A 55,356-nucleotide genomic window follows, 5' to 3' on the forward strand; every position below is an offset into this window, starting at 1 on the left:
TGTTCAGTTCGTTGAGCTTTCCGCCGATCTCCTGGACCGACCTGGGCGTGGCTCCCTCCGGCATGCCGGGGGCCGCCTGCGGCAGGTCCGGGAGGGTGATCGGGGCCATGGGGGCGGCGGAGGCGGCGGGTGCGGCGAGGCCCGCGGCGGCCCCCGCGAGGGCGAAGGCGGCGAGCATGCGCTGGGTCTTGGTCATGCCGTGACAACGGCCGAGCGGGCGGGCGGTCACGCGCAGCCGCGTGCGGGCTCACCGGTGCGGAGTACGCGGTGGCGGCCCGCACCCTGCTCGCACCTGCCGTTACCTGCCCGAACGGCTGTCCCCTGCCAGGAAACGACGAGAGCCCCGACCCTTGCGGGGCGGGGCTCTCGTTCAGAGCGGTAGCGGTGGGATTTGAACCCACGGATAGCTTGCACCATCACACGCTTTCGAGGCGTGCTCCTTCGGCCGCTCGGACACGCTACCGAGAGAGAGCTTAGCCCAAGGTGCCCCGTGCTCTGAAATCCGTATCCCCGGTGCCCGTCACAGCGCGCGGAAGAAGTCCATGAGCTGCTCGGCGCACTCCTCGGCGAGCACCCCGCGGATCACCTCCGGCCGGTGGTTGAGCCTGCGGTCCCGTACGAGGTCCCAGAGCGACCCCGCAGCACCCGCCTTCTCGTCGTCGGCGCCGTAGACGACCCGGGCCACCCGCGACTGCACGAGCGCGCCCGCGCACATCACGCACGGCTCCAGGGTCACCACGAGGGTGCACCCCGTAAGCCGCCATTCCCCGAGCCGGGTGGCCGCCCGGCGCAGCGCCAGCACCTCGGCGTGCGCCGTGGGGTCGCCGGTGGCCTCGCGCTCGTTGTGCCCGGTGGCGAGGAGCTCCCCGTCCGGACCCAGCACGACGGCGCCGACCGGCACGTCGCCGGCCGGCACCGCCCGGGCGGCCTCCTGGAGCGCAAGGCGCATGGAGTCCCGCCACGGGTCCCGTACGGGATCGGGGCCGTGCGTGGGGTGGTGCGTGGTGATCACTAGCGGACGGCCTCCAGCACCTCGGTCGCGCCGAGGGAATCGGCGATCTCCGAGAGGGCGTCCCCGTCGAGGGTCATCAGTTGTTTGTGGCTGACTCCGAGGTCGTCCAGCAGTCGGGGGTCGCCGAGCGGACCGGTGGGTACCGGTTCCACACCGGGCGGGTCCTCCTCGTCCTCGTCCTCGGCGCTGGTGAATGCGGCGATCGTGTCCTCCTCGCCGTCCTCGGTGCCGTCCAGGTCCAGTTCGTCGAGTTCGTCGTCCTCCTCGTCGCTGCCCAGCAGCTCGTCGGTCAGCATCGAGCCGTAGGAGCTGCGGGAGGCCGCGGAGGCGTTGGATACGAAGTACCGCGGGTCCTCCTCGCCGTCCACGCGGACGACGCCGAACCAGGCGTCCTCCTGCTCGATGAGGGCGACCACCGTGTCGTCGTCGACAGCGGCGGCACGGGCGAGATCGATCAGATCACTGAGGGACTCGACGTCGTCGAGTTCCATGTCGCTCGCTTCCCACCCGTCTTCGGTGCGCGCGAGCAGTGCGGCGAAATACACCGTGACTCTCCCACTGGTCATAGGCGTGCCGGTTGGAGGTCCCCCCGGCCGGAGGTGGGAAGGGTTGGAACGGCCGTACTGCTCGCCGTTTCGTGCCCCGCCCAATCGGCATCGTGGCAGAAACGGCGGCTTTGCGAGAGGTCTTCCGCGCTTGCGTCGTGCCGTGCCGCTCGCCGCAGGGGCTGTCGGGCAGCGGATGAGCGGCCCCGCGACCCGCCTGGGATCGCCCGAGCCCGCTCGGCGCGGCGTCCCTGCGCGGCCCCGGCGCGCCGGCTTTCTGCGGCGTCCGACCTCTCGCCGGACGCCGCACGGGGGGTGGTGCTGCGGCCGGGCCGCGGGGCCGCGGGGGCGGTGCGCTGCGGGGTACGGGGCCACGCGCCCGCCCGGCGTTCGCCCGGCGCCGGGCGCGGGCTGGCAGCGTACGGCTACGGCGTACGGCTACCGCGTACGGCGAGGTGGGTTTCCGGTTTCCGGTTTCCGGGAGGGGCGGGCGGGCCGGCGGGGTCACCAGCGGAAGGTGCGCATGCGCATCTGCTGGCGCATGCGGGCCGCACGGGCGCGGCGGGGTTGGACGCGGTCGCGCAAGGCCCGCGCCTCTACGAGGTCGCGCAGGAACTGCGCGCGCCGTGCTCTGCGCTGCGCCGCCGTCTCGGGCGGTTCCGGTGCGTCGCCCTCTCGGCTCGGCTGTGTGTCGGCCATCGGCCACCACCCCAGGCTGGTCCGGTCGTCCTCCTCCGCCGGCGCGAAGCAGACCCCCCGTATCCCACCTTCCCCCGGGCGGGCCGATTGAAGCTACCCCTTCGCAGCTCAGGGCCGTCGAGCGCCGCTCAGGAGGCGTCCGGCAGGGTCGGGACCACCGCCACCGGGCCGTGGGCGTGGTGGAGGACCGCGTGGGCCACCGAGCCGATCGTCAGGGACCCGACCTTGCGCCGCGGGTGGTGGCGGCCCACCACCACGAGTGCCGCCGAGCGGGAGGCCGTGACCAGGCGCTCCGCCGGGTCGCCGGGGACCGCCGCCTGTTCCACGGACACGTCCGGCCACCGGGCGCGGAACGGGCCCAGCCGCTCCGTCTGGGAGCGCAGCATCTCCCGCTCCGCCGGCACCGCGTCCCCCTCGTCCGCCAGCCCCTCCGGCGGGATCACCTGGAAGGGGCTGTCCATGATCGTCGTCGGCGCCGGCGGGATCGCGTACGCGGAGACCACCTGGACGGTGGTCCCCCAGGCGGCGGCCTCCGCGAAGGCGAAGTCCAGTACGTCGTCCGGCGTCTCCGCGGCGTGCAGACCGAGCACCACCCGCCCGGCGGGCGGCTCCGACGCCGCCCCGGCGGTGCGCGCCGCATGCGGGACCACGACCACCGGGCACGCCGCCGTTGCGGCCACGGCGTGGCTGTTCGAGCCGAGCAGCAGGGTCGCGAAGCCGCTGTGGCCCCGGGAACCCATCACCAGCATCCGGGCGCCCTCGCCGACCATGCGCAGGGCATCGGGCACGGAACCCTCCAGGGACTCGTAGCGCACCTCGTCCGGCAGCGCGGGGGCCTGGGCGAGGAGGGCCCTGATCCGGTCGCCGACCGGGTCGGCGTACGCGTCCGGCTGGGAGGCGTCGGCCAGGGACGAGCGGCGCGCCGCGTACAACTGGACGCTGTCGGGCAGCACGTGGGCGACCACGAGGCCGGTGCCGTGGCGGAGCGCCGCGGTCCGGGCCCATTCCAACGACTGGAGGCTGTGCTCGGATCCGTCGACGGCCGCGACCACCGGTGCGTTGCTCATCAGTCCAGCGTGCTGGGCGTCCGGGCGGGGCGCATCCGCAGGCAGGTGCGGGCCCCCGCTGCCGGCTCGGACGCACAGGGGTGCGCACACCGCGTAGCCTTTTGATCGTGGGTCGCGAAAGAGTGCGGCCGTTTTTGCAGGTCGCAGGTCGAAACCCGGCAGCTGAACCTTGGAGGATGTTGTGCGTTTGCAGGTCGTCGATCACCCCTTGGTGGCGCACAAACTGACCACCCTGCGCGACAAGCGCACCGACTCCCCCACCTTCCGTCGGCTCGCCGACGAGCTGGTGACCCTCCTCGCGTACGAGGCCACCCGGGACGTGCGCACCGAGCAGGCCGACATCCTCACGCCGGTCGGTCCGACCACCGGTGTGAAGCTCTCGCACCCGCGCCCGCTGGTCGTGCCGATCCTGCGCGCCGGCCTCGGCATGTTGGACGGCATGATGCGGTTGCTGCCGACCGCCGAGGTGGGCTTCATGGGCATGGTTCGCAACGAGGAGACCCTGGAGGCCTCCACGTACGCGACGCGCATGCCGGAGGACCTCTCGGGGCGGCAGGTCTACGTCGTCGACCCGATGCTCGCCACCGGCGGCACGCTCGTCGCGGCGATCCAGGAGCTGATCAAGCGCGGCGCCGACGACGTCACCGCCGTGGTGCTGCTGGCCGCGCCCGAGGGCGTCGAGGTCATGGAACGCGACCTCGCGGGTACACCGGTGACGGTCGTGACGGCCGCGGTGGACGAGCGGCTCAACGAGCACGGCTACATCGTGCCGGGCCTGGGCGACGCGGGTGACCGCATGTACGGCTCGGCCGAGTAGGACGCCTTCGAGCCGACCGCTGATCCGTGGTCGGCTCCGATTTCGGCGGCCCGAACACCCGATTTGGCGGCCCGAGCACGCACCGCGGTCCACGGATCGCCGTGCTCGGGCCGCCGTCGGCTTTCCGGGGTCAGCAGGACTTGGCGGGCGCGGGCTGGGGGTGGGCCAGCAGGGCCAGCTCCTTGTCCGCGGTCTCCTTCGGGCTGAGCTCCTTGAACGCGTCGCCGAGGATCAGGTCGACGTCCGCGCCCTCGCGGGCATCGGTCTGCTGCGTGTCGCCGTCGAGCTGGGTTCCCAGGACGGAGAAGACCGCCTTGTCGGTCTTGGGTGAGCCGAGCAGTATCCCCGTGCCGGGGACTTTCTTGTCGAAGTCGGCGGGGGCGTTGCCGACCGTGCCGACGGTGAACCCGCGCTTCTTGAGCTCGTCGCCGACCGCCTTGGCGAGGCCGGCGCGCGGGGTCGCGTTGTAGACGTTGACCGTGATCTCGCCGGGCTGGGGCAGTACGACCGCAGGCACAGCAGCCGCGGCGCTGGCGGCCGCTGCGCCGCCCGCCTTGGGCTTCGGTGTCGCACAGTCCTTGGCGGCCGCCTTGTGGTGCTTGTCGCTGCCGCTCTCGCCGCGGAACACGTTCATGAGCTGCAGGGATCCGTAACCGAGCAGGGCAAGACCGAGGACTGCTCCGAGCGCGGTGAAGACGATCCGCCGGCGTCGCCGGGGTCGGCTCATGCGGGGGTAGGCCGCTCCCGTGACGCGGTACTTTCCGCCCATGCCGGGGGGAGTGAGCATGCTCATGGGCGCAGCGTAGTACCGCCCGCTGTCGATGCCCACCGGATGATCTGTTGATAGGGCAAGACCAACCCGAAAGGTGCAATCCGCGCGAAGCGGAAGCCGTGCGGAAGCCGTGCCGGGGTGCCCTCCCGGGGCGCGCCCGGCGTGTCCCCGGGAGCCCCGAGCGGTCCGGGTGTCCCGGGTGTCCCGGGTGTCCGGGGTGTCCGGGGGTCAGTCCATTTCGAGGACGCGCGCGTGCAACACCTGACGCTGCTGCAGGGCTGCGCGCACGGCGCGGTGCAGACCGTCCTCCAGGTACAGGTCGCCCCGCCACTTCACGACGTGGGCGAAGAGGTCGCCGTAGAAGGTCGAGTCCTCGGCGAGCAGCGTTTCGAGGTCCAGCTGCCCCTTGGTCGTCACCAACTGGTCGAGCCGGACCGGGCGCGGGGCGACATCCGCCCACTGCCGGGTGGTTTCCCTGCCGTGGTCGGGGTACGGCCGCCCGTTTCCGATGCGCTTGAAGATCACACGGAAAGCCTACCGGGCCGGCGCCTGCAGGCGCAGCCTCGCGATGGCGGTGCAAAAGTGATGTACCAGGCGAATTCTGGAGTTATTCATGAGCGAGAGCACCGACCCGCGTCTCCGGCCGACCAGATCGCCGCGGGGGTACGCCTTCACCGGGCCCGCCCTCGACCTGGGTGCTCTGCTCTGGGACGGCAGCTGCTTGCCGGACGGGGTACGACCTGGAGGGGCTCCGCACCCAGCTCGGCGGGTGAGGCCCAGGTGACGGATTCGGCGGGGGGTTCGACGGCCGGGTGCGCCGTGCGGGCTGTCGCTGACAGACTTCGGTCCATGCGGACCGAACTCATCGACACCACGTCCAGCAAGGTCGACCGGGCCCTGCTCGAAGCCCGCCGGGCCATAGGCAGCTCCACGATGGGCCTGGTGCTGACGCTCGTCGTCGCCACCGACGAGGAGAACGCCTACGACGCCGTCCGCGCGGCCTCCGAGGCCTCGCACGAGCACCCGTGCCGCATCATCGTGGTGATCAAGCGCACCTCGCGCGGCCCGCACAAGCTCCGGCAGACCCGGCTGGACGCCGAGCTGCGGGTGGGCACGGACGCCGGGACCGGGGAGATCGTGCTGCTCCGCCTGCACGGGGCGCTCACCGAACAGGCGGGCTCGGTGGTCCTCCCGCTGCTGGTGCCGGACGCGCCCGTGGTGGTGTGGTGGCCGGCCGATGCCCCCGCCGATCCGGCCGGGGACCCGCTGGGCGCGCTGGCGCAGCGCCGGATCACGGATGCGGAGGCCGCCGCCGACCCGGTCGCGGTCCTGGACGAGCGGGACGCCTCGTACGCCCCCGGCGACACCGACCTCGCCTGGACCCGGCTGACGCCGTGGCGGGCGCTGCTGGCCGCCGCGATGGATCAGAAGCCGCTGCCGGTGACTGGCGGGGCGGTGGAGTGCGAGGCGGACAACCCGAGTGCCGAACTGCTGGCCCGCTGGCTGGAAGGTCGGCTCGGGGTCCCGCTGGAGCGGGTCACGACGGACGGGCCGGTGATCACGCGGGTCCGGCTGGACACCGCGGAGGGTGAGATCAGGGTGGACCGCCCCGACGGGGCGCTGGCCGCGCTGATCCTGCCGGGCAGCCCCGACCGTACGGTGGCCCTGAAGATCCGCAGCACGGCCGAGCTGATCTCGGAGGAGCTGCGGCGCCTCGACGCGGACGAGGTCTACGCCTCGGCGCTGCGCAGGCGGCCGGCCCAGGCGTCGCTCTCCGCGTAGTGGTTGTCGTACGTGGGCTGGCTGTCGATGATGTCCTGGACGGTGGCCTCGCCCGCGCGGACCCGGCCGAGGAGCCGGTAGTAGTCGAAGCGTCCCATGCCGGGCGTGAAGCCCACGAAGACGCTCGCGCCGTGCCCCGGGGAGGGTGCGAAGGCGTGCTTCACGCCTGCCGGGATCGAGAGGAAGTCCCCGGCGGTGAGGGTCCTGACCTCGTCGTCCACGAGGACGTCGAGCCGTCCGGCGGTGACGTGGAAGAACTCGGTCGCCTTGGTGTGGAAGTGGACGGGTGCGCCGGCGGCGCCCTCGTCGAAGGTGGCGGTGTTGCAGGTGAGTTCGGCGGTGTCGGTCAGCAGGGTGATGACGCTGCCGGGGCCGTCTGTGATGGTTTCGGCGGTGGCGGCGCGGGTCAGGATCTCGTTCGTCATGATCATGAATCTAGTCGGCTGTTTGACCGGCGGCACGGGTCAATCGGTGAGTGAAATGACCGGTCAATTTTCGTGTCGCACCCGGTCCGGCGCCGGCTCACTTCCCTCCGGCCGCCTTGGCGGCTTTGGCGGTCCTGGCCCCTTTGGCAGCCTTGGCGGCGGCCTTCAACTCCTGCTTGTGCGCCCGCACCTTCGCCAGGGACTCCGGCCCGGTGATGTCGGCCGCCGAGCGGTAGACGTTCGCCCGGCCGTATCCGCCGGCCGCTTCGCGCCACCCCTCGGGGCGCACGCCCAACTGCTTGCCCAGCAGCGCCAGGAAGATCTGGGCCTTCTGCTCGCCGAACCCGGGCAGCGCCTTGAGCCGCTCCAGTAGCTCCTCTCCGCTCTGCACGTCGCGCCAGATGGCCTCCGCGTCCCCGTCGTAGTGCTCCACCAGGTACGCGCACAGCTGCTGGACCCGCTTCGCCATCGACCCGGGGTAGCGGTGCACGGCCGGCTTCTCGGAGAGCAGCGCGGCGAAGGCCTCGGGGTCGTGGGCGGCGATGGCGTGAGCGTCGAGATCGTCCGCCCCCATCCGACGGGCGATCGTGTAGGGCCCCGAGAACGCCCACTCCATCGGCACCTGCTGGTCCAACAGCATGCCGACGAGCGCGGCGAGCGGGCTGCGGCCGAGGAGCTCGTCGGCCTCCGGCTGCTGGGCCAGCCGCATCGTGATGTCCATGGCTCCAGCGTCTCGCCTGGCCGCGCTCCCCGCGCGGTCGGCGCACCGCGCGCCTAGCGTGTGAAGCGCGCGCGCGACCCACGACACACGACACACACGAGGACACAGGAGTCGATCGATCATGGCTGAGTTCCCGGAAGGCGCTCCGTGCTGGGTGGACGCGATGTTCAAGGACGTGGAGGGCGCCAAGACCTTCTACTCCGACGTATTGGGTTGGACCTTCGGCGACGCCCAGAGCGATTACGGCAACTACACGCAGGCCTACTCCGAGGGCAAGGCGGTCGCGGCCGTCGTTCCGCCGATGCCGGGCGCCGACGCCCCGTCGCAGTGGTGCCTGTACTTCGCCTCGCCCGACGCGGCGGCCACGGCGGAGAAGATCAAGTCGGCTGGCGGCGACCTGATGATGGAGCCGATGCAGGTCGGCAGCTTGGGCACGATGCTCCTCGCGAAGGAGCCGAGCGGGGCGGTCTTCGGCGTCTGGCAGTCGGGCGAGCACAAGGGCTTCGAGAAGGTCGGGGAGTCGGGCGCGTACGCGTGGGCGGAGGTCTACACGCGTGATCCGGACAAGGCGGACTCGTTCTTCCGGAAGGTCTTCCCGTACGGCGCCCAGCGGGTGGAACCCGGTGACGACCCGGAGATGGCCGGGATGGACTTCGTGATCTTCAGCGTCGGCGGCAAGGAGAACCCGGTCCTCGGCCGGATGAAGATGGGCGACGAGTTCCCGCCCGGGATCCCCCCGTACGTCCAGGTCTACTTCTCGGTCCCCGACTGCGACGAGGCGGTGGCCAAGGCGAAGAAGCACGGCGGCGCCCTGCACTTCGGTCCGATGGACAGCCCCTACGGTCGGTTCGCCGCGCTGACGGACCAGCAGGGGGCGGCGTTCGCGGTCATCGACATGTCGAAGGCGACGGGTGACATGCCGAAGATGTCGGACGTGTAGCCGGTTTCCTCGGGCGCAGGACGGGCCACCCGCCGGGGTGGCCCGCCGACCTGGGGGCCGTAGCTCCGGCGGAGTGCACTCCGCCGGAGCGGGCGGTTCCCGGCTCACGGCTTATGGCGTGCTGCGTGCTGCGTGCGGCTTACGGGCGGCGGTCAGGCGGCGGTGGCTGGGCGCGGGGTGCCGTGGAAGACCTGGCTGGTGTGCCAGGAGCGGTGGGCCGCCGCGACGGGGCGAACACCCGCTTGCGGGCCTATGAGCGGGCGGCCGGCGAGCGCTATGACGTGCTCGCGGGCGGCGGGGCTGTGGCCGACGAAGCGCTGCGACACCAGGATGCGGTGGCCATCACCGATGCCGAGTACGCCCTTGTCGAAGAGCCGGTGGTGCAGCGAGCACAGACACAGCCCGTTGTCGACGTCGTCGGGGCCCCCGAATGCCCACCAGCGCACGTGCGCGGCCTCCAGTCCGACCGGCACCGCGCCGATCCTCCCGTCGTAGCCGCAGAACGCGCACCGGTACTCGTACGCCGTCAACACCAGCTCCCGCATGCGCCGGTCACGCTGCCTCTGCACCGTCGAGAGCCGCTCGGTCGCGGATGGCTCCAGTTCCAGGCCGACGGCTTCGCACAGTTCCCCGTGGAGCGAGGGCGGGAAGTTCAGATCGAGCAGGACGCGCGCCATCCGGCCGAGCAGCGACGGCTCTCTGCGCAGTGCTGCCCGCAATTCCGGCGCCAGCCGACCCGCGGCTCCCGAGGCCCGCAGTTCCCGCACTCCGCTGCCCGGGCTGCCGAGCCCGTGATCGGTGCGGACTTCCCACACCGCGTCGCTCACCAGGTGGTGGAACGGGTAGGCCGGGGTGGTCTTGTTGGCCGGTCCGTACTCGGCCAGCAGCCGCTTCAGGTCTTCCTCCACCACGCTGTACCGCAGCTCGCCCTGGGCATCCTGCTGGAACCGGCCGAGGGCGTAGAGGAACAACAGTGGCTTGTGCGGAGCGCGCGTCCCGCTCCTCGTCCACTGCCTCAGCTTCGCGGTGCGCTCCAGCCAGTCCATGACCGGCGATCGTAGTGGCCCCGCCGAACGCCGGACCGGTCCCGTCGGTCCCCGGTGCCCATGGGCCGCCGCCCGGGGCTGCGCGACGCGAACGGGTTGACAGTCAAAAGTGTGAGTGGTTGAGTACTCACATGAAGACGGAACGACCCCGCCAACTGTCTACCGCCGAGGAGCGCCGCGAGACGGTGCTGCGCACCGCGATCGGTGCGTTCGCCGCCCGCGGTTACTGGGGCACCACCACGACCGAGGTGGCCAAGGCGGCCGGCATCTCGCAGGCCTACGTCTACCGCCTGTTCCCCAGTAAGGAGCAGTTGTTCACGGCGGTGGTCGAGTACTGCTTCGTGCAGGTACGGGCCAGCCTCGAACAGGGTGCCGCGGAGGCGAAGGGTAGCTCCGCGGAGGTGGTGCTGGACGCGATGGGCGACGCCTACGCCCGGCTGATCAGCGACAACGACCTGATGCTGATCCAGCTGCACGCCCAGGCGGCGGCGGTGTCCGAGCCGCCGGTCCGTGAGGCGGTTCGGCAGGGCTACGCCCGGCTGGTGGAGTACGTGCGCGGCGCCTCGGGCGGCAGCGAGCAGCAGGTCCAGCAGTTCTTCGCCCTCGGGATGCTGTGCCACCTCATCGTCTCCCTGGGGGTGGAAGAGGTGGATGCGCCCTGGACCCGGACGCTGTCCGCGGGCATCACGCACTACTGACGTCCGGCCCGGTTGCTCGACCGGGCCGGTTTGGCGGGGCACGGTAGTCGGCCCCGCCTTTCTTAGGCCTTATTTGTGAGTGGTTAACCACACAGGGAGCCTGCCTTGAGCGCCGCCGACACCACCGATACGACCGACACCACCGATACGACCGCCACTGCCAGCCGCCCCGGGGTCGCACTCGCAGCCCTGGCCGGGGCCCAGTTCACCGTCATGCTGGCCACCTCGATCGTGAACGTGGCCCTGCCACAGATCCGCGCCGGAGTGGGGCTGTCGGAGAGCGGCACCACCTGGACGGTCAACGCGTACGGCCTGGCCTTCGGTGCGTTGCTGCTGGCCGGCGGTCGGGCGGCGGACCTACTCGGACGACGCCGGGTGTTGCTGGCGGGGTTGATGGTGTTCGGTGCCTCCTCGCTGGTGGCGGGCCTGGCCGGTTCGTCCCTCGTGTTGATCGCGGCCCGTGCGGTCCAGGGCCTGGGCGCTGCGGCGATCGCCCCGGCGGCGCTGGCCCTCATGATGGGGCTGTTCCCACCCGGCCCCGGACGAGGGCGGGCGCTCGGAGTCTGGGGCGCGGTCTCCGGGGCGGGAGGCGCAGCCGGGGTCCTGCTCGGTGGTGTGCTGACGCAGGCGTGGGGCTGGCCGTGGATCTTCCACGTGGTCGCGGTCGGCGCGTTCCTGGTACTGGCCGCCGCTGCCGCCTTCGTACCCAGGGCGCCCGGCGCGGGCGGCGGACACTTCGACCTGCTCGGCACCCTTACGGTCACCGCCGCGCTCACCGCCCTGGTGTGGGGCCTGACCACCGCCCGCCGCACCGGCTGGACGGACACCGCCGTCCTGGCCTCCTTCGCCCTGGCCGCCGGGCTGCTGGCCACCTTCGTCCTGGTCGAGCGCCGCCACCCGAACCCGCTGCTGCCGCCCCGGCTCCTGCGCACCGGCCGGCTGGCTGCCGGGAACCTGCTGATGGCTCTGCTCGGCTCGGTGTGGATCGCGCTGTTCTTCTTCCTTCCCCTGTACCAGCAGCAGGTGCTCGGCTCCAGCCCGCTGATCACCGGAGTCGGCCAACTCCCGCTCGCCGCGGCCAACATGCTCGGTTCGGCGTTCGCCCCCCGGATCTCCCGCCGGCTCGGTACGACCGTGACCGTCACCGGGGCGCTGCTCACCGAGGCTGCCGGACTGTGGTGGCTGTCCCGCATCAGCGCCGACGGCAGCTACCTCGTCGATGTCCTGAGCCCGAGTCTGCTGATCGGCCTCGGACTGAGTACCGCGTTCGTCCAGCTGACAGCCCTGTCCGTGGAGGGCGTTGCGCCGCGGGACGCCGGCCTGGCCGGCGGACTGGTCAACACCACCCGACAGGTCGGGGGCGCGATCGGCCTGGCCGTCCTGGCGACCCTGGCCGGCGCCGCCACCGCCCGGGCATCCGTCCAGCAGCCGCACCTGGAGGCGCTGACCGCCGGGTACCGCACGGCCTTCGCCGTCTCGGCCGTCGTCCTCGCGGTCACCGCCGCTCTCGCACCGCTCCTCACCCGCTGCACCACGGCTCGCCCGACCCGCCCGACCCGCCCGACCGGCGCGGGCTCGTGGCCGGCACTCCGCGACACGACCCGCGAACACCACTGACCAACACCCCACCGACTCCCCGCCCGACCCCGACTCCCCGACTTCCCCTGCCTCCCCTGCCTCAACCGAGAGGAACTCCCGCCGTGATCACCATCGACGAGACCGCCCCCGTGATCGTCCGCCTGTCCACCGAGATCGCCGCCCCGCTGGAGCGGGTGTGGGCCCTGCACACCGACATCGACGGCTGGCCCGACTGGAACACCCACGTCGACCGGGCCGAGCTCGACGGGCCGCTGCTGCCCGGCACCTCCTTCCACTGGGAGACCCACGGCCTGGAGATCACCTCCACCATCCGCGAGTTCGTCCCCGGCGAGCGGCTGGTCTGGGGTGGCCCGGCCAACGGCATCGAGGGCGTCCACGTGTGGACCTTCGAGCAGCGCGAGGACCGGACCGTCGTGCGTACCGAGGAGTCCTGGAGCGGCGCCCCGGTCGATGCCGCCGCCGACGAGCTCGGCCGGGCCCTCCGGGACTCCCTGGAGAGCTGGCTCGCCGCGCTCAAGTCCCACGCCGAGCGGTCCGCCTGACCCCCGCCCCTCCGTCCGAGACGGCCCCAGCCCCACAGACCGACACCGACACCGACACCGAATCGAGGTTCCCGCCATGACCGCCAAGCCCTACCTGATCGGCCACTACGAGCCCGTCACCGACGAGATCACCGCCACCGAGCTGACCGTCGAGGGCACCCTGCCGCCCGAGTTGACCGGCCGCCTGATCCGCAACAGCCACAACCCGAAGGCCGGCGTCACGCCCACCCACTGGTTCAAGGGCAGCGGCATGGTCCACGGCATCCGGCTGCGCGAGGGCCGTGCCGAGTGGTACCGCAACCGCTGGGTGCACACCCCCGCCCTGAACGGTGCGCCCTACATGACCGAGCACGGCCCGGACCTGACCGCCTCCACCGCCGGGACCCACGTCATCGAGCACGCCGGCCGGTTGCTCGCCCTGTGCGAGGCCAACTTCCCCTTCGAGCTCACCAAGGCCCTCGACACCGTCGGCCCCTTCGACTTCGACGGCAAGCTGCGCAGCGCGATGACTGCCCACCCCAAGAGCGACCCGATCACCGGCGAACTGCACTTCTTCGGTTCCTCGCCGTTCCCGCCGTTCCTGACGTACTACGTCGCGGACGCCCACGGGCACATCACGCACAGTTCCGAGGTGCCGGGAGCCACCGCCTCCCTCAAGCACGACTTCGCGATCACCCGCAACCACGTGGTCTTCGTCGAGGGCGCGGTCACCTTCGATCCCACCGAGCACTCCGGCATCCCGTACTCCTGGCAGGACGCGCAGCCCGCCCGGATCGGCGTCATGCCGCGCGGACCGCAGGGTGCCGGGAAGATCCGCTGGTTCCCGATCGAACCGGGCAACATGCTGCACGCCGCCAACGCGTACGAGGACGCCCAGGGCCGCATCGTCCTGGAAGGCCCGACCGTCGACCGCGAGGGATTCCAGCTCTCCTGGAACTGGTGGGTCGGCGCACCCGGCCGCGGCACCGAGCCCAACACCCGCTCCTACACCCGCCGCTGGGTCGTCGACCTGGCCGCCGGCCGCGTCGATGAGCGCGTCATCGACGACCTCGCCGTCGAGTTCCCCACCCTGAACGAGGACTTCCTCGGCTCCGAGAACCGGTACCAGTACGCGGTCTCCTTCCCCGACCAGGAGGGCTTCGGCGGCTACGGCGTCGTCAAGTACGACCGCAGCACCGGCGAGCGCCGCATCCACGAGGTCGGCGACGCCCGGCTGCCCAGCGAGGCGGTGTTCGTCCCCGCGGCCGGCGCCACCCGCGAGGACGACGGCTACCTGCTCACCGTGATCTCCGACCTCAAGCAGGACGCCTCCCAACTGCTCGTCCTGGACGCCTCCGGCCTCGGCCGGGTCGCCACCGTCCACCTCCCCCGCCGGGTCACCGCCGGCATCCACGGCTCCTGGATCCCCGACAGCGACCTGGAGCGCTGACCGGTCGCCGCGCTCCCCGTCCGCCGCCACCCCACGAGCACCCACGAGCACCCACGAGCACCCACGAGAGGCCAACCCCGTGCGTACCGCCCCTGCCCCCGCTGCTGCGACCGCGTTCAAGGCCGCTGCCCTCGCCACCGTCCTCGTCCTCGCTGCCACCGGCAGCGCCTACGCGGTCACCGACGACCGGCCCGCCACCCACAGCCCCGTGGACGACGTACGGATCGACCGGAACGCGCCGGTCATCACCCGCACCGAGATCCTCATCCATGCCCCGCTGGCCACCGTCTGGAAGATCCAGACCGACGTCGAGAAGTGGCCGACCTGGCAGCCCAGCGTCGAGGCCGTCACCAAGGACACCCCGGGACGCCTGCGGCCCGGGTCCGTGTTCCGCTGGAGCACCGAGGGGCTCGACATCGTTTCGACCGTCAGGCAGGCCGACCACGGCCGGCGGCTGGCCTGGGGCGGCCCCGCCCAGGGCATCACCGCCATTCACGTGTGGACCTTCACCCCGACCCGGGACGGCGTCCTCGTCCGCACCGAGGAGTCCTGGACCGGAGCCCCCGTCCTCGCCCACCAGGCCGCCCTTCAGGCCGCGCTCGACCAATCCCTCCACCACTGGGTCACCAACCTCAAGCACCGGGCCGAGACCGGGCCGGCCGAGTAACCGACGGGCCCCCCGGCCCGCAGATCGCCGTGGGAGATGCTGACAGCGCACGCCGAAGGGCCGAGCCGCCATCGCGGCCCGGCCCTTCGTCTCGCGTCTTCGCGTGCGTTCATGGACGGGTAGCCGAAGATGCGGGCAGGGATCGGCGTCCCGTCTGGGCGGATGCGCTCAGCCAACGCTGCGCCGCCGGCCGCCGGCTCCCTCGTGCGGGGCAGCCATCGCCTGCTGGTAGAGGTGATGGGCCCACACCTCCAGCCCCAGTGTGGCCTCCACATACTCGCGGGCGGCGCTCACCCCGTCAGCGGCATGTTCCTTGCACGCCATGGCCCGGCTATGGCGAGCTTCCACCTGCCTCCGGACGATGTCGCAGAGCAGTCGAGCCAGCTCATCCGCAGAGCCCGTCTCGACGGCACGTTCGGCCACCGGAATCACCGGCCCGATGTCGAGCCCGGCTGGTTTCAACCCCGTGAAGGGGGCGCCCTCTCCGGCACGATGCACACGGACGACCGTCTCGAAGAACCAGCGGTCGGCCACTTCCCGTCCCGTAGAGCCGAGCGTTCGCGCGGTGGTGGCGAGGCGGAAGGCCTCACGCACTTCCGCCTCCCCCTCCTCATGCACATAAGGGAGGACGAGATCGACGTCCTGCTTTTCCAGCGCTTCGCGCGCGGCCGTGACGACCGGACCGTCGAGGGAGTCGCAGTGCGGCGGCATCGTGCATCACCTCCTCTCCCCAGGATGTGGACAGCGAAGTGCTCCCTGCAATGCGAGATGCCGCCGGGTCGTCTTCCTGGGGCATCTCGTCGCGCCCCGTCCTCGGCCGGTCGATCACGGGGGCTCTGAGCCCTCACTCAAGGCGCTCCGGCGCTCCGCGCCCCGCCCGGCGTCCTCGCGCATCTTCCGCGGAACGACGAAGGACCGCCCCTGGCTACGAGCTGTGGGTGGGATCGATGGCAGCAGCTGAGATGGTCTGGATGCCGATGGTCTTCAGGAGGGCGAACTGCTCCGCGGTTGCGGTACCCGGCGCGGAGCAGACGGCGATGCGCAGGTCGCTGCCGGGGACGGTGAGGGTGTCACAGTCCACGGTGACCGGCCCGAGGGCGGGGTGGTGGATGGTCTTGCTGTCGGTTGTGTGGAAGCCCACGGTGTGGGAGCGCCAGAGTTCGTCGAAGCGAGCGTCCTCGCGTCGCAGGTCGGCGATCAGTGATCGCAGTGGCCTGTCCCGTGGGTAGCGGGCGGTGGAGGTGCGTAGGTCGGAGACGAGCGCGGTTTCGAAGCTGGCCTGCTGCTCGGGGGTGTGGGTGACGCGGCTGGCCAGGTGTGTGAAGTGCCTCCACGCGATGTTGCGTTCTCTTCCGCGCCAGGAGGACGGGTCGCCGACCAGCGCGGCCCAGAGGGGGTTCCAGGAGATGAGGTTCCAGGCCGCGTCGTGGACGCTGAGCGGGGTGTCCTGCAGTTGGTCGAGCAGCCGTTGGACGCTCGGCGGCACGTGCTGGGAAACCTGTCCGGCGCTGGGCGGGGCCTGTCCGCCAAGGACGAACAGGTGATCCCGCTCGGCCTCCGACAGCCGCAGGGCGCGGGAAAGCGCGGACAGGACCTGGGGGGAGGGTGAAGTGGCGCGGCCTCGCTCCAGTCGGACGACGTAGTCGACGGAGAGTCCGGCGAGCAGGGCTAGTTCCTCGCGGCGTAGTCCGGGTGCCCGCCTGACACCACCAGCCGGGAGGCCCGCGTCCTGGGGGCTGGTCCGGTCGCGCCATTGGCGCAGAGCTGTGCCGAGTGCTGTGTCGTCCTGAGTCACATCCCCATTGTCGGCTTCGTGGGCTGCCCCGGCCTGGTACTGCCAGGCCCCCCGCTGCCCGGGGCTCTCCCTCGATCCGCGCTGGTCATCGAGGGTGGAGTGCATGACCACCACAGTGATAACCGGAGCGAACAAGGGGCTCGGATTCGAGACGGCCCGCCGTCTCATCGAGCTGGGACACACCGTCTATGCGGGATCCCGCGACGCCCGCCGAGGTGAGGAGGCCGCGAAAGCGCTGGGCGCCCGCCCACTGCTCATCGACGTCACCGACGACCGGTCCGTCGCAGCAGCCGCGGAAGCGGTGCGCAAGGAAGCCGGAGCCGTCGATGTGCTGGTCAACAACGCTGGCGTCGCCGGTCCTGCCCTGCCGACCGAGGAGCTGACCGCCGCCGACCTGCAGCAGGTGTATGACACCAACGTGTTCGGAGCGGTGCGCACCGTGCGCACCTTTCTGCCCCTGCTCCAGGCCGCGAACAGCCCGGCCATTGTCAACGTCAGCAGCGGCCTGGGGTCGCTCGCGGTCAATGCTGATCCTGCCGCGCATGCGTCCATCGTGCCGGCGTGGATCCCGCTCCTCGCCTACAACTCGTCCAAAGCAGCCCTGAACATGCTGACCGTCCTGTATGCGCAGCAGTACCCAGGCATCCGGGTCAACGCCGTCGATCCCGGATTCACTGCCACCGATCTGAACGGGCACCAGGGCACGCAGAGCGCGGAGGAGGGAGCTGCGGTGATCGTCGCCACGGCCACCGCCGGCCCGCACGGCCCCACCGGCACCTTCCTCGGTGCCCACGCCCCGATCCCCTGGTGACAGCGCGCACGTCGCTCGACCACCGCACCCTCGACCGACCGGCCGCTCACGACCAACTACGTCCGTCCGACCGGGCCGCCGAACCCACGGAGAACATCATGACCATCGACCACGAGACCGCTCTGAACACCGCGAAGGGCTTCTTCGCCGCCTTTGAGGGCCGCGACCCGGCGGGCGTGCGAGTCCTGCTCGCGCCCCACGCCAACATCACCATCCCGCTGTCGATCGAGGGCACGCCCGCCCCCTGGTACGTCTTCGACGGCCGGGAGCACGTGATGGGCTACATCGAATCCGTCGCGGCCAAGTTCGACCACATCGCCTTCCTCGACAAGGTCTACACGGTGAGCGAGGACGCCAAATCGGTCTTCCTGCAGGCCAACGGCGACATCCTGTCCACTGCGGAGAAGCTGGTCTACCGCAACGTGTACATCTTCCGGGTCGAGATCGAGGACGCCAAGGTCGTCAAGGTGTGGGAGTACGCCAACCCCGTGGCCTACGCCAACCTCGGCATCCAGAACTCGGAAGCCGAAGCAGCCGCCCAGGCGAGCTGACGACGGTGCTGTGCCCGGAGCCTGGAACTCCGCACACAGCAACCGCAGCTCACCGGCGGTCGTCGGTGTCAGGGTCTCCCCTTCGTCGTTCCGTGGTGGGCGAGTGCGGAGGATACGAGATTCGAACTCGTGAGGGGTTGCCCCCAACACGCTTTCCACATGTTCGTACGGGGGGCCGCCGGGGGCCATACCCGTCCTGACCTGCGGCGAAGCGTTTGGAGTGGCCCCGTCCGGACGGGCCCGGACGGGGGTGAATGCAACCAGAACTGCAACCACAGGAGTCGCCCCCTGATCACGCCCTGCGCCAGGCGCCGAGCAGTTCTTCGGGTCCGTACGCCGCCTGGAGGCCGGAACAAGTGGTCCCGTTGCGCGAGACCGCCACGAGCGGTACGGGCTCGTCGGTGATGGCTGCCCGGTGCTTCTGGAGGGCGGCCAGGTCGTGGCTGTCGAACGCGGAGTTCTCCAGCCACTTGACCGAACCGAGGAAGAGCAGTTCCTTGGCCACCGGCTGCCGGTCGGCGCCGACCACGTCGATTTCGACGTCATTGCTGCGGGTCCAGTAACCGCCGATCGCGGGGGCGGCGGGCAGGAGCCCGTCCGGCAGGAGCCGGGCGAGGGATTCCCGGACGAGGGGTTCGACCGCGCGCCCCCGCCAGCTTGTCCACTGCTCCTTGATCCGGCTCAGCGTGAGATCCCCCCGCATCCGCTCGATTTCCGCCATGTGCGGATCCAGGAACGCGAGCCAGAACCGGAGGTAGGGATCGGCCACGCGGTAGCGGCGTTCCTTCGACGGTCTCAGTGAGAGGGGCAGCTCGGCTGCCACTACCCGCTTCTCGGTCAGGACGTCTGTGGCTCGGGTCAGAGTGGTGTGCGCGATGCCGCCCGCCGCGCGCGCGATGTTGGTGAAGGTCCTCTCCCCGCTTCCGATGGCCCGGAGGACCTCCCTGCTCATGGCCTGCGGCGGAAACTCCGCGGCCAGTGACCGCTCGGCGGAGACCAGCAGCGCCGAGATCGGGTTGTCGAGCGACTCGCGGAGGAACTCCCAGACGTCGGCCCCAGGCCGCCAGTCCGCGCAGATCAGCGGAAGTCCGCCTGTGATCAGGGCGGCGTCGAAGGCGGCGGCCGGCTCGAGGCCGAGCATCTCGCCGATGTCGGCCGGGTTCAGCGGCCCCACGACCATTTCCCGGCCCCGCTGGTGGAAGGGGCGCTCGTAGCTGTTCAGCGCCTCCATCATCGACAGGTCGGAGCCGACCAGGAGGAGAAGTACGGGTTTGCGGCTGAGCAGGCGGTCCCATGCTCGCTGGAGCATGCCTTCGAAGGCGTCGATGCGGTCCATGAGGTACGGGACCTCGTCCATGACGACCACACTCGGGCTGTCGTCGGGAAGCACCTCCGCGAGCAGTCTGAACGCCGAATTCCACTGCTCTGGAGTCTCCTCCGAGAACAGTTCCCGCTCCGGCAGCGTGGATCTGGCGACGGCGTCGAGCAACTCCACCAGCTCGTCCTCTGCCGTGCCGCCCGCCGCGGTGAAGAACAGATATGGCACCTCGGTACGGCGGAGGAATTCTTCGACGAGGCTGGACTTGCCGACTCGCCTCCGTCCGCGCATGAGGATGCACTGTCCAGGCTTCGCCGAGCCGACGGCGTCGTGGACCGACCGGAGGGCGCTGCCGAGCACGTTCAGCTCGCGGTCCCGTCCGATGAAACGCCGCATTCAAGCCTCCCCGAACGATAGTATCGACAGAGATACTATCGCTATCGATACTATTCAGTGGTGGCCGTGGTTCGGCCGCCGATTCTCGCCCTGGAGCCGCGCGGAGCCGGAACGGGAGCGGCGGCTCGCCGGGGCCGGATCTTCTCGATGCGCACCGTGCCTTCGGCGGTCTCGGGGACGGGGGCGTATCCCTCGGCCCGGAGCGCGGCGAGGGTCGTGTCGAGCGAGCTGCGGCTGATCAGCACCGTCGGCGCCAGCTGGCGCAGTCCGAGCTTGGCGAGCCTGCGGTGGGCGGCGAGTTCGGCCAGGAGGGCGGGCTCGTCGCCGTGGAGGACGCAGGCGGCGGGGGCGAGGCGCACGCGCCCGTGCCTTCGTGCGGTATCGGCGATCAGGTACGACAGCGGCTGCGGGAGCGGCCCGGCGGCGATGGCGGCCAGGTCGGCCGTGATGTCCTCGGGGACGCGGCCCGCGTCCAGGGCCCGGCGGATGCTGCCGGGGCTGAACCGCCACACCGATGCCGTGCCGCTGGTCTCCCGTTCGGCGACGGAGTCCAGGAGTGAAGCCAGCCGCGCGGACGGGGTGCCGGTGACGACGGCGGTGAGGTCGGCGCCGATCCGGGCCGTCGCGGTGGCCGAGGGCAGCAGCCGCCGGCACTCGACGTCCAGCCCCTCGGCGTCGCCGGTCCGCAGGTGGATGCCGATGGCGGACAGAGCACCGCGTGCGAGCACGCCCAGGAGTTCGGCCTCCCAGACCACGGTGGCGAAGGGCGTTCCGTGCTGGGGCGACGAGTCGGCGAGGGGGCGGTGCCAGGCGACCAGGGGCCCCAGATCCGACGCGACCCGCACGCCCTGCCCTGCCGGGAGCTGCGCGGCTGAGGCCAGCAGACCGTGGCGGGCCTGCACACAGCCGTTGCAGGGCGGCGCGCCGACGAGAGCGGGGAGAGCCTTGTTGTCCTCGTCGCGGGCCCGGGTGGGTGTGAGCGGCAGGTCCGCCATGCCCGGAGCAGTATGGCGAACTGCTCCGGGGGTTCCTGTTCCGCCCAGGCGTCGTATGCCTCGGTAGGGGACACCTGATCGCCGTCCCGGGCCAGCAGGCCGGCGGCGTACGCGGTCTCCAGGGTGAGGCGTACGACGGTGTCGTCGGCCTGGGAGGCCTTGCCGATCCGTGCCAGTTCACGCGCACCGATCCCGCCGGACTTCAGCCGGGCCGGCGCGGTTGCCGAGCAGGCAGACAGGACCGAGGCGGCACCGGCGGCGAACGCCGAGGCGGCGGCCGACGCCTCGTGGTCGACCTCCCTCGGGGTGACGGGCGCCAATCCCACGGAAGGCGGGATGGGCTGGAACGGGGCCTGCCATTTGGGCCCGCGCAGCGCGAGCGCCACCTCGGCGGGCATACGGGCCGGGCCGTAGCGGTGACGGTCCTGGACCAGGAACCCTCGTTCCAGCGCCCATCGATTGCCCGGTTCGCGATCGGGGCCCGGACTCCCGAACATGATGAACCGCGCGGGCCCCGTCGGCCCGGCCCCCGCTCGGCCTTCGAGCAGCTTCCGAGTCGTCGTGGGTGCCTTGTCGATAACGGAGAGGATCCGCTCCGGGTCGCTGTGGTGTTCCATCAGCACGGCCAGCCGCTGCGCCTTGGTGCCCGGCGGCTTGACGCCCAGTGCCGCCAGCATGCCGCGCAGCTCGTCGGAGGTCGTGCCCGCGAGCAGTTCCTCCAACGGGGCGTCCAGACCCAAGGGTGCGTCCCACGCCTGCTTCAGCGGGCCGGCCGTGCGGAGCTTCCCCGCACCGTCAGGCCAGACCAGAGCGTGATCGGCCAGAGCCTCCAGCACGACGTCCAGTTCGCGGGCGGTGTCGTCGGCCGCTGCCTCCCAGCAGCTGCGCCAAGGCATCGCGCGCCGCGGGCGCACCCAGCGCCGCCAGCGCTTCGGCGACCTGGAGATGCGGCAGCGAGCTGCGGCAGGGCGAGTGCCACCGATCCGGGGCGCTGAAGACGGTCGGCCAGTTCGCCCACTGACCGCGGCTCCGGAGGGGCCGCGGCGTCCCTCCGCATCTCGAGCACGCGTGCCAGACCAGAGCTGTCGAGGCTGTCCAGCCACGTCGCCAGCGTTGATCGGGACTTCATAGGGTGCACCTCGTCAGGCCAGGGAGCGACGCAGAGGCCGGAGCCCCGGCACCGGGTTCAAGGATCGCGGATCTCCGTGATGCGCGGGCGCCGTATGAGGGCAGATTCCCCCTTGGCGAGCAGGGCTGGCCTGCAGGTCGCCTCGTTGTGGCGGGAGAGGGCGTTATCCCCCTTCCTGTAATGCCTGAATTGGGCGCATGTAAACGCAACCAGAAGTGCAACCACGGCACGCCGAAGAGCCGGACCGCGATCAGCGGTCCGGCTCTTCGTTTCGCCTGTTCAGGCGGCTGCGGAGGATACGAGATTCGAACTCGTGAGGGGTTGCCCCCAACACGCTTTCCAAGCGTGCGCCCTAGGCCACTAGGCGAATCCTCCGCGACGAACAATACAAGACGATGAGGGGTGCTAGCGAACTCGATACCGGGGGCCTCTTTCCGCTAGGGTGGGGTTCAGCCCCTCACGTGGCGCTATCTCACCCAACTCCCCCAGGGCCGGAAGGCAGCAAGGGTAAGTGGGCTCTGGCGGGTGCGTGAGGGGCGTTTTGCGTTCCGGGCCGGCGGGACCCGGTTGCGTGCGTCGGGGCGGGTCGGCGGGCCGGGTCGGGTGGGGTCCGTGACGTCGGGGGGCCCTCTTTGTCGGTGGGCCCGGATAACCTCGTAGACGTGTCGTCCCTTGCGCTGTACCGCCGCTACCGCCCCGAGTCGTTCGCCGAGGTCATCGGGCAGGAGCATGTCACTGTCCCCCTGATGCAGGCCCTGCGGAACAACCGGGTCAATCACGCGTACCTGTTCAGTGGGCCCCGAGGCTGTGGCAAGACCACCAGCGCGCGCATCCTCGCCCGGTGCCTGAACTGTGAGCAAGGCCCCACGCCCACCCCCTGCGGGGAGTGCCAGTCCTGCCGGGACCTCGCGCGCAACGGGCCGGGATCGATCGACGTCATCGAGATCGACGCCGCCTCGCACGGTGGTGTGGACGATGCCCGTGATCTGCGGGAGAAGGCCTTCTTCGGGCCCGCCTCCAGCCGCTACAAGATCTACATCATCGACGAGGCCCACATGGTCACCTCGGCGGGCTTCAACGCCCTCCTGAAGGTGGTCGAGGAGCCTCCGGAGCACCTCAAGTTCATCTTCGCGACGACCGAGCCCGAGAAGGTCATCGGGACCATCCGGTCCAGGACGCACCACTACCCCTTCCGGCTCGTACCGCCCGGGACCCTGCGGGATTACCTGGGCGAGGTCTGCGGGCGCGAGGGCGCCAAGGTCGAGGACGGCGTGCTGCCGCTCGTCGTGCGGGCCGGCGCCGGGTCCGTGCGTGACTCGATGTCCGTCATGGACCAGCTCCTCGCCGGTGCCGGCGAGGACGGTGTGACGTACGCCATGGCGACCTCCCTGCTCGGATACACCGACGGGTCACTGCTCGACTCCGTGGTCGATGCCTTCGCCGCCGGGGACGGGGCAGCCGCCTTCGAGGTCGTCGACCGGGTGGTCGAGGGCGGCAACGATCCGCGGCGCTTCGTCGCCGACCTGCTGGAGCGGCTGCGGGACCTCGTGATCCTGGCCGCCGTGCCCGACGCTGGGGAGAAGGGGCTCATCGACGCCCCCGCCGATGTGGTGGAGCGGATGCAGGCCCAGGCGTCGGTCTTCGGTGCCGCCGAGCTGAGCCGCGCCGCCGACCTGGTCAACACCGGGCTCACCGAGATGCGGGGCGCCACCTCGCCGCGGCTCCAGCTGGAGCTGATCTGCGCCCGGGTGCTACTGCCCGCCGCCTTCGACGACGAGCGTTCCTTCCAGGCCCGGCTCGACCGGCTGGAGCGGGGCGGGTTCGCCGCCGGCATGGTGGCCGCCCCCGCCGCTGGGGCCGCCGTGCCCGCCATGGGGTACGTACCCGGCCCCGAGGCGCACGGCATGGCCCCGGCCGGCCCCGCCGGAGGCGCTGTCGCCGCGCGTGCCGCCGTACAGGCTCCCGAGGCGGAGAGCGCCCCCGTGCAGGCTCCCGCCCCCGTGCAGGCTCCGGCGGCGCCCGCACCCGCTGCTGCCGCCGCGCCTGCCGCCGCCCCTGCCGCCGCGCCCGGTGCGTGGCCCGGTGCCGCACAGCCCGGTGGCGGCGCCCCCGGTGCCTGGCCCGGATCCGCAGCATCCGCGGCTGCCGCCGCTCCCGCCGCCGCCCCGGCTCCGGCAGCCGCTCCCGCCGCCGGTGCCTGGCCCAGTGCCGCCGCACCCGGCAGCGGAGCCCCCGCAGCCGCGCCCGCCCCCGCTCCGGCCGCGGCCCCCGCCGCTCCGGCCGCCGCTGCCGCACCCTCACCCGGCATGGCTGCCGGCGCCGGGCAGGTCCAGGCGATGTGGCCCGGCGTCTTGGAGGCCGTCAAGAACCGTCGCCGCTTCACCTGGATCCTGCTCAGCCAGAACGCCCAGGTGACCGGCTTCGACGGGACGACCCTGCAACTCGGTTTCCCCAATGCCGGAGCCCGCGACAACTTCGCGAGCAGCGGCAGTGAGGACGTGCTCAAGGCCGTCCTGGCCGAGCAGTTCCAGGTCAACTGGAAGATCGACGCCGTCGTCGGCGGGGGCGGCGGACAGCCGGCGACGCCGACGACCTCGTACTCCGCCCCGGCCGCGCCCGCCTACAGCCCGCCGCCCGCACCCTCGCACCAGGCCCCCGCCCCGCAGCCACCGCACCAGCAGCACGAGCCGCACCAGAAGCCGCCCGAGCAGGTCGCTTCCGCGCCGCAGCCCCCCGTACGGCAGGCGCCCCCGCCGGTCGCGCCCGAGGACGACGTGCCGGAGGAGGACGATCCCGACCTCGTCGAGAGCGCCCTGACCGGACACGACCTCATCGTGCGCGAGCTCGGAGCCACCGTTGTGGAGGAATACACGAACGAGTAAGGGCCCGTACTTGGGTGGCCGCACGAAGGTCGGACGCGCGGGCGGGCTAGGCTGCAGGGCGTGAAGGTCCTCGTCATCGGCGGCGGCGCCCGCGAACATGCCCTGTGCCGCTCTCTGTCCCTCGACCCCGACGTCAACGCGCTCTACTGCGCTCCCGGCAACGCCGGCATCGCCGAGGTGGCGGAGCTGCGCCCGGTCGACGCCCTCGACGGCGCGGCCGTGGCCGGCCTCGCCACCGAACTCGGCGCCGACCTGGTCGTCGTCGGCCCGGAGGCCCCCCTGGTCGCAGGGGTGTCCGACGCCGTGCGCGCCGCAGGCATTCCCGTCTTCGGTCCGTCCGGTGAGGCGGCCCAGCTGGAGGGCTCCAAGGCGTTCGCCAAGGACGTGATGGCCGCGGCCGGGGTCCCGACCGCACGCAGCTACGTGTGCACCACCCCGGAAGAGGTGGACGCGGCCCTCGACGCCTTCGGCGCCCCGTACGTCGTCAAGGACGACGGCCTCGCGGCCGGCAAGGGCGTCGTGGTGACCGAGGACCTGGCCGCCGCCCGGGCTCACGCGCTCGCCTGCGACCGCGTCGTCATCGAGGAGTACCTCGACGGCCCCGAGGTCTCCCTCTTCGCCATCACCGACGGCGTCACCGTGCTGCCGCTCCAGCCCGCGCAGGACTTCAAGCGCGCGCTGGACGGCGACGAGGGCCCCAACACCGGCGGCATGGGCGCCTACTCGCCGCTGCCCTGGGCGGACCCGAAGCTGGTCGAAGAGGTCATGGAGACCGTCCTCCAGCCGACCGTGGACGAGCTGCGCCACCGCGGAACCCCGTTCTCCGGGCTGCTGTACGCCGGCCTCGCGATCACCTCGCGCGGCGTGCGCGTCATCGAGTTCAACGCCCGCTTCGGCGACCCCGAGACCCAGGTGGTCCTGGCCCGGCTGCGCACCCCGCTCGCGAGCGTCCTGCTGAACGCCGCCAACGGAACCCTGGACGCCGAACCGCCGCTGCGCTGGCGCGATGACGCGGCCGTCACCGTGGTCATCGCCTCGCACAACTACCCGGACACCCCGCGCACCGGCGACCCGATCGAGGGCCTGGCCGAGGTGGCCGCCGAGGACGGTCCCGACACGTACGTCCTGCACGCGGGGACGCGGCGCGAGGGCGACGCGATCGTCAGCGCGGGCGGCCGCGTGCTGTCGGTGACGGCGACCGGTTCCGATCTGGCGCAGGCCCGCGAGAAGGCGTATAAGGCCGTCGCGCGGATCCGGCTGGACGGCTCCCAGCACCGTACGGACATCGCTGCCAAGGCGGCCGAAGGCCGCTGAGCAGCAGGACGGTCGTGACGCGGGCCCGGTGCGCACCCAGTGCGGCCGGGCCCGCGCGCATGTCCGCGTGCGAGTGCATCCGGCCGCGTTCGAACGTTGCCACCTTTACCCAAAGCCATTCCATCGGGTGATGGTCACTCGGTCCGGCTGACTGCCCGCCGCTCCCCAACTAGGGTGCGGCGCAAGCATTCCGGCACTTGGCCCACCGGCATTGCGATGTCAGTGGCGGGTGTCACAGTGGGGGAGTGAGCAAAACCGCCGCAGGGCAGAGGGGGTGAGGTCCGGCCGTGTCCGGAACCGGTTCGATCGTGGAAGTGGGCGCGCCGTCCGCGCGCTCCCGGGCCCTGGCCGTGCTGCGCGTGCGCAGCAGGGCGCTGGCCCTCGGGGTACTGCCCGCTGCCCTCGCGGTGGTGCTGGTGAGCGCCCGGATGACAGGGTGGCTGGCCGGGGACCCCTGGCCCGTGGTGACCGTCGTCGTGTGCGTGCTCGCCGCTCTGGTGCTGCTCGTCGGCGGGATCTTCGCCGCGGTGGTGCTGCGGGCGGGCCCGGCCGTGACGCCGACGGTGCCGCTGGTGGAAGCCGCCGCTCCCGACCTCTACCGGCTGGTGCGGGATCTGGCCGATCGGATGGACGTTCCCGCGCCCTCCGCGATAGCCCTGACTCCGGACTGCGACAGTTGGCTGGAGGACCGGGCGCACGCGGCGCACCGCCGGGCCGGTATATCCGGCGGCCGTGAGTCGGAGCCGGGCGCGGCTCCGGTACTGGTGATCGGCTCGCCGTTCCTGTGGTGGATGCGGGTCGCCGAGCTGCGCGCGGTCCTAGCCCCCGTCATCGCGGGTACGGGCCCCTCCGCGCATCCGGACATAGCCGACGCGCGCGCCTTCGTCCGCGGGCTCGATGCCGCGGTGGACGTGGGCAGCCGGCCGGGTCTCGGCTGGATCGCCAGGCCGGCGCGACTGCTGCTGCGACTGTGCCAGGAGGACGCCGCCGATATGGAGCGCGGCGTGGCCGCAGCTGCCTCGGACCGTGCACAGGGTGTGGACTACGCGCTGCGGATCGCCGCCCAGGAACAGGTCGGCCTCGCCTACGCGGGCTGGGACCGACTGCTGACCCGGGTCGCACTGCCCGCATGGCGCATGGGCCGCTGGCCGGCGCACCTCGACGCCGGAGTCGTCTCCGCGCTGACCGAGCTGTCCCGACGGGACCGGCTCGCCGAGGGCTTCACCTCGCGGCTCGGCGAACGGCCCGCATGCGACCTGCTGGACCAGCCCGGGGCGGTCGACGAGGCGGCTTCGCTGCTGGCCGCGCGGCTGTTCCACGGCGGTCCGGCCGAGGTCGGTCCGGACTGGTCGCCGGTGGACTGGGCCGCGTACCCGGAAGAGGTCGTGGACCGCAAGTGGCGTGCCGAGGCGGCCCGTCTGCACGCGGCGCTGGACGCCCTCGCGGTGGCTACCGGGCGGGGGCGGACGTTGGACCGGGTGCTCTGCTACCTCGCGGGCGGGGCCGGCGAGGGCGCGGCCGGGGAAGCACTGGCCGGCCGGCTCAGCGGTGACCTGGCGCGGGAGGAAAGCCCTGCGGGCACCGGCGGCGCCGCGATGGCGCGCGGGGCGGACGCCGTGCCGCTGTTCCCGCTCCAGCCGCCCCGCAGCGGACGGGACCTGCTCGCCGACCACGTGACGGCGATGGTGTGCGCCGCGGCCGTGGATTCGGCCGATGCCGAGCCCGGGTTGGACTGGCTGGACGGCCCGATCCTCCTGGTCGGCGGCGAGCGGCGCTCGGACCTGGCGCCGACGGTGCTGAGCCTGGTGGAGGACGGGGATCCGGAGCCCCTGCGGGACTGGCTCGCCGAGGTCGGCGTACGTCCGGAGAAGCCGGTCCGCCTGCTGTGACCGCCCGCCCCCACCCCTGACGACCCACCGAACCCCGAACCCGGAGCCGCGGCCCGCCCTTCCGGAACCCACCTTCCGGAACCCACCTTCCGGAACCCACCTTCCGGAACCCCGGGCGAGGCCGGATGTGGCGAACGGTGACGGAATGAGCGCGTTATGTGATGTGCTGGGACCGGTCGCGGTGCGATGTCCTCGAACTGCGCCGCACCGCAGCGATGCAGAGGGCGTTCGGGGGAGCGAGGGAGGGGAGCGGTATGAGTGCGGACCAGATCCGGCGGTGGGAGTCAGGTGCGCTCGCGCACGCGGTGAACGATCCCTTCGGCCAGGGGCCGCTGCCGTGGCTCCGGGGAAGCGAGCTGTACTTCGACGACACCGGGCACGTCGTGCCCTGGTACGTGGCCCCGGCCCTGGCCCCCGGACAGATCCCCCGCGCCCGCAGCAACGGCGGCCCGCGGACCGCCGACGACGTGCACCGGCAGATCAAGGGGTTCGCCTCCACCGGGGCCGTCGCGCCCGGCGAGGCCATCGACTTCCACATCACCGTGGACCCGCCCCAGCAGTTCTCCGTCGACGTCTACCGCATCGGGCACTACGGCGGTGACGGCGCCTCCAAGATCACCACCAGTCCCCGGCTCTCCGGCATCGTCCAGCCGGCCCCCCTCACCGCCGACCGCACCGTCTCCTGCCACCACTGGTGGCTCTCCTGGCGGCTCCAGGTCCCCTCCTACTGGAGCGTCGGCGCGTACGTCGCCGTACTGACCACCGCAGACGGGTACCGGTCCCACATCCCCTTCACCGTCCGGGACGACCACCCCGCCGATCTGCTCCTGCTGCTGCCCGACATCACCTGGCAGGCCTACAACCTCTACCCCGAGGACGGGCGGACCGGCGCGAGCCTCTACCACGCCTGGGACGACGAGGGCCGGCTGCTCGGCGAGCAGGACGCGGCCATCACGGTCTCCTTCGACCGCCCCTACGCGGGCGCCGGCCTGCCCCTGCACGTGGGTCACGCTTACGACTTCATCCGCTGGGCAGAGCGGTACGGCTACGACCTCGCCTACGCCGACGCCCGCGATCTGCACGCCGGTCGCGTCGACCCCACCTGCTACCGCGGCCTGGTCTTCCCCGGCCATGACGAGTACTGGTCGGCCCCCATGCGCCGAACCGTCGAACGCGCCCGCGATCACGGCACCTCGCTCGTCTTCCTCTCCGCCAACACCATGTACTGGCAGGTCGAGCTGGCTCCTTCCCCCTCCGGCGTCCAGGACCGGCTCCTCACCTGCCGAAAACGCCGCGGCCCCGGCCGCCCGAGCCTGTGGCGCGAGGTCGACCGCCCCGAGCAGCAGTTGCTCGGCATCCAGTACGCAGGACGGGTCCCCGAGCCCGCGCCCATGATCGTGCGCAACGCCACGCACTGGCTCTGGGACTCCACCGGCGCCGGGGAGAACGACGAGCTCCCAGGCCTGGTCGCGGGCGAGGCCGACCGGTACTTCCCGCGCACCCAGCTCCCCGAGCACCAGGACCGGATCCTGCTCGCGCACTCCCCTTACCTCGACGGCGAGGGCGCCAGGCGCCACCAGGAGACTTCCCTGTACCGGGCCCCCAGCGGCGCCCTCGTCTTCGCGTCGGGCACCTTCGCCTGGTCCCCGGCCCTCGACCGCCCGGGCCACGTGGACGAGCGGGTCCAGCGGGCCACCTCGAACCTGCTCGACCGGATCTGCAAGAGGGACTGAGACCCCCGTGGGCCGTGCACGCGCCCCGGTGCGGGAGAATGGGGCTGCGCTCGTACAGAACCACAGGGAGACCCCGTGTCCGGATTCGTCGAAAAGCCCGAGCCGGTTCAGGTGCCCGGCCTCGTCCACCTCCACACCGGCAAGGTGCGAGACCTCTACCGTGACGGCGACGGCAACCTCGTCATGGTCGCCAGTGACCGCATCTCCGCGTTCGACTGGGTACTCCCCACCGAGATCCCGGACAAGGGCCGCGTCCTGACGCAGCTCTCCCTCTGGTGGTTCGACCAGCTGACGGACCTCGTCCCGAACCACGTGATCAGCACCGAGCTGCCTGCCGGCGCCCCTGCCGACTGGGCCGGCCGCACGCTGATCTGCAAGAACCTCGACATGGTCGCAGTCGAGTGCGTGGCCCGCGGCTACCTCACCGGCTCCGGCCTCGCCGAGTACGAGCAGACCCGTACGGTCTGCGGGCTCGCCCTCCCCGAGGGGCTCGTGGACGGCTCCGAGCTGCCCGCCCCGATCTTCACCCCGGCCGCCAAGGCCGAGGTCGGCGAGCACGACGAGAACGTCTCGTACGAGGAGGTCGCGCGCACCACCGGCGCCGAGACCGCGGCGCTGCTGCGCCAGACCACGCTGGCCGTGTACGGCCGGGCCCGGGACATCGCCCGCGAGCGCGGGATCATCCTGGCCGACACCAAGTTCGAGTTCGGCTTCGACGCGGACGGCACGCTGGTCGCCGGCGACGAGGTGCTGACCCCGGACTCCTCCCGCTTCTGGCCGGCGGACCAGTGGGAGCCGGGCCGCGCGCAGCCCTCCTTCGACAAGCAGTTCGTCCGCGACTGGCTGACCTCTCCGGCCTCCGGCTGGGACAAGAAGGGCGAACTCCCGCCGCCGGCCCTCCCGCAGGAGGTCGTCGAGCAGACCAGCGCCAAGTACATCGAGGCGTACGAGCGGCTCACCGGCCTCACCTGGGCCTGAGACACGAAGAAGCCCCCGGTCCTAGGACCGGGGGCTTCTTCGATGGAGCGGACAACGCGACTCGAACGCGCGACATCCACCTTGGCAAGGTGGTGCTCTACCAACTGAGCTATGTCCGCATGCGCCGTAACGCGAGACCTACTATACCCAACCTCGCTCCCGTGCGAGACGCACTGCCGTGTGCCGGTTCTCCGCACCCAGCTTCGAGGCCGCCGAGGACAGGTAGTTGCGTACCGTCCCCTGCGAGAGGCGGGCCCGCTCCGCGATCTCCGCGACCGGCGCCCCGTCCCCCGCGAGTTCGAGCACCTCGGCCTCGCGCGCGGTCAGCGGGGAGTCCCCTGCGCTGATCGCGTCGGCCGCCAACTCCGGGTCCACGTACCGCCCTCCGGCGTGCACGGTCCGGATCAGTTCGGCTAGCCGCTGCGCCGAAACCGTCTTCGGCGCGAAGGCCCGCACCCCTGCCGCGAGGGCCCGCTTCAGGTGCCCGGGACGCCCGTGACTCGTCACGATCATGGTCTTGCAGTCGGGGAGTTCGGCCCGCAGCGATGTGGCCACACTCACACCGTCCGCCCCCGGCATCTGAAGGTCCAGCACCGCCACGTCCGGCCGGTGGGCCCGCGCCATCGCGAGCGCCTCCGGTCCCGAGGCGGCCTCCGCGACGACCACCAGGTCGTCCTCCAGGGCCAGCAACGCGGCGAGCGCGCCGCGGATCAGGTGCTCGTCGTCGGCGAGCAGTACGCGTACGGGGCTCACGCCCGTGCCTCCAGTCCTCGCAGTTGTCCGCCGGGGATCCGCGCCCGCAGCCGGAACCGGCCGCCGTCCAGCGGGCCGGCCTCCAACGTGCCGTCCAGCGCCGCGAGCCGCTCCCGCAGCCCCGCGAGCCCCGAGCCCGGCGGCCCGGCCGGCACCTCGGGGGCGCCGTCGTTCTCCACCACCAGCGTGAGCGCGCCCCCTTCGGGCGCCGTCAGCCGGATCACGCAGGTGCGTGCGTCTCCGTGCCGCAGGACGTTCGTGGTCGCCTCCCGGACCACCCAGCCCAGCGCCGACTGCACCTCGGGGCGCAGTTCGCGCTCGACCTCGACCTCGACCCGGCAGTCCATTCCGGCCGCGCTCAGCACCCCGCGCGCGCCGTCCAGCTCCACCGTGAGATCCGCCTCGCGGTAGCCCCGTACGACGTCCCGTACCTCGCGCTGCGATTCCCGGGCGATCCGCTGGACCTCGATCATCTGGTCCACCGCCTCCGGGCGCTCGCGCCGGGCGAGCTGGACCGCCAGCTCGCTCTTGAGCGCGATCACCGCCAGGTTGCGGCCCATCACGTCGTGCAGGTCCCGCCCGAACCGCAGCCGCTCCTCGGCCACCGCCAGCTGGGCCTGGAGTTCCCGGGCCCGGTCGAGCTCGTACACCGTCTTCAGCAGCCAGGAGGAGAAGCCGCAGGCCAGGGTCAGCAGCAGGCTGGTGAGGAAGACGCCGGTTCCGTAGCCGGCCGTCTCCCCGGCGGGCAGCCCCGCCGCCAGTGCCGCGCCCGCCACCAGGGCCGTCGCGGCCGGGGGGACGCAGGCCATGTACCGGACCCGGGTCAGGCACAGCGTCAGCGAACCGGTGGCGAAGGCCACCGTGTTGACCACGAGGACGGGGGCCACGCCCTCGTGGACGATGGCGCCGGCGGAACGCAGCACCAGTACCGCGACGGCCAGGGCGGAGGTCAGCACGGCGAGGGCCACCGCCAGGCGGACGGGGGGCTCGCGTCGGCCCGCCACCCGGTCCAGGGCTCTGGAGGACAGCAGTCCGCAGAGGGTGATCTGCAGGCACGCGGGCAGGAGCAGGGCTCCGGTGACCGCGCGGGGCCCCTCGGGGGCGATTCCGGCCAGGACCGCGAAGGCTTCGATGACCACGAAGGAGTGGAACGACCAGCGGGTGTAGAGCTCGACCTTCCCCGCACTGCTGCGGTTCCTCCACCATCCGGTCAGTTTGGACACAGTCCCCGTACCCCCCGATCAACCCCCGGCGGTCGCCGCCGTGCACGCATCCAGCCTCGCGGTAGCGCGCGAGCGGCACCAGTGCCCACCGTCATCACCACCGATGACATTTGTCAGCACGCGTCGGCACATACGACAAAGGCCCTGATCGATGATCAGGGCCTTTGCACTCTGAGCGGACGACGAGACTCGAACTCGCGACATCCACCTTGGCAAGGTGGTGCTCTACCAACTGAGCTACGTCCGCATACTCGCGACGGCGCTACGTCCACGCGATGCGAGCATCACTCTACCCGATCCACCGAAGTGGACGGTCAAGCGTGCAGAGCGGGTGACAGGAATTGCACACTGCGCCTTCCCCCTGGAAGGGGGATGTTCTGCTACTGAACTACACCCGCACGACCTTCGGGGCTTTGACCTGCGGTCTGGCCCCTCGGCGTGATCCACACACTAGCGGATCAGAGGGGGTGGATGGCAAATCGACCCTCAGTGGGCCTCGTTGTACGCCGCGTAGACACGCTTCGGGATGCGACCGCGCGGCGGCACGTCGAGGTTGTTGGACCGGGCCCAGGCACGGACGACCGCCGGGTCCGGGGCGATGGTCGTGGTCTTGTAGGCCTTCCCGGAGCGGGCCTGCCGGCGGCCGGCCGCGACGAACGGGGCGAGGCCGTTCCGCAGTTTCTTTGCGTTGGCCAGATTGAGGTCGATCTCGTAGGACTTACCGTCCAGGCCGAACGTGACCGTTTCCGCCGCTTCCCCGCCGTCGATGTCGTCGGAGATCGTGACTACTACGCGCTGCGCCACGGATATCGGTCCCTTCGCGCGACACCGCCGCCCGTTGACGTGCGGTGATGTCGCCTGTGTGGATGTTTCGGAGCAATGCGACTTTGTGCCGGAATCCCGGTTGAATCCTTTGTACCGCGATTCTCATTGCATTGCGAAGCTCAGTTAATTGTCTCCGCGTGTCCCGCCGCAATCCCGGGCGCGTGGTTTTCCGGTGGATTTTGCGAAGCGTTGGTGAAGCCGAAACCGGTCGACGATCACGCCTGGCGGATATCTACCCGCGTAGAAATTTCGGCCGGGTACGCTGAGGGAACCGCCTTCGCACCAACCACCCACCGGGAGTGCCAGTGGCACGCGTCGTAGTCGACGTCATGCTCAAGCCGGAGATCCTCGACCCCCAGGGCCAGGCGGTGCAGCGTGCACTGCCGCGCCTGGGCTTCGAGGGCATCGCCGACGTCCGCCAGGGAAAGCGTTTCGAGCTGGAGGTGGAGGGACCGGTCGACCAGGCCGCCCTCGACCGCATCCACAAGATGGCCGAAACGTTCCTCGCCAACACCGTCATCGAAGACTTCACCGTGAAGGTCGAGGCCTGACGGTGACCACTCGCATCGGAGTCGTCACGTTCCCAGGAACGCTGGACGACCGTGACTCGCTGCGCGCCGTCCGCCTCGCGGGGGCCGAGCCGGTCTCGCTGTGGCACCGCGACAAGGACCTGCACCAGGTCGACGCGGTCGTCCTCGCGGGCGGCTTCTCCTACGGGGACTACCTGCGCGCCGGGGCCATCTCCCGGTTCTCGCCGGTGATGGAGACCATCATCGAGCAGGCCAAGGGCGGCATGCCCGTCCTGGGCATCTGCAACGGCTTCCAGATCCTCACCGAGGCCCACCTGCTGCCGGGGGCGATGCTCCGGAACAACCACCTGCACTTCATCTGCCGCGACCAGAAGCTGCGGGTGGAGAACGCGGAGACCGCGTGGACCGGCGACTACACCGCCGGCCAGGAGATCTCCGTACCGCTCAAGAACATGGACGGCCGGTACGTCGCCGACGAGCGGGTGCTCGACGAGCTGGAAGCCGAAGGCCGCGTGGCCTTCCGGTACCTCGACGTGAACCCGAACGGGTCGCTCCGCGACATCGCCGGCATCACCAACGCCGCGGGCAACGTCGTCGGCCTCATGCCGCACCCCGAGCACGCGGTCGAGCCGCTGATCGGGACGGGCCGCACCGACGGCCTCGGATTCTTCACCTCGATCCTGAAGAAGCTGGTCTCCGCATGACTCTCGACACCGTCAAGCACGCCACCGAGACCCCGGACTCGGAGCAGCCCTGGAAGGAGCTCGGCCTCAAGGAGGACGAGTACGCCCGCATCCGGGAGATCCTCGGCCGCCGCCCCACGGGCGCCGAGCTCGCCATGTACTCGGTCATGTGGTCCGAGCACTGCTCGTACAAGAGCAGCAAGGTCCACCTGAAGCAGTTCGGTGAGAAGGCCCCCGAGAACACGGCCATGCTCGTCGGCATCGGCGAGAACGCCGGCGTCGTCGACGTCGGTCAGGGCTACGCGGTCACCTTCAAGGTCGAGTCGCACAACCACCCCTCGTACATCGAGCCCTACCAGGGCGCGGCCACCGGCGTCGGCGGCATCGTCCGCGACATCCTCGCCATGGGCGCCCGCCCGGTCGCCGTAGTGGACCCGCTGCGCTTCGGTGCGGCCGACCACCCCGACACCAAGCGCGTCCTGCCGGGCGTCGTCGCGGGCATCGGCGGGTACGGCAACTGCCTGGGTCTGCCGAACATCGGCGGCGAGGTCGTCTTCGACGCCTGCTACCAGGGCAACCCGCTGGTCAACGCCGGCTGCATCGGCGTGATGAAGCACGAGGACATCCACCTCGCCAAGGCCTCCGGCCCCGGCAACAAGGTCATCCTCTACGGCGCCCGCACGGGCGGCGACGGCATCGGCGGCGTCTCGGTCCTCGCGTCCGAGACCTTCGACGACACCAAGCCGACCAAGCGCCCCGCCGTCCAGGTCGGCGACCCCTTCCAGGAGAAGCTCCTCATCGAGTGCACCCTGGAGATCTTCAAGGAGAAGCTGGTCGCGGGCATCCAGGACCTCGGCGGCGCCGGGCTCTCCTGCGCCACCTCCGAGCTGGCCTCCGCCGGTTCCGGCGGCATGCGCGTGGAGCTGGACACCGTTCCGCTGCGCGACGCGACGCTCTCGCCCGAGGAAATCCTCATGAGCGAGTCGCAGGAACGCATGTGCGCGATCGTCGAGCCGCAGCACGTCGACCGCTTCATGGAGATCTGCGAGAAGTGGGACGTCATCGCCACCGTCATCGGTGAGGTGACCGACGGCGAGCGCCTGGAGATCTTCTGGCACGGCGAGCAGATCGTCGACGTGCCCCCGGGCACCGTCGCCCACGAGGGCCCCGTCTACCACCGCCCGTACGCCCGCCCCGAGTGGCAGGACGCACTCCAGGCGGACGACGCGAACAAGCTCCCCCGCCCGCAGACCTCCGAGGAGCTCCGCGCGCAGGTCCTGGCCCTGGTCTCCTCCCCGAACCAGGCCTCGAAGTCCTGGGTCACCGACCAGTACGACCGCTTCGTGCAGGGCAACACCGTCCTGTCGCAGCCCGAGGACGCGGGCATGGTGCGCATCGACGAGGAGTCCAACCTCGGCGTCGCCATGGCCACCGACGGCAACGGTCGCTACGCCAAGCTCGACCCGTACACGGGCGCGCAGCTGGCGCTGGCCGAGGCGTACCGCAACGTCGCCGCGACCGGAGCCAAGCCGCTGGCCATCTCCGACTGCCTGAACTTCGGCTCGCCCGAGGACCCGGGCGTCATGTGGCAGTTCGCCGAGGCCACCCGCGGTCTCGCGGACGGCTGCCTGGAGCTGGGCACTCCGGTGACCGGCGGCAACGTCTCGCTGTACAACCAGACCGGTGACGTCGCGATCCACCCGACCCCGGTCGTGGCGGTCCTCGGCGTGATCGACGACGTCAACCGCCGTACGCCGATGGCGTTCGCGGAGGCCGGCCAGCTGCTGTACCTGCTGGGCGACACCGCCGAGGAGTTCGGCGGCTCGGCCTGGTCCCAGGTCGTGCACGAACACCTGGGCGGCCTGCCGCCCAAGGTGGACCTGGGCCGCGAGAAGCTGCTCGGCGAGATCCTGATCTCGGCCTCCCGCGACGGCATGGTCGACGCGGCGCACGACCTGTCCGACGGCGGCGTGATCCAGGCGCTCACCGAGTCCTGCCTGCGTGGCGGCAACGGTGCACGGATCGTGGTGCCCGAGGGTCTGGACGCGTTCACCTTCCTGTTCTCCGAGTCGGCGGGCCGGGCCATCGTGGCCGTCCCGCGCAGCGAGGAGCTCCGCTTCACCGACATGTGCAGTGCGCGGGGCCTGCCCGCCGCCCGCATCGGTGTGGTCGACGGCGAGGAGATCGAGGTCCAGGGCGAGTTCACGATTCCGCTCGCGGAACTGCGTACCGCTCACGAGGCGACGATCCCGGCGCTGCTCGCCTGATCCCGCTCTCACTGCCGAGCCCCTGTCCGGAACGTTCCGGACAGGGGCTCGTGCCGTGCCGTCCCGTGCCGTCCTGTCCCGTGCAGGCCGGTGGCCTGTGCCACGGATGCAGCCTGCGTCTGCGAGAGGTCTGCGTCCGGGAAGTCGGCTGTGCGGCGTGGCTGCACCGGCGTCAGCCTCCCCGGATAGGGTCGGGTCATGCCACCCGCCAAGAAGAGGCCGCGCACCTACGACCCCGCGAAGATCCGCGCGGCCGTCACCGCGCAGTTCGGGCACATCGCAGACGCCGTACGGGAATTGGGCCCCGAGCAGCTCGGGCGGGACAGCGGCCTCGGCGCGTGGAGCGTGGCCGACCTGGCCGCGCACATCGCGTGGATCGCCGACTCGCTGGCGAGCGGGCTCGCCCGGCCGCCGGCCGCCGTAGCGGAGCTGGCGGCCGTCGAGTGGCCCTCCGCCACCGCCTCCCTGGCTGGGAAGATCGCGGAGGCGGCCAAGGAGACCCTGGACGGCGCCCCGCTGGCCGAGCTGTACGAGGTCGCCGGCGCCCGCCTGGCCGAGGCGCTGGCCGCGAACCCCGGCGGCCGGGTGCTGCACCTGTGGGTCGGGGACATGACGCTGGCCGACTTCCTCGTTACCCGGACGGTGGAGCTGGTGGTGCACACCGACGACCTGAACCGGGCCGCCGGCGTGGACATCCCGATCGAACGGCAGGCCCTGGCCGCCTGCACCCGGTTGCTCGCCGACGCCCTCGCGCTCAAGGCCCCGGGCGGCTCGGTGGAGGTACGGATCCCGCCCTTCGCGGTGGTCCAGTGCATCGAGGGGCCCCGCCACACCCGCGGCACCCCGCCGAACGTGGTGGAGACCGACCCGCTGACCTGGCTCCGGCTGGCCACCGGACGTACGGACTGGGCCGATGCCCTAGCGAACGCGCAGGTCAGGGCCAGTGGTGAGCGGGCCGACCTGGCGGCCCTGCTGCCGGTGATGAGCTGAGGGGAACCGCCTGTGCACGGCGTCCGTCCCAGGGACATGCGCACGCTTCGGCACCTCCCCGCCGCCCTCGTCGCCCTCCTGACCCTGGCTGCCGCCGCCACCGCCTGTAGTGACGGTGGTGGTGCGCCCGGCACGTACCCGTCCTCCGGCCCGAGCGGAACCTGGTCCGTGCAGAGCCTGACCGTGGGCGGGAAGACGCTCACGGCGCCGGCCGCTGCCCGGGTGACCTTCTCGCCGGGTGAGCCCTACGCCGCCACGGGGAACTACGGCTGCAACGGCTTCACGGCCGAGGTGACCCCCGAGGGTGCTGCCGCCGTGACCGTGAAGCCGGGCCCCACCACCACCATGGCCTGCGAGAACTCGGAGTTCGAGCAGGCCTTCGCCGCGCTGTTCACGGGCCGGCTGACCGTCGAGCGCCGGACGGACGTGCTCACGCTGAAGACGACCGACGGGAGCACCCTGCTGATGAGCTCGCAGCCCCCCACCCCGGACGCTCCGCTCACCGTGACCGAGTGGGGCGTGACCTCCCTGGTCAGCGGTGGAACGGTCTCCTCCGTCCCGGCCGAGGTGGCCGGCAGGGCCACCTTCACCATCGGCGCCGACGGCACCGCGAGCGGCAGCCTCGGCTGCAACCGGTTCAGCGCCCGGGCCACGATCGAGGGCCAGAAGGTCACCTTCGGGCCGCTGACCACCACGCGGATGGCCTGCCCGGGCCCGGCGGGCGAACTGGAGCGGACGCTGACCGAACTGTTCGGCAGCGGCCCGCTCACCTGGAAGGTCCGGGGCGACGCCCTGACCCTCACCGCCGCCGACGGCAAGGGCGTCGGCGCCGAGGCCGCCTCCGCCGCCGAATGAGGTCAGGGCCGCACCGGAGGAGGCCGGGGCGGTCACCCTCCGCAGGGGTTACCCGACTGTCCGCACTGTGACTTTTACGGGCTGTCCCCAATTCGGACCAGTGGTCGATCTCGCCTACACTCGGAAGCGTGCCTCGTGGTGATGGACGACTCAACCACGACCTGCTCCCCGGTGAAAAGGGCCCCCAGGACGCTTGCGGCGTCTTCGGTGTCTGGGCACCGGGTGAAGAGGTCGCCAAGCTCACCTACTTCGGACTGTATGCGCTGCAGCACCGTGGACAAGAGTCCGCGGGAATCGCTGTGAGCAACGGTTCCCAGATCCTCGTCTTCAAGGACATGGGCCTCGTTTCCCAAGTCTTCGACGAAACCTCTCTCGGCTCGCTCCAGGGTCATATCGCGGTCGGTCACGCCCGCTACTCGACCACCGGAGCCTCCGTCTGGGAGAACGCGCAACCCACTTTCCGCGCGACCGCCCACGGCTCGATTGCCCTGGGTCACAACGGCAACCTGGTGAACACCGCCGAGCTCGCCGAGATGGTCGCCGACCTCCCCCGTCAGGACGGCCGCGCCACCCAGGTGGCGGCCACCAACGACACCGACCTGGTCACCGCCCTGCTGGCGGGCCAGACGGACGACGAGGGCAAGCCCCTGACCATCGAGGAGTCGGCCGTCAAGGTCCTCCCGCAGGTCAAGGGTGCCTTCTCCCTCGTCTTCATGGACGAGGGAACCCTCTACACCGCCCGTGACCCGCAGGGCATCCGCCCGCTGGTCCTCGGCCGCCTGGAGCGCGGCTGGGTGGTCGCGAGTGAGACCGCCGCCCTCGACATCTGCGGAGCCAGCTTCGTCCGCGAGGTCGAGCCGGGCGAGCTCATCGCGATCGACGAGAACGGTCTGCGCACCTCTCGATTCGCGGAAGCAAAGCCCAAGGGCTGTGTCTTCGAGTACGTCTACCTGGCGCGCCCGGACACGGACATCGCCGGCCGGAACGTCTACCTCTCGCGTGTCGAGATGGGCCGACGCCTGGCCAAGGAAGCTCCGGTCGACGCCGACCTGGTGATAGCGACGCCGGAGTCCGGCACGCCCGCCGCCGTCGGGTACGCCGAAGCCAGCGGGATTCCCTACGGCTCCGGCCTGGTCAAGAACGCCTACGTCGGCCGGACCTTCATCCAGCCGTCGCAGACGATCCGCCAGCTGGGCATCCGCCTGAAGCTCAATCCCCTCAAGGAAGTCATCCGGGGCAAGCGCCTGGTGGTCGTCGACGACTCGATCGTCCGCGGCAACACCCAGCGCGCCCTGGTCAAGATGCTCCGCGAGGCCGGCGCGGCCGAGGTCCACATCCGGATCTCCTCGCCGCCGGTGAAGTGGCCGTGTTTCTTCGGCATCGACTTCGCCACCCGGGCCGAGCTGATCGCCAACGGCATGACGGTCGACGAGATCGCCACGTCACTGGGCGCGGACTCGCTCTCGTACATCTCGCTCGACTCGATGATCGAGGCGACGACCATCCAGAAGCCCAACCTCTGCCGTGCCTGCTTCGACGGCGAGTACCCCATGGAGCTGCCCGACCCGCAGCTCCTGGGCAAGCAGCTCCTGGAGAGCGAGCTGGCCGGCGGCACCGATGCCGCCGACGCGCTCCGCCGCCCGTAGAGCCTCGGCCCGCAACCCTGGCTCGACCTGCGCTGGGCCCTGTCTTTCAGGCCACGGAAATGTCACCCGCCCCGGGGCCCAGCATCACACGCAGTAACGACACGAAAGCTCTCCCTGTCATGACAGAGAAGACCACCGGTGCCAGCTACGCAGCTGCGGGCGTCGACATCGAAGCGGGGGACCGCGCCGTCGAGCTGATGAAGGAGTGGGTGAAGAAGACCCAGCGCCCCGAGGTCCTCGGTGGCCTCGGCGGTTTCGCCGGTCTCTTCGACGCTTCCGCCCTCAAGCGCTACGAGCGTCCGCTGCTGGCCTCCGCCACCGACGGGGTCGGCACGAAGGTGGACATCGCCCGTCAGCTGGGCGTCTACGACACCATCGGCCACGACCTCGTCGCGATGGTCATGGACGACATCGTCGTCTGCGGTGCCGAGCCGCTCTTCATGACCGACTACATCTGTGTGGGCAAGGTCCACCCCGAGCGTGTCGCGGCGATCGTCAAGGGCATCGCCGAGGGCTGTGTCCTCGCAGGCTGCGCCCTGGTGGGCGGCGAGACCGCCGAGCACCCGGGACTGCTGGGTCCGGACGACTTCGACGTGGCGGGCGCCGGCACGGGTGTCGTGGAGTACGACCGCCTGCTCGGCGCGGATCGCATCCGTACGGGTGACGCCGTCATCGCCATGGCGTCCTCCGGGCTTCACTCGAACGGGTACTCGCTGGTCCGGCACGTCCTCTTCGACCGCGCCGGGATGTCGCTCGACCAGCACGTCGAGGAGCTCGGCCGGACCCTCGGCGAGGAGCTCCTGGAGCCGACGAAGATCTACTCGCTGGACTGCATGGCCCTCACCCGTACGGCCGAGGTCCACGCGTACTCGCACATCACCGGCGGCGGCCTCGCGGCGAACCTGGCGCGGGTCATCCCGGACCACCTGCACGCCACGGTCGACCGTTCCACCTGGACGCCGGGCGCGGTCTTCGACCTGGTGGGCAAGGCCGGACAGGTCGAGCAGCTGGAGCTGGAGAAGACCCTGAACATGGGCGTCGGCATGATGGCCGTGGTCCCGCAGGAGTCGGTGGACGTGGCCCTGACCGCACTGGCGGACCGGGGCGTGGACGCGTGGGTCGCGGGAGAGATCCTGGACCGTGGCGCGCACACCGAGGGCGCGACCCTGACCGGCGCCTACGCGAGCTGAGACAACACTGAAACCCGGTCCGGGGCGAGGCCCTGGACCGGGTTCATGTGTTGCTCAGCCGGGGTCAGCTGGTTGCTGCCACCCGAGTGGTGCACATGCGAAAGCGTCAAGCGCCGCGACGCTGTGGCGACGGGCCGGACTCTTCGTCCTCGTCGTCGTCATCGCTGTTGTACAGATCCGCGTACTTGGCGTACGGGTCGTCGTCGTCCAGATCGTCATCGACTTCGACCGGCTCGCTGACAGGCAGCAGCGGTTCCGTCGGCGATGCGCCCAGCTCATTGGCCAGACGCGAGAGGTCAGTCCCGCCGCTGTTGTACTTCAGCTGGCGGGCGACCTTTGTCTGCTTGGCCTTGGCCCGGCCGCGCCCCATGGCTCGACCCCCTCGGTGACGGGGCTCGACGGCCCCAGAGTCTGACACGCGTTCATGGTTCGGAGCGGGCTCTCCGTGGAGAGACCGTCCGTAGGGGTTTAACGGTACCTGCTTCCGCGGCCATACGGTACGCCGCCCGCATGACGTGCCCCGGTGCAGGACCAATGAGGCGCCCCGTCCTCGCTGGTCAGCTGCGATTTTAACCCTTTCCTGGCGGGCGACCCGCCGAAGTGCAGTGAGTTCCGTCTCCCCGCAACCCCGGCGGGCGCACGCAGGGCCCCTTAGGAGGGGTCGGCAGCCGTGGCGGCGGCCTTCGCGGCGCGGGCGTCCGCCATCCGCTGCTCGGCGATCCGGTCGGCCGCAGCGGCCGGCGGAATCCCATCTGCCTTCGCGCGAGCAAATATGGCCAGGGTGGTGTCGAAGATCTTCGCGGCCTTGGCCTTGCAGCGGTCGAAGTCGAAGCCGTGCAGCTCGTCGGCGACCTGGATGACACCGCCCGCGTTCACCACGTAGTCGGGCGCGTAGAGGATGCCGCGGTCCGCGAGGTCCTTCTCCACGCCCGGGTGGGCGAGCTGGTTGTTGGCGGCGCCGCACACGACCTTGGCGGTCAGGGCGGGTACCGAGTGGTCGTTCAGCGCGCCGCCCAGGGCACAGGGGGCGTAGATGTCCAGGCCCTCGGTGCGGATCAGCGCGTTCGTGTCGACCACGGCGGTGACCTGCGGGTGCTTGTCGAGGACCCGGCGCACCGATTCTTCGCGCACGTCCGTGATGACGACCTCGGCGCCGTCCTCCAGGAGGTGGTCGACCAGGTAGTGGCCGACCTTACCGACGCCGGCCACGGCGACCTTGCGACCGCGCAGGGTCGGGTCGCCCCACAGGTGCTGGGCGCTGGCCCGCATGCCCTGGAAGACACCGAAGGCGGTGAGCACGGAGGAGTCGCCGGCGCCGCCGTTCTCGGGGGAGCGACCGGTCGCCCAGCGGGTCTCCCGGGCCACGATGTCCATGTCCGCGACGTAGGTGCCGACATCGCAGGCCGTCACGTAGCGGCCGCCGAGGGACTCCACGAACCGGCCGTAGGCCAGAAGCAGTTCCTCCGACTTCAGCACGTCCGGGTCGCCGATGATCACGGCCTTGCCGCCACCGAGGTCGAGACCGGCGAGGGCGTTCTTGTACGACATGCCCCGCGAGAGGTTCAGCGCGTCGAGGACGGCCTCCTCGTCCGAGGCGTACGCGTGGAAGCGCGTGCCGCCGAGGGCGGGGCCCAGGGCGGTGGAGTGGATGGCGATGACGGCCTTCAGGCCAGAGGCTCGGTCCTGGCACAGCACGACTTGCTCGTGGCCACCCTGTTCCGTGCGGAACAGGGTGTGCAGGACGCCGTCGGTCATTTCGGTCACGGTGGTGACTCCCATGGAAGAGATGCGGCGGAATGACGCCCGCCCTGCGGGTGGGGGAGGGCGCGCTGGGAGCAGAGTAAGACCTGCGGGGCGCACGTAGGCGACCTGTCCAGAGATCGAAACACTCCCGGAGTACGGGCGGGTCTCGACGGAGGTCGGCGGACGCGCGGCGGAGTAGCGCCGGGCGGTGCGGGGGAGTACGAGAGCGTGAGCGAATCCTCCGACCCCAGGTTGCCCTCGGCGCGCTCGGCGCCGACCGTCCCGTACGCCTCCTACCTGCGCGTCTACGAGCCCTTGGCGGCCTTCGCGGAGCCGGAGCGCACGCACTGGGCCTCGTACGCCCGCCGTGGGGTGGTGCCCACCGCCCAGGACGAACTGCGTCGCTCGCTCTCCGATTTGGTCCGGGTGCCGGTGGTCGGGGTCCCCGCGCACGAGAGCGCGGACGCCTTCACGACGGAGGTCGACGGAGTGGTGCTGGTCTGCCCGTGGCGGACCCGGCTGCGCGGCTGGCTGGCGCTCCAGGAGTTGGTCGTGCAGTTCCCGCTCCCGGTGCTGGACGCGGCGCTCCCGCCGGCGGCGAGGCGGCAGGCCACCGAGGAGTACGAGCGCTGGCGCGAGCGGAACCCGGATGCGCGCCCGTGGATCCGTACGGCGGTGTGGCAGGTGCCACTGCGCTGGTTCGTGCTGGTGGCCGATGACGAGCGGGAGTACCTGGCCGGCGAGCGGATGCGCTACCGGACGCCGATGGTGCAGGCCCGGCGCAGGCTCGCGCGGGCCCTGCGCACTCTGCGGGAGGCGGAGGGGTACGAGGCCCTCGCGGAGGGGCTGGTGGAGGTCGGGAGCTGGCTGGAGGAGTTCCACCCGCGCTCGATGGTCGAACTCGACTACGGGGGGTTGGTGCACGCACTGCCGGCGGACCGGCTGGCGGCGGACCGCTCGGCCCGGGACGTGGCCGCGGGACTGGCGGCGCTGCGGGCCGGCGACGAGTTCGCGGCTGCGGAGGCGTACGAGGATCTGGCGGAACGCTGGCGGGAGGTTCGGGAGAGACTGTTCGCGAACTGATGCACGAGCCGCGGGGCACCCGTACGGCGCGTATCGGTCGATCAGCGACAAGTCGCTGATCAGAGGCTTGATCACCATATTCAGGTCTTGGTTCCAGGACCTTCGTCCCGATACGGGCCATTGGCCCAAGCGTGACGGACCGCACTAACCACACCCTTGCGCCCTTCCCCTACCCTCGTGCCAAAATAGGACAAGGAGTCCGGGGAGGGTTCCTTCCGCCCAACTAAGGGCGGAATGCTCGGCATTGCACTCTGCGGGGGGTCCTGACGACTCCTGATCGCTCTGTGACTGATCGTCACAGTGGGGTGACTGTCCGTTATGGGATGGTCCATCGGCTTCCGCCGCTGATGAACACCTCGGAGGGCAATTCCATCGGTTTGGCCGTCGAGGCTGGACGGATGGTGTAGTTGTAGTGCCGAGGACAAGCCGTTCGTCCTATAACCGACTCGGCCCGCGTATGTCCATTTCGGGCAACGCGGGCCAAGGTGCAGAATTTAGAGGAAAGAACCGAGATGGTTCGGTTCTCCCGAGGAGGCCGCTCATGACCGCTCGCACCCCTGATGCCGAGCCGCTGCTGACCCCGGCTGAGGTTGCCACGATGTTCCGCGTGGACCCGAAGACGGTGACCCGCTGGGCCAAGGCTGGCAAGCTCACGTCCATCCGCACCCTGGGTGGACACCGCCGTTACCGCGAGGCCGAGGTTCGCGCACTGCTCGCGGGAATTCCGCAGCAGCGCAGCGAGGCCTGAGGTCGCGTAAGCACCCCGCTTTACCGGGTCTGAATCGGGTCCCCCAATCCGATGAAACCCACATGGCTTCAAACGGTCGGGCCTGCCCCAACAGGTTCTCATCGTTCGATCGCGCTGGACTCCGCCGGGTCCAGCGCGATCTTTTTTATGCCCGGTGACGGGCAGGAGCGGGTCGATGGAGGGCGCCGGCGAGGTGGGTGCCATTGCACATATTAAATTGAGCACGCGTAGGGGCGTGATAAATGTGTGAGTTCCAAAAACTCATGTGGTGACTCCCGTCACAGGTTGTCACTCTTGTGCATCCCTCAATGCACCCGTAAGGGGACGTGTCTCGCAGAGCGCCTCATGCAGACGGGCGATTTTCGCGCACCGAGCCGTTCCGTGGGTGGCCCCGGATGACGGCCGGACGGCTCGACCGTGACGGCTGGTGATCGCCTGCTCCCGGGGCGGCGCAGCGGGGGCTCGACGGCCTCCAGTGGCGCTCGGAGCGCCGTACGGGTCGCCCGCCCGGCCCCCTCGCCCCCTGAGGGCTGACGGCCCCTTAGCCGCCGCCCCGCCCCCACAGCCCTGCGCCCACGCGACAGTGGCTTGACAGGGCCCACGCAACAGGGCCCACGCAACAGGGCCCACGCAACAGGGCCCACGCAACAGGGCCCGTATCCCTGGGGATACGGGCCCTGCTCTTCCTTGCGATCCTGACGGGACTTGAACCCGCGACCTCCACCTTGACAGGGTGGCGAGCTAACCAACTGCTCCACAGGACCTCGTTCGCAGCCGTACCGGCGTGGCTGCGAATCAGACTGTACAGCAGCTCAGGGGGTGCGGTCGAACCCATCCGCCGAGCCCGTCACGGGGCCGCAGCGTCCACCGCCTTCACGATCCGCTTGTCGGAGATCGGGTACGCCGTCCCGAGCGCGTGCGCGAAGTAGCTGACCCGGAGTTCCTCGATCATCCAGCGGATGTCGGTGACCGCGGCCGGCACCGGCCGGCCCTTCGGGAGCTGCTCCAGCAGCCAGGCGTACTCGTCCTGCATCTCGTGGACCTTCTCCATGCGCGTGGTGTCGCGCTGGGCGCCCGTCGGCATCTGCTGGAGCCGCCGGTCCACCGCCACGAGGTAGCGCATCAGGTCCGGCAGCCGGCGCAGGCCGGTCGACGTCACGAAGCCCGCCGGCACGAGGGCCGCCAGCTGCGTCCTGACGTCCTGCACGTTCGCCATCAGGGACAGGCTGTTCGTGGCCTTCAGGCGGCGCTCACAGGCCTGCCAGGCGGCCAGTACCTGCTGCACCTGGCTCACCGTCCGCACGGTCGTGTCCACCAGGTCGGCGCGTACCGCCTCGTAGAGCTTGCGGAAGCCCGCCTCGTCCCAGGCCGGTCCGCCGTGGTCGGCGATCAGCTTGTCGGTCGCCGCCGTCGCGCAGTCGTCGAAGAGCGCCTGGATGGAGCCGTGCGGGTTGCGGGACAGCGCCAGCTTCTGCTGGTTGGTGAGGTGGTCCGAGGCGAACTTCGCCGGGTTCACCGGGATGTTGAGGAGGATCAGCCTGCGGGTGCCCAGCCACATCGCCTGCTGCTGCTCGGCTTCCGTGTCGAAGAGGCGTACGGCCACGCTCGCCCCCTCGTCGACCAGGGCCGGGTACGCCTTCACGGGCTGGCCGGCCCGTCGGGCCTCGAAGACCTTGGTCAGCGTGCCGATCGTCCAGTCCGTCAGACCGCTGCGCTCCACCGATTCCCCGCCCGCCCGCTCGGCGGTGGCCGCGGCGGCCTTGGAGAGGGCCTGGCGGGCCTTCGGCTTGAGCCGCAGCCGCAGCGCCTCCAGGTCCTTGTCCTCGGCGACCTTCTTGCGGCGCTCGTCGACGATCCGGAAGGTGATCTTCAGGTGGTCCGGGATACGGGTGAGGTCGAAGTCGTCGGCGGAGACCGGCACCCCGACCATCCGCTGGAGCTCGCGCGCGAGCGTCACCGGCAGCGGCTCCTGAAGCGGCACGGCGGTGTCGAGGAAGCGCGTCGCGTAGTTCGGGGCGGGTACGTAGTGGCGGCGGATCGGCTTCGGGAGGGACCGGATCAGCTCGGTGACGACTTCCTCCCGCAGACCCGGGATCTGCCAGTCGAAGCCCTCGTCGGTGACCTGGTTCAGTACCTGGAGCGGGATGTGCACGGTCACGCCGTCCGCGTCCGCACCCGGCTCGAACTGGTACGTCACGCGGAACTTCAGCTGCCCCTGCCGCCAGGAGTCCGGATAGTCGGCCTTCGTGACCCCGGCCGCCTTCTCGGTGAGCAGCATCTCGCGCTCGAAGTCGAGGAGCTCGGGCTCCTCGCGCCGCTTGTGCTTCCACCACGAGTCGAAGTGCGCCCCGGACACCACGTGCTCGGGGATCCGCTGGTCGTAGAAGTCGAAGAGGGTCTCGTCGTCGACCACGATGTCGCGGCGCCGCGCCCGGTTCTCCAGCTCCTCGACCTCGGTGAGCAGCTTGCGGTTGTCGGCGTAGAACTTGTGGTGGGTCCGCCAGTCACCCTCGACCAGGGCGTTGCGGATGAACAGCTCGCGCGAGACCTCGGGGTCGATCCGGCCGTAGTTGACCTTCCGCTGGGCGACGATCGGCACGCCGTACAGCGTGACCTTCTCGTACGCCATCACCGCCGCCTGGTCCTTCTCCCAGTGCGGCTCGCTGTACGTGCGCTTGATCAGGTGCTGCGCGAGCGGCTCGACCCATTCGGGCTCCACCTTGGCGTTGACCCGGGCCCACAGCCGCGAGGTCTCCACCAGCTCCGCGGACATGAGGAACTTCGGCTGCTTCTTGAAGAGCGCCGAACCCGGGAACACCGCGAACTTGGCGCTGCGGGCACCCAGGTACTCGTTCTTGTCGGTGTCCTTCAGGCCGATGTGCGAGAGCAGGCCGGCCAACAGCGAGACGTGGACGTGCTGCTCGGGCGCATCGGCCTCGTTGACGTGGATGCCCATGCCCTTGGCGACCGTGCGCAGCTGCGAGTAGATGTCCTGCCACTCGCGGATCCGCAGGAAGTTCAGGTACTCCTGCTTGCACATCCGGCGGAAGGAGGACGAGCCCCGTTCCTTCTGCTGCTCGCGGACGTAGCGCCACATGTTCAGGAACGAGAGGAAGTCGCTCGTCTCGTCCTTGAAGCGGGCGTGGTACTGGTCGGCCTGGGTCTGCTTGTCCGAGGGTCGCTCGCGCGGATCCTGGATGGACAGGGCCGCCGCGATGACCATGACCTCGCGGACGCAGTTGTTCTTGTCGGCTTCGACGACCATGCGGGCCAGGCGCGGGTCCACGGGGAGCTGGGAGAGCTGGCGGCCCATCTGCGTGAGCCGCCTCGACGGATCCTTCTCGGTCGGATCCAGGGCCCCGAGCTCCTGGAGGAGCTGGATGCCGTCGCGGATGTTGCGGTGGTCCGGCGGGTCGATGAAGGGGAACTTCTCGATCTGGCCGAGGCCGGCCGCGGTCATCTGGAGGATGACGGAGGCCAGGTTCGTGCGCAGGATCTCGGCGTCCGTGAACTCGGGACGGCCGTTGAAGTCGTCCTCGGAGTAGAGCCGGATGCAGATGCCGTCGCTGGTACGGCCGCAGCGGCCCTTGCGCTGGTTGGCGCTGGCCTGCGAGATCCGCTCGATGGGCAGGCGCTGGACCTTGGTGCGGTGGCTGTAGCGGGAGATCCGGGCGGTGCCCGGGTCGATCACGTACTTGATGCCCGGGACGGTCAGCGAGGTCTCGGCGACGTTCGTGGCCAGGACGATCCGGCGTCCGGTGTGCTGCTGGAAGACGCGGTGCTGCTCGGCGTGCGAGAGGCGGGCGTAGAGCGGCAGCACCTCCGTGAAGCGCAGCTTCTTCTTGATGAGCGCGTCCGCCGTGTCGCGGATCTCGCGCTCACCGGAGAGGAAGACCAGGATGTCGCCCGGGCCCTCCGCCTGGAGCTCGTCCACGGCGTCGCAGATGGCGGTGATCTGGTCGCGGTCGCTGTCCTCGGAGTCCTCTTCGAGGAGGGGTCGGTAACGGACTTCCACCGGGTACGTCCGCCCGCTGACCTCGACGATCGGGGCCTCGCCGAAGTGGCGGGAGAAGCGCTCCGGGTCGATGGTCGCCGAGGTGATCACGACCTTGAGGTCGGGGCGCTTCGGGAGCAGCTGGGACAGGTAACCCAGGAGGAAGTCGATGTTGAGGGACCGCTCGTGGGCCTCGTCGATGATGATCGTGTCGTACGCGCGCAGCTCGCGGTCCGTCTGGATCTCGGCGAGCAGGATGCCGTCCGTCATCAGCTTCACGAAGGTCGCGTCCTGGTCCACCTGGTCGGTGAACCGGACCTTCCAGCCGACCGTCCGGCCGATCTCGGACTTCAGCTCCTCGGCGATCCGCTCCGCGACCGTGCGGGCGGCGATCCGACGGGGCTGGGTGTGCCCGATCATGCCCCGGACACCGCGGCCCAGCTCCATGCAGATCTTCGGGATCTGCGTGGTCTTGCCGGAACCGGTCTCACCGGCGACGATCACGACCTGGTGGTCGCGTATCGCCTCGGCGATCTCGTCCTTCTTCTGGCTGACGGGCAGGTTCTCGGGATACGTGACCTCCGGCATCCGCGAGGCGCGGCCGGCCAGTCGCGCGGCGGCCTTCTCGGCCTCCGCGGCGATCTCGTCGAGCACGGCCTGCTTGGCCTCGGGCTTGCGGATGCGGCGGGCGCCTTCGAGGCGGCGGCCGAGGCGGTGCGCGTCGCGGAGGGAGATCTCACCGAGAAGCGTCTGCAGGGCGGCGAAGGAAGTAGACATACCTGGTCGAGGATCTCACCTGGTCCCTCCGGGTGGCGAACGTATTTGTCGGGTGGACCCGTAACATTTCGGGACGAGTCAGCCAACCCCCTTCCGTGAGAGGCCCCACGTATGCCGAGCAGCACGCACCGCGGCCGGTCGATGGCCGCCGTGCAGCTGCCCCTGTTGGTGCCGCTCCTGGTGTGGTTGTTGCTCTGCATCGCCGCGGTCGCGGGCTTCGCCTCGGCGCACGCTTCGTCCGGGCCTGCCGGCCCGTCCCTGCGGGCGGCCTTCGCGGCGCAGGCCCCGCAGGGACCTGCCGACCTGGGCGGCCCGTTCCGCGGTGCCGGTGCCGGTGCCGGTGCCGGTGCCTCCGCCCGGCCGTCGGGGGCGGTGCAGGTGCTGCCCGCACCGGATGCAGGCACGACCGGCACGGCCCGCGCGGACCGTGTGACCGTCCGGGCAGGCCTGCCGGACGGCGGACCGTCGTGCGATCCGGGGCCGGCGGGGCCGGACAGGACCCCGAGCGCTCCCGCGCGAGCCGGCGGGCATGCGGAACAGGGGATACCGGCCGCGAGTCGGTCCGTGCTCTGCGGTGGCGGGGCGCCGTGCGCGATCCCCCGGGCGCTGCTCTGCGTACGGGGGCCCGACCGGGCGGCGCCGGGGCCGGTGGAGCTCTCGGTGATGCGGGTCTAGGAGGACCGGTCCACCGCCGGTCAGTTCTTCACCCGTAGCTCTGGAGTACCCGTATGTCTTCTTCCACCCGCAAGCCCTCCTCTTCCTCTTCCCGCCGCAAGCCGCTGCTGATCTCCGCCGGGGTCGCGCTCGCCGCCGTCGCCCTCGGGCTCGTGTCCTGGCAAGCCACCACCCCCGAGAAGGCCCCCGCCAGGACCTCTTCCTCGGCGTCCGCGCCCAAGGCCTCCGACGTCCATGCCGAGCTGGCCAAGCTCGCCCGGCGGGCGTCCGGCGACAAGCTCGCCGTCGGCCGGGTCGACGCCCCCGTGGTCCTGATCGAGTACTACGACTTCAAGTGCGGGTACTGCGGCAAGTTCGCCCGCGACACCGAACCCGAACTGGTGAAGAAGTACGTCGAGGACGGCACCCTGCGCATCGAGTGGCGCAACTTCCCGATCTTCGGAGCCGAGTCGGAGGCCGCCGCCAGGGCCGCCTGGGCCGCCGGGCAGCAGGACCGGTTCCCGCAGTTCCACGCCGCCGCGTACGCCGCGGGAGCCAAGGAGAAGGGCTTCGGGCAGGCGCGGCTGCTGGAGCTGGCCCGCGAGGCCGGGGTCCCGGACCTGGAGCGCTTCACGAAGGACATGGCCGGCGAGGAAGCGGCGGCAGCCCTCCGCAAGGACCAGGAGGAGGGCTACGGCATCGGGGTCAGCTCCACCCCGTCCTTCCTGGTGGGCGGGCAGCCCGTCGCCGGCGCCCAGTCGTTCGACGCCTTCGCCGCGGCGATCGCCCAGGCCAAGGCGCGGACCGCGAAGTGAGCGACATCGGCTACCTGGCCGCCCTGCTGGGCGGCCTCCTCGCGCTGCTCAGCCCGTGCAGCGCGCTGCTGCTGCCCGCGTTCTTCGCGTACTCGATCGACTCCGCCTCGCGGCTGCTGGCGCGGACCGGGATCTTCTACGCCGGCCTCGCGAGCACCCTCGTACCGCTGGGCACGGCCGGCTCGTACGCCGGACGGTTCTTCCACGGCAACCGCGACGAACTGGTGCTGGTCGGAGGCTGGCTGATCATCGCGCTCGGGCTCGCGCAGATCCTGGGCCTGGGCTTCGCCCCGAAGCGGATCTCGGAGCTGTCGGGGAGGATCCGGCCGACCACCGTCGTGTCGGTGTACGCGCTGGGCGCGGTGTACGGGCTGGCCGGATTCTGCGCCGGCCCGATCCTGGGCAGCGTCCTCACGGTGGCCGCGGTCAGCGGCAGCCCGCTGTACGGCGGCCTGCTGCTGGCGGTGTACGCCCTGGGCATGGCCGTACCGCTGTTCCTGCTGGCGCTGCTGTGGGAGCGGTTCGACCTGGGCCGGCGGCGCTGGCTGCGCGGCCGGGCCGTTCGGGTGGGCCGCTTCGAGCTGCACACCACCTCGCTGCTCTCCGGGTTGTTCTTCATCGCCCTGGGCGCGCTGTTCCTCGCGTACGACGGGGCGAGCGCGCTGCCGGGGCTACTGGACGTGGACGACTCGTACGCGGTGGAGCAGCGGGTCCGGGCGGTCGCGGACGGCGTACCGGACTGGGCGCTGCTCGGGCTCGTGGCGGCGGGGGCTGCGGCGGTCGGCCTCACGCAGTGGCGCCGCGCGGGGCGCGGGGCGGCGGAGACAGGGGAGACCGGGGAGACCACCGGGACCGCGGACGCCGCGGAGGGGAAGGGATAACGCAGAAGGCCCCGTCCGAGGACGGGGCCTTCTTGTGGTGGCTGGGGCCGGGGTCGAACCGGCGACCTATCGCTTTTCAGGCGATCGCTCGTACCAACTGAGCTACCCAGCCACGAGACCGTTTCCGGCCTCAGCGATCCTGACGGGACTTGAACCCGCGACCTCCACCTTGACAGGGTGGCGAGCTAACCAACTGCTCCACAGGACCTTGCAGTGTGCGAGACAAGTCTTGCACACAGTAATGCGTACCCCCAACGGGATTCGAACCCGTGCTACCGCCTTGAAAGGGCGGCGTCCTGGGCCACTAGACGATGAGGGCTAAAGGCCCGCCTGGGCGCTTTCCAGCGCGTCGGGGACGTGAGAAGCATATGGGATCCGGGGAGCTATCGCCAAAACGGTTTCTCCCGTACGAGGGGAGGCGCCCCCACCGGAGGGACAATGGCCGCGTGCTGGAGATGACGCGCGAGGAGTTCGAAGAGCTCGTCGCAGAGGCCCTGGACCGGATTCCACCGGAGCTGACGCGGCTGATGGACAACGTGGCGGTGTTCGTCGAGGACGAACCGCCGGCGGACGATCCCGAGCTGCTCGGACTGTACGAGGGGACCCCGCTCACGGACCGCGGCGAGTGGTACGCCGGCGTGCTGCCGGACCGGATCACCATCTACCGGAACCCCACGTTGCGGATGTGTGAGGACCGGGAGAGCGTGATCGCGGAGACGGAGGTCACGGTGGTCCACGAGATCGCCCACCACTTCGGGATCGACGACGACCGGCTGCACGCGCTGGGCTACGGATGAGCCCGCAGCCGGTCGAGGGCACCGCGGCGGTCGAGGGTGCCGAGGCGATCGATCCGGACGTCGACCTCCATGTGCCCGGGCAGTACGCCGAACGGCCTGGGCACGTGCTCGGCGTGATCGCGGCGGGCGGTGCGCTCGGCGCCTCGGCCCGGTACGGGGCGGCGCTGTTGTGGCCGGCCGGGCCGGGGGCGTTCCCGTGGGCGACCTTCTGGACCAACGTCGCCGGCTGCGCGCTGATCGGGGTGCTGATGGTGCTGATCAGCGAGGGCGGCCGGTCGGCGCCGCACCCGCTGGTCCGGCCGTTCGTCGGGGTCGGTGTGCTCGGCGGGTTCACCACCTTCTCCACGTACGCGGTGGAGTTCTCGCGACTGCTGGACGCGGGGGAGGCCGTGACGGCGCTGGCGTACGCCGGGCTCACGGTGGTGGCGGCGCTGCTCGCGGTGTGGGCGGCGGCCTCGGTGACCCGCCTCGTGGTGCGGAGGTGGGCGTGAGCTGGCTGCTGGTGGTGCTGGGCGCGGTCGTCGGTGCTCCGCTGCGCTACCTGACGGACCGTGCCGTGCAGGTGCGCCACGACTCGGTCTTCCCGTGGGGGACCTTCGTGGTGAACGCGTTCGCCTGCCTGGTGCTCGGGCTGCTCACGGGCGCGGTGCTGGCCGGTGCGGCGTCCACCCGCCTGAGCCTGCTGCTGGGGACCGGGCTGTGCGGGGCGCTGAGTACGTACTCGACGTTCTCGTACGAGACGCTGCGGCTGTACGAGCGGGGCTGGAGGTTCCTGGCGGCGGCGAACGTGGCGGCCTCGGTGCTGGTGGGGCTGGGCGCCGTGACGTTGGGGTCGCAGGTGGCCCGGCAGTTGCTCGCCTGAGGCCTTCCGGCGGGCGCGCGGGTCGGTCCGCCCGAGCGGACCCGGCGGGTGGGCGGGCGGATCGCGGACGGGCGGTGTCCCCAAGAGCGTGTCTCTTACGGGGCAAAGGGAGTTGGGCACATTGACCCGCTCACCGCGGACCCTGACCGCCCATCCGGAGGTGCCCCGTGCGCCAGATGTCCGCTTCCCTCCGACTGGCCGTCACCGCGCTCGCGGTCGCGGCCACGGCGGGCTGCATGAGTGTCGGCGAGGACGCCGCGAAGCCCGGGCCCTCTTCCCCGGCGAACCGCAAGGGCGTCACCGAGGCGGGCGGGAGTTCCGTTTCCGGCAAGGCGTCGGGGATCCACGGCAACGGTCACGGTGCCAACAAGGCCGGTGCGGCGGGCGAGGACGGAAGGCCCGCCGAGGACGGCAAGGCGTCCGGTGCCACCGGCGCCTCCCCCAGCCCGGGCGCGCCCGCCGCCCGGCCCGGAGCCCCCTCGCCGTCGGCCGGTCCGGGGGGCGGCGCAGGGGGCCAGGGTCCCCAGCAGCCCAGCTCGGGCGGATCCGGAAGCAGTGGCTCCGGTGGGACGCACGTCACCCCGCCCGTCCAGTCGCCGAGCCCGGAACCGCCCGTGACTTCCGCCACTCCGCCCACCCCGACACCCCCCACGCCGGTGCCCAGCGTCTCGTCCACCGTCTAGTCGCGGGACCGGACGCGGGACGTCGCCGGGGGCTGCCGGGGGCCCCGGACCGAGGGGATCGTCGCAGGTCAGGGCGGATCGAGCCGGAACGACTTGCCAGACCCGGGGGAGGGTGCGTATGGTTATAGATCGTTTGATCCCATTGCCCGGCGCCGAATCCGAAGAGCGCCGTGTGGCGCGTACTCTCCCTAGCCGTGGCTGACCGCATTGAGGCGGTCGATTTGCGATTCACGGAGTTTGGGCGCGTGCCGAGACTCCGGAAGGTTTCGCATTTCGCATGTCCATTTCCAGTTCTGACCGTGCCGTCATGCCCGAGAACGACTCGAACGAGATCGTCGACGCCGTCGAGGCCCTTGTGGTCACCGAGGCGATCGAGGCCGCTGAGGCGGACGAGATCATCGAGGCTCTTGAGGCCGACGTGACGACCGACCAGTCCTTCGACGCCGACGCCGACGAGGCCGACGCCGAGCCCACCATCACCTTCGGCGACCTCGGTCTGCCCGAGGGCGTCGTGCGCAAGCTCGCGCAGAACGGCGTCACCTCCCCCTTCCCGATCCAGGCCGCGACCATCCCGGACGCCCTGGCCGGCAAGGACATCCTCGGCCGTGGCCGTACCGGCTCCGGCAAGACCCTCTCCTTCGGTCTGCCCACCCTGGCCCGCCTGGCGGGTGGTCACACCGAGAAGAAGAAGCCCCGCGCGATCATCCTCACGCCGACGCGTGAGCTCGCGATGCAGGTCGCGGACGCCCTCCAGCCGTACGGCGACGTGCTCGGCCTGAAGATGAAGGTCGTCTGCGGCGGTACC

53 protein-coding genes, 9 tRNA genes and 1 other RNA gene (2 of these 63 cut by a window edge) are annotated in these 55,356 nt (G+C 71.0%); 34 read left to right on the plus strand and 29 right to left on the minus strand.

All coding sequences use genetic code 11. The features are described from left to right. The 6 genes from ABZZ20_RS16385 to ABZZ20_RS16410 form a co-directional block, all read right to left on the minus strand. Positions 1-196, minus strand: the 5' portion of a protein-coding gene (locus tag ABZZ20_RS16385; protein WP_356870076.1) for a hypothetical protein. 92 nt of this gene lie to the left of the window's left edge; 196 of the gene's 288 nt are visible here — the first part of the coding sequence; it begins with the start codon at positions 194-196; its stop codon lies beyond the left edge, outside the window. A 180-nt stretch (positions 197-376) separates the two neighbouring features. Continuing rightward, positions 377-463, minus strand: a tRNA-Ser gene (locus ABZZ20_RS16390). Between the two features lie 57 nt (positions 464-520). Beyond that, entirely contained in the window at positions 521-949 is a 429-nt protein-coding gene (tadA, locus tag ABZZ20_RS16395) for a tRNA adenosine(34) deaminase TadA (RefSeq protein WP_356870142.1), read from the minus strand. A 62-nt stretch (positions 950-1,011) separates the two neighbouring features. Then, a complete protein-coding gene (locus tag ABZZ20_RS16400; RefSeq protein ID WP_356870077.1) occupies positions 1,012-1,557 on the minus strand; it encodes a hypothetical protein in 546 nt (181 codons plus the stop codon). Between the two features lie 504 nt (positions 1,558-2,061). Further along, positions 2,062-2,256: a hypothetical protein gene (locus ABZZ20_RS16405; RefSeq protein WP_356870078.1), complete on the minus strand. Its 195-nt coding sequence runs from the start codon at positions 2,254-2,256 to the stop codon at positions 2,062-2,064. A 128-nt stretch (positions 2,257-2,384) separates the two neighbouring features. Beyond that, positions 2,385-3,323, minus strand: coding sequence for a universal stress protein (locus ABZZ20_RS16410; RefSeq protein WP_356870079.1), 939 nt, complete (start codon positions 3,321-3,323; stop codon positions 2,385-2,387). A 181-nt stretch (positions 3,324-3,504) separates the two neighbouring features. Here ABZZ20_RS16410 and upp point away from each other — a divergent pair, with 181 nt between their 5' ends. Beyond that, complete coding sequence (gene upp / locus ABZZ20_RS16415) at positions 3,505-4,140, plus strand: uracil phosphoribosyltransferase (RefSeq protein WP_356870080.1); 636 nt, start codon at positions 3,505-3,507, stop codon at positions 4,138-4,140. A 130-nt stretch (positions 4,141-4,270) separates the two neighbouring features. Here the strand turns inward: upp and ABZZ20_RS16420 are convergent, their stop codons facing one another. Further along, positions 4,271-4,933, minus strand: coding sequence for a LytR C-terminal domain-containing protein (locus tag ABZZ20_RS16420; RefSeq protein WP_356870081.1), 663 nt, complete (start codon positions 4,931-4,933; stop codon positions 4,271-4,273). A gap of 207 nt (positions 4,934-5,140) precedes the next feature. Then, positions 5,141-5,437, minus strand: a complete 297-nt coding sequence (locus ABZZ20_RS16425) for a type II toxin-antitoxin system VapB family antitoxin (RefSeq protein ID WP_356870082.1) — start codon at positions 5,435-5,437, stop codon at positions 5,141-5,143. A gap of 324 nt (positions 5,438-5,761) precedes the next feature. On the opposite strand from ABZZ20_RS16425, the gene opcA reads away from it, so the two are divergent. Continuing rightward, positions 5,762-6,694 carry a glucose-6-phosphate dehydrogenase assembly protein OpcA gene (gene opcA, locus ABZZ20_RS16430; RefSeq protein WP_356870083.1) on the plus strand — a complete coding sequence of 311 codons (933 nt, stop codon included), beginning with the start codon at positions 5,762-5,764 and terminating at the stop codon, positions 6,692-6,694. Here opcA and ABZZ20_RS16435 read toward each other — a convergent pair. Both ABZZ20_RS16435 and ABZZ20_RS16440 read right to left on the minus strand, forming a co-directional pair. Next, a complete protein-coding gene (locus ABZZ20_RS16435) occupies positions 6,643-7,119 on the minus strand; it encodes a cupin domain-containing protein (protein WP_356870084.1) in 477 nt (158 codons plus the stop codon). The two genes, opcA and ABZZ20_RS16435, sit on opposite strands and share 52 nt — an antisense overlap. Before the next feature lie 97 nt (positions 7,120-7,216). Next, positions 7,217-7,840 (minus strand): HhH-GPD-type base excision DNA repair protein, encoded by a 624-nt coding sequence (locus ABZZ20_RS16440; RefSeq protein ID WP_356870085.1) that lies wholly within the window; start codon positions 7,838-7,840, stop codon positions 7,217-7,219. Between the two features lie 121 nt (positions 7,841-7,961). Between ABZZ20_RS16440 and ABZZ20_RS16445 the strand changes: the two genes are divergently transcribed. Beyond that, positions 7,962-8,780: a VOC family protein gene (locus tag ABZZ20_RS16445; RefSeq protein ID WP_356870086.1), complete on the plus strand. Its 819-nt coding sequence runs from the start codon at positions 7,962-7,964 to the stop codon at positions 8,778-8,780. 152 nt (positions 8,781-8,932) lie between these two features. Here the strand turns inward: ABZZ20_RS16445 and ABZZ20_RS16450 are convergent, their stop codons facing one another. After that, positions 8,933-9,826 (minus strand): phosphorothioated DNA-binding restriction endonuclease, encoded by an 894-nt coding sequence (locus tag ABZZ20_RS16450; RefSeq protein WP_356870087.1) that lies wholly within the window; start codon positions 9,824-9,826, stop codon positions 8,933-8,935. A gap of 131 nt (positions 9,827-9,957) precedes the next feature. On the opposite strand from ABZZ20_RS16450, the gene ABZZ20_RS16455 reads away from it, so the two are divergent. The 5 genes from ABZZ20_RS16455 to ABZZ20_RS16475 all read left to right on the plus strand — a co-directional run bounded on the left by ABZZ20_RS16455 (position 9,958) and on the right by ABZZ20_RS16475 (position 14,761). Next, the gene (locus tag ABZZ20_RS16455; protein ID WP_356870088.1) at positions 9,958-10,524 is read left to right on the plus strand and encodes a TetR/AcrR family transcriptional regulator; all 567 of its coding nucleotides are present in this window, start codon (positions 9,958-9,960) and stop codon (positions 10,522-10,524) included. Between the two features lie 105 nt (positions 10,525-10,629). Then, complete coding sequence (locus ABZZ20_RS16460; RefSeq protein ID WP_356870089.1) at positions 10,630-12,141, plus strand: MFS transporter; 1,512 nt, start codon at positions 10,630-10,632, stop codon at positions 12,139-12,141. An 83-nt stretch (positions 12,142-12,224) separates the two neighbouring features. Further along, complete coding sequence (locus ABZZ20_RS16465; protein ID WP_356870090.1) at positions 12,225-12,665, plus strand: SRPBCC family protein; 441 nt, start codon at positions 12,225-12,227, stop codon at positions 12,663-12,665. A gap of 76 nt (positions 12,666-12,741) precedes the next feature. After that, positions 12,742-14,094, plus strand: a complete 1,353-nt coding sequence (locus ABZZ20_RS16470) for a carotenoid oxygenase family protein (protein WP_356870091.1) — start codon at positions 12,742-12,744, stop codon at positions 14,092-14,094. Positions 14,095-14,173: 79 nt separating this feature from the next. Continuing rightward, positions 14,174-14,761, plus strand: a complete 588-nt coding sequence (locus ABZZ20_RS16475) for an SRPBCC family protein (RefSeq protein ID WP_356870092.1) — start codon at positions 14,174-14,176, stop codon at positions 14,759-14,761. 168 nt (positions 14,762-14,929) lie between these two features. Here the strand turns inward: ABZZ20_RS16475 and ABZZ20_RS16480 are convergent, their stop codons facing one another. Together ABZZ20_RS16480 and ABZZ20_RS16485 are read right to left on the minus strand one after the other, a co-directional pair. Next, positions 14,930-15,472: a DUF6448 family protein gene (locus ABZZ20_RS16480; protein WP_356870093.1), complete on the minus strand. Its 543-nt coding sequence runs from the start codon at positions 15,470-15,472 to the stop codon at positions 14,930-14,932. A 214-nt stretch (positions 15,473-15,686) separates the two neighbouring features. Further along, on the minus strand, positions 15,687-16,556 hold the full coding sequence (locus ABZZ20_RS16485) for a helix-turn-helix transcriptional regulator (protein ID WP_356870094.1): 870 nt from the start codon (positions 16,554-16,556) through the stop codon (positions 15,687-15,689). A gap of 103 nt (positions 16,557-16,659) precedes the next feature. Here ABZZ20_RS16485 and ABZZ20_RS16490 point away from each other — a divergent pair, with 103 nt between their 5' ends. Next, positions 16,660-17,367, plus strand: a complete 708-nt coding sequence (locus ABZZ20_RS16490; RefSeq protein ID WP_356870095.1) for an SDR family NAD(P)-dependent oxidoreductase — start codon at positions 16,660-16,662, stop codon at positions 17,365-17,367. Beyond that, on the plus strand, positions 17,364-17,918 hold the full coding sequence (locus ABZZ20_RS16495) for a nuclear transport factor 2 family protein (protein WP_356870096.1): 555 nt from the start codon (positions 17,364-17,366) through the stop codon (positions 17,916-17,918). Before ABZZ20_RS16490 ends, ABZZ20_RS16495 begins: the two co-directional genes overlap by 4 nt. Positions 17,919-18,210: 292 nt before the next feature. Here the strand turns inward: ABZZ20_RS16495 and ABZZ20_RS16500 are convergent, their stop codons facing one another. Together ABZZ20_RS16500 and ABZZ20_RS16505 are read right to left on the minus strand one after the other, a co-directional pair. Further along, positions 18,211-19,632: an ATP-binding protein gene (locus ABZZ20_RS16500; RefSeq protein WP_356870097.1), complete on the minus strand. Its 1,422-nt coding sequence runs from the start codon at positions 19,630-19,632 to the stop codon at positions 18,211-18,213. A gap of 50 nt (positions 19,633-19,682) precedes the next feature. Then, positions 19,683-20,627, minus strand: a complete 945-nt coding sequence (locus ABZZ20_RS16505; RefSeq protein ID WP_356870098.1) for a helicase-associated domain-containing protein — start codon at positions 20,625-20,627, stop codon at positions 19,683-19,685. A gap of 123 nt (positions 20,628-20,750) precedes the next feature. On the opposite strand from ABZZ20_RS16505, the gene ABZZ20_RS16510 reads away from it, so the two are divergent. Next, complete coding sequence (locus ABZZ20_RS16510; protein WP_356870099.1) at positions 20,751-21,041, plus strand: hypothetical protein; 291 nt, start codon at positions 20,751-20,753, stop codon at positions 21,039-21,041. Between the two features lie 1,005 nt (positions 21,042-22,046). Here the strand turns inward: ABZZ20_RS16510 and ABZZ20_RS16515 are convergent. Beyond that, a tRNA-Ser gene (locus ABZZ20_RS16515) sits at positions 22,047-22,131 on the minus strand. A gap of 74 nt (positions 22,132-22,205) precedes the next feature. Here ABZZ20_RS16515 and ffs point away from each other — a divergent pair. The 6 genes from ffs (at position 22,206) to ABZZ20_RS16545 (ending at position 30,552) form a co-directional block, all read left to right on the plus strand. After that, an RNA gene (gene ffs, locus ABZZ20_RS16520) (signal recognition particle sRNA small type) lies at positions 22,206-22,300 on the plus strand. A 118-nt stretch (positions 22,301-22,418) separates the two neighbouring features. Then, positions 22,419-24,638: a DNA polymerase III subunit gamma and tau gene (locus ABZZ20_RS16525; RefSeq protein WP_356870100.1), complete on the plus strand. Its 2,220-nt coding sequence runs from the start codon at positions 22,419-22,421 to the stop codon at positions 24,636-24,638. 60 nt (positions 24,639-24,698) lie between these two features. Next, the gene (purD, locus tag ABZZ20_RS16530; protein ID WP_356870101.1) at positions 24,699-25,952 is read left to right on the plus strand and encodes a phosphoribosylamine--glycine ligase; all 1,254 of its coding nucleotides are present in this window, start codon (positions 24,699-24,701) and stop codon (positions 25,950-25,952) included. 287 nt (positions 25,953-26,239) lie between these two features. Next, a complete protein-coding gene (locus ABZZ20_RS16535) occupies positions 26,240-27,841 on the plus strand; it encodes a hypothetical protein (protein ID WP_356870102.1) in 1,602 nt (533 codons plus the stop codon). Between the two features lie 254 nt (positions 27,842-28,095). Then, the gene (locus tag ABZZ20_RS16540; RefSeq protein ID WP_356870103.1) at positions 28,096-29,574 is read left to right on the plus strand and encodes a N,N-dimethylformamidase beta subunit family domain-containing protein; all 1,479 of its coding nucleotides are present in this window, start codon (positions 28,096-28,098) and stop codon (positions 29,572-29,574) included. Between the two features lie 75 nt (positions 29,575-29,649). Then, positions 29,650-30,552, plus strand: a complete 903-nt coding sequence (locus ABZZ20_RS16545) for a phosphoribosylaminoimidazolesuccinocarboxamide synthase (RefSeq protein WP_356870104.1) — start codon at positions 29,650-29,652, stop codon at positions 30,550-30,552. A 43-nt stretch (positions 30,553-30,595) separates the two neighbouring features. Here the strand turns inward: ABZZ20_RS16545 and ABZZ20_RS16550 are convergent. The 6 genes from ABZZ20_RS16550 to ABZZ20_RS16575 form a co-directional block, all read right to left on the minus strand. Beyond that, positions 30,596-30,671: transfer RNA gene (locus ABZZ20_RS16550), tRNA-Gly, on the minus strand. A gap of 22 nt (positions 30,672-30,693) precedes the next feature. Then, positions 30,694-31,305 (minus strand): response regulator transcription factor, encoded by a 612-nt coding sequence (locus ABZZ20_RS16555; protein WP_356870105.1) that lies wholly within the window; start codon positions 31,303-31,305, stop codon positions 30,694-30,696. Continuing rightward, entirely contained in the window at positions 31,302-32,528 is a 1,227-nt protein-coding gene (locus ABZZ20_RS16560) for a histidine kinase (RefSeq protein WP_356870106.1), read from the minus strand. The genes ABZZ20_RS16555 and ABZZ20_RS16560 overlap by 4 nt, the downstream gene beginning before the upstream one ends. 174 nt (positions 32,529-32,702) lie before the next feature. Then, positions 32,703-32,775 (minus strand) — tRNA-Gly (locus ABZZ20_RS16565). A 79-nt stretch (positions 32,776-32,854) separates the two neighbouring features. Further along, positions 32,855-32,926, minus strand: a tRNA-Gly gene (locus ABZZ20_RS16570). 88 nt (positions 32,927-33,014) lie between these two features. Further along, positions 33,015-33,332, minus strand: a complete 318-nt coding sequence (locus tag ABZZ20_RS16575; protein ID WP_356870107.1) for an Lsr2 family protein — start codon at positions 33,330-33,332, stop codon at positions 33,015-33,017. 320 nt (positions 33,333-33,652) lie between these two features. Here ABZZ20_RS16575 and purS point away from each other — a divergent pair, with 320 nt between their 5' ends. The 7 genes from purS to purM all read left to right on the plus strand — a co-directional run bounded on the left by purS (position 33,653) and on the right by purM (position 41,514). Continuing rightward, on the plus strand, positions 33,653-33,904 hold the full coding sequence (gene purS / locus ABZZ20_RS16580) for a phosphoribosylformylglycinamidine synthase subunit PurS (protein ID WP_008740952.1): 252 nt from the start codon (positions 33,653-33,655) through the stop codon (positions 33,902-33,904). Between the two features lie 2 nt (positions 33,905-33,906). Then, positions 33,907-34,587, plus strand: a complete 681-nt coding sequence (gene purQ, locus ABZZ20_RS16585; RefSeq protein WP_356870108.1) for a phosphoribosylformylglycinamidine synthase subunit PurQ — start codon at positions 33,907-33,909, stop codon at positions 34,585-34,587. Continuing rightward, a complete protein-coding gene (purL, locus tag ABZZ20_RS16590; RefSeq protein WP_356870109.1) occupies positions 34,584-36,833 on the plus strand; it encodes a phosphoribosylformylglycinamidine synthase subunit PurL in 2,250 nt (749 codons plus the stop codon). The genes purQ and purL overlap by 4 nt, the downstream gene beginning before the upstream one ends. Positions 36,834-37,031: 198 nt before the next feature. Next, a complete protein-coding gene (locus ABZZ20_RS16595; RefSeq protein WP_356870110.1) occupies positions 37,032-37,823 on the plus strand; it encodes a sterol carrier family protein in 792 nt (263 codons plus the stop codon). Between the two features lie 36 nt (positions 37,824-37,859). Next, positions 37,860-38,678, plus strand: coding sequence for an META domain-containing protein (locus tag ABZZ20_RS16600; protein WP_356870111.1), 819 nt, complete (start codon positions 37,860-37,862; stop codon positions 38,676-38,678). Between the two features lie 128 nt (positions 38,679-38,806). After that, positions 38,807-40,324 (plus strand): amidophosphoribosyltransferase, encoded by a 1,518-nt coding sequence (purF, locus tag ABZZ20_RS16605; protein ID WP_356870112.1) that lies wholly within the window; start codon positions 38,807-38,809, stop codon positions 40,322-40,324. Between the two features lie 119 nt (positions 40,325-40,443). Next, a complete protein-coding gene (gene purM, locus ABZZ20_RS16610) occupies positions 40,444-41,514 on the plus strand; it encodes a phosphoribosylformylglycinamidine cyclo-ligase (protein WP_352211346.1) in 1,071 nt (356 codons plus the stop codon). A 106-nt stretch (positions 41,515-41,620) separates the two neighbouring features. On the opposite strand, the gene ABZZ20_RS16615 is transcribed toward purM, so the two are convergent. Both ABZZ20_RS16615 and ABZZ20_RS16620 read right to left on the minus strand, forming a co-directional pair. Further along, positions 41,621-41,884 (minus strand): DUF3073 domain-containing protein, encoded by a 264-nt coding sequence (locus ABZZ20_RS16615; RefSeq protein ID WP_356870113.1) that lies wholly within the window; start codon positions 41,882-41,884, stop codon positions 41,621-41,623. A 281-nt stretch (positions 41,885-42,165) separates the two neighbouring features. Further along, positions 42,166-43,293: a Glu/Leu/Phe/Val dehydrogenase dimerization domain-containing protein gene (locus tag ABZZ20_RS16620; protein WP_356870114.1), complete on the minus strand. Its 1,128-nt coding sequence runs from the start codon at positions 43,291-43,293 to the stop codon at positions 42,166-42,168. 192 nt (positions 43,294-43,485) lie between these two features. Between ABZZ20_RS16620 and ABZZ20_RS16625 the strand changes: the two genes are divergently transcribed. Then, entirely contained in the window at positions 43,486-44,340 is an 855-nt protein-coding gene (locus tag ABZZ20_RS16625) for a hypothetical protein (RefSeq protein WP_356870115.1), read from the plus strand. Between the two features lie 541 nt (positions 44,341-44,881). Then, positions 44,882-45,088: a developmental transcriptional regulator BldC gene (gene bldC / locus ABZZ20_RS16630; RefSeq protein WP_003949541.1), complete on the plus strand. Its 207-nt coding sequence runs from the start codon at positions 44,882-44,884 to the stop codon at positions 45,086-45,088. A 690-nt stretch (positions 45,089-45,778) separates the two neighbouring features. On the opposite strand, the gene ABZZ20_RS16635 is transcribed toward bldC, so the two are convergent. Together ABZZ20_RS16635 and hrpA are read right to left on the minus strand one after the other, a co-directional pair. Then, positions 45,779-45,852: transfer RNA gene (locus ABZZ20_RS16635), tRNA-Asp, on the minus strand. Between the two features lie 83 nt (positions 45,853-45,935). Further along, positions 45,936-49,859, minus strand: coding sequence for an ATP-dependent RNA helicase HrpA (gene hrpA / locus ABZZ20_RS16640; protein ID WP_356870116.1), 3,924 nt, complete (start codon positions 49,857-49,859; stop codon positions 45,936-45,938). A gap of 111 nt (positions 49,860-49,970) precedes the next feature. Here hrpA and ABZZ20_RS16645 point away from each other — a divergent pair, with 111 nt between their 5' ends. The 3 genes from ABZZ20_RS16645 to ABZZ20_RS16655 are packed head-to-tail and all read left to right on the plus strand — an operon-like array spanning position 49,971 to position 52,209. After that, positions 49,971-50,534: a hypothetical protein gene (locus ABZZ20_RS16645; RefSeq protein ID WP_356870117.1), complete on the plus strand. Its 564-nt coding sequence runs from the start codon at positions 49,971-49,973 to the stop codon at positions 50,532-50,534. A 53-nt stretch (positions 50,535-50,587) separates the two neighbouring features. Continuing rightward, positions 50,588-51,328, plus strand: coding sequence for a thioredoxin domain-containing protein (locus ABZZ20_RS16650; RefSeq protein ID WP_356870118.1), 741 nt, complete (start codon positions 50,588-50,590; stop codon positions 51,326-51,328). Next, the gene (locus tag ABZZ20_RS16655; RefSeq protein WP_356870119.1) at positions 51,325-52,209 is read left to right on the plus strand and encodes a cytochrome c biogenesis CcdA family protein; all 885 of its coding nucleotides are present in this window, start codon (positions 51,325-51,327) and stop codon (positions 52,207-52,209) included. The genes ABZZ20_RS16650 and ABZZ20_RS16655 overlap by 4 nt, the downstream gene beginning before the upstream one ends. 35 nt (positions 52,210-52,244) lie before the next feature. Here ABZZ20_RS16655 and ABZZ20_RS16660 read toward each other — a convergent pair. The 3 genes from ABZZ20_RS16660 to ABZZ20_RS16670 form a co-directional block, all read right to left on the minus strand. Then, positions 52,245-52,321 (minus strand) — tRNA-Phe (locus ABZZ20_RS16660). Between the two features lie 22 nt (positions 52,322-52,343). Then, a tRNA-Asp gene (locus ABZZ20_RS16665) sits at positions 52,344-52,417 on the minus strand. 38 nt (positions 52,418-52,455) lie between these two features. Continuing rightward, positions 52,456-52,528 (minus strand) — tRNA-Glu (locus ABZZ20_RS16670). A gap of 127 nt (positions 52,529-52,655) precedes the next feature. Here ABZZ20_RS16670 and ABZZ20_RS16675 point away from each other — a divergent pair. From ABZZ20_RS16675 to ABZZ20_RS16695, 5 genes are all read left to right on the plus strand, one after another. Beyond that, on the plus strand, positions 52,656-53,006 hold the full coding sequence (locus ABZZ20_RS16675; RefSeq protein WP_266787084.1) for a metallopeptidase family protein: 351 nt from the start codon (positions 52,656-52,658) through the stop codon (positions 53,004-53,006). Continuing rightward, on the plus strand, positions 53,003-53,497 hold the full coding sequence (locus tag ABZZ20_RS16680; RefSeq protein ID WP_356870120.1) for a CrcB family protein: 495 nt from the start codon (positions 53,003-53,005) through the stop codon (positions 53,495-53,497). The genes ABZZ20_RS16675 and ABZZ20_RS16680 overlap by 4 nt, the downstream gene beginning before the upstream one ends. After that, positions 53,494-53,868 carry a fluoride efflux transporter CrcB gene (crcB, locus tag ABZZ20_RS16685; RefSeq protein ID WP_356870121.1) on the plus strand — a complete coding sequence of 125 codons (375 nt, stop codon included), beginning with the start codon at positions 53,494-53,496 and terminating at the stop codon, positions 53,866-53,868. The genes ABZZ20_RS16680 and crcB overlap by 4 nt, the downstream gene beginning before the upstream one ends. 176 nt (positions 53,869-54,044) lie before the next feature. Beyond that, positions 54,045-54,551 (plus strand): hypothetical protein, encoded by a 507-nt coding sequence (locus tag ABZZ20_RS16690; protein WP_356870122.1) that lies wholly within the window; start codon positions 54,045-54,047, stop codon positions 54,549-54,551. Positions 54,552-54,828: 277 nt separating this feature from the next. Beyond that, the coding region annotated (locus ABZZ20_RS16695) for a DEAD/DEAH box helicase (RefSeq protein ID WP_356870123.1) crosses the window boundary (this coding region is incomplete at its 3' end): on the plus strand, positions 54,829-55,356 show 528 of its 2,022 nt. Its footprint extends 1,494 nt past the window's final position.

The organism is Streptomyces sp. NPDC006430 (assembly GCF_040612395.1).
Lineage (GTDB): Bacteria > Actinomycetota > Actinomycetes > Streptomycetales > Streptomycetaceae > Streptomyces.

Excerpts from the sequence above, each read along its gene's own strand:
- tadA (WP_356870142.1), bottom strand. The coding sequence starts at position 949 with ATGCGCCTTGCGCTCCAGGAGGCCGCCCGGGCGGTGCCGGCCGGCGAC.
- ABZZ20_RS16405 (WP_356870078.1), bottom strand. The coding sequence starts at position 2,256 with ATGGCCGACACACAGCCGAGCCGAGAGGGCGACGCACCGGAACCGCCC.
- ABZZ20_RS16410 (WP_356870079.1), bottom strand. The coding sequence starts at position 3,323 with ATGAGCAACGCACCGGTGGTCGCGGCCGTCGACGGATCCGAGCACAGC.
- ABZZ20_RS16420 (WP_356870081.1), bottom strand. The coding sequence starts at position 4,933 with ATGAGCATGCTCACTCCCCCCGGCATGGGCGGAAAGTACCGCGTCACG.
- opcA (WP_356870083.1), top strand. The coding sequence starts at position 5,762 with ATGCGGACCGAACTCATCGACACCACGTCCAGCAAGGTCGACCGGGCC.
- ABZZ20_RS16435 (WP_356870084.1), bottom strand. The coding sequence starts at position 7,119 with ATGACGAACGAGATCCTGACCCGCGCCGCCACCGCCGAAACCATCACA.
- ABZZ20_RS16440 (WP_356870085.1), bottom strand. The coding sequence starts at position 7,840 with ATGGACATCACGATGCGGCTGGCCCAGCAGCCGGAGGCCGACGAGCTC.
- ABZZ20_RS16445 (WP_356870086.1), top strand. The coding sequence starts at position 7,962 with ATGGCTGAGTTCCCGGAAGGCGCTCCGTGCTGGGTGGACGCGATGTTC.
- ABZZ20_RS16450 (WP_356870087.1), bottom strand. The coding sequence starts at position 9,826 with ATGGACTGGCTGGAGCGCACCGCGAAGCTGAGGCAGTGGACGAGGAGC.
- ABZZ20_RS16455 (WP_356870088.1), top strand. The coding sequence starts at position 9,958 with ATGAAGACGGAACGACCCCGCCAACTGTCTACCGCCGAGGAGCGCCGC.
- ABZZ20_RS16470 (WP_356870091.1), top strand. The coding sequence starts at position 12,742 with ATGACCGCCAAGCCCTACCTGATCGGCCACTACGAGCCCGTCACCGAC.
- ABZZ20_RS16480 (WP_356870093.1), bottom strand. The coding sequence starts at position 15,472 with ATGCCGCCGCACTGCGACTCCCTCGACGGTCCGGTCGTCACGGCCGCG.
- ABZZ20_RS16490 (WP_356870095.1), top strand. The coding sequence starts at position 16,660 with ATGACCACCACAGTGATAACCGGAGCGAACAAGGGGCTCGGATTCGAG.
- ABZZ20_RS16500 (WP_356870097.1), bottom strand. The coding sequence starts at position 19,632 with ATGCGGCGTTTCATCGGACGGGACCGCGAGCTGAACGTGCTCGGCAGC.
- ABZZ20_RS16505 (WP_356870098.1), bottom strand. The coding sequence starts at position 20,627 with ATGGCGGACCTGCCGCTCACACCCACCCGGGCCCGCGACGAGGACAAC.
- ABZZ20_RS16540 (WP_356870103.1), top strand. The coding sequence starts at position 28,096 with ATGAGTGCGGACCAGATCCGGCGGTGGGAGTCAGGTGCGCTCGCGCAC.
- purL (WP_356870109.1), top strand. The coding sequence starts at position 34,584 with ATGACTCTCGACACCGTCAAGCACGCCACCGAGACCCCGGACTCGGAG.
- ABZZ20_RS16595 (WP_356870110.1), top strand. The coding sequence starts at position 37,032 with ATGCCACCCGCCAAGAAGAGGCCGCGCACCTACGACCCCGCGAAGATC.
- ABZZ20_RS16600 (WP_356870111.1), top strand. The coding sequence starts at position 37,860 with ATGCGCACGCTTCGGCACCTCCCCGCCGCCCTCGTCGCCCTCCTGACC.
- purM (WP_352211346.1), top strand. The coding sequence starts at position 40,444 with ATGACAGAGAAGACCACCGGTGCCAGCTACGCAGCTGCGGGCGTCGAC.
- ABZZ20_RS16615 (WP_356870113.1), bottom strand. The coding sequence starts at position 41,884 with ATGGGGCGCGGCCGGGCCAAGGCCAAGCAGACAAAGGTCGCCCGCCAG.
- ABZZ20_RS16620 (WP_356870114.1), bottom strand. The coding sequence starts at position 43,293 with ATGGGAGTCACCACCGTGACCGAAATGACCGACGGCGTCCTGCACACC.
- bldC (WP_003949541.1), top strand. The coding sequence starts at position 44,882 with ATGACCGCTCGCACCCCTGATGCCGAGCCGCTGCTGACCCCGGCTGAG.
- hrpA (WP_356870116.1), bottom strand. The coding sequence starts at position 49,859 with ATGTCTACTTCCTTCGCCGCCCTGCAGACGCTTCTCGGTGAGATCTCC.
- ABZZ20_RS16645 (WP_356870117.1), top strand. The coding sequence starts at position 49,971 with ATGCCGAGCAGCACGCACCGCGGCCGGTCGATGGCCGCCGTGCAGCTG.
- ABZZ20_RS16650 (WP_356870118.1), top strand. The coding sequence starts at position 50,588 with ATGTCTTCTTCCACCCGCAAGCCCTCCTCTTCCTCTTCCCGCCGCAAG.
- ABZZ20_RS16680 (WP_356870120.1), top strand. The coding sequence starts at position 53,003 with ATGAGCCCGCAGCCGGTCGAGGGCACCGCGGCGGTCGAGGGTGCCGAG.
- ABZZ20_RS16690 (WP_356870122.1), top strand. The coding sequence starts at position 54,045 with ATGTCCGCTTCCCTCCGACTGGCCGTCACCGCGCTCGCGGTCGCGGCC.